This window comes from Isoptericola cucumis (assembly GCF_014635665.1).
In the GTDB taxonomy this organism is placed as follows: Bacteria; Actinomycetota; Actinomycetes; order Actinomycetales; family Cellulomonadaceae; genus Isoptericola; species Isoptericola cucumis.
This window is the reverse complement of sequence record NZ_BMDG01000001.1, coordinates 55,805-112,596: the sequence shown is the minus strand read 5'-3', so window position 1 is coordinate 112,596 and position 56,792 is coordinate 55,805. Positions and strand designations below refer to the sequence as shown.

Below are 56,792 nucleotides of genomic sequence, written 5' to 3'. Positions count from 1 at the left end.
AGTCGCCGGCGCCGTCGATGCGGGCGGCCTGCACGATCTCGGTGTCGACGCCGTCGAGGCGCGACGCGACGAGCACGGCCGAGTAGCCGATGCCGCTCCACAGCTCGACGGCGATGATGGCGCCGAGGGCGGTGCTCGGGTCGGCGAGCCAGGCGGTCCCGCCGAACCCGAGCGGGGCGAGGATGCCGTTGACCAGCCCGTCCGGGTTGAGCATCGCGTAGAACACCATCGCCGTGGCGGGCGCGGAGATCAGCGCGGGGATGAAGAGCAGGTAGCGCAGCACGCGGTGGCCGCGCGGCTTCTGCACCACGTAGAACGCGAGCAGGAACGCGAGCACGATCATCACCGGCAGGCCGACGACGATCTGCACGGCCGAGTTGCGCGTCGCGGCCCAGAAGGTCTCGTCGGCGAAGACGGTGGCGAAGTTGTCCAGGCCGGCGAACGTCGGCGTGACGAGCATGCCCGGCCACGAGAGGAAGGCGATGACGAACATCGCCACCACCGGGCCGATCATGAAGACCGCGTACCAGACGAGGGCGGGCAGGGCGAGGCCGGGGAAGCGTTCGCGCAGCGTGCCGCGGCGGCGTGCCCCGGCGGGGGCGCCGGGCGGCGAGGTGCCCGCCGCGGTGTCCGTGGCGGCGTCGACGAGCGTGGTCATGGGGAGCCTTTCGTGTCGCCGGCGGTCAGGCCGCGTCGTAGGACTTCTCGAACGCGTCGACGATCCGCTCGGCGGACGCGGACGACCCGTAGGCCATGGCGGTCACCTTGATCATCGGTTCGAAGACGGAGTCGGGGATGAGCAGGTCGGGGAGCATGACGGGCGTGACGTCGTCGTCGGTGAGGCGGGAGGCCTGTGCGACCAGCGGGAAGTCGGTGCTCACCGTGTCGGTGACGCGGTTCATGTCGCGGCCGGAGCCGAGGATGAACGCGTCGGTGACGGCGTCGGAGAACAGGTCCTGGACGAACGGCTTGATGAGGTCGAGCTTCTCGGCGCCGTTCTCGCTGATCCAGATGCCGTGACCGTTGTAGCTCTTGATGACGCTGGGCCGGTCCAGCACGCCGCCGCTGGACGGGACGGGCCAGCCGCCGACGGCGACCTCCTTGGCCCGCTCCGCGGGCACGAGCGCCAGCGCGGAGGACATCGCGGGGACGATGGCGGCCTTGCGGGTGTTGAACTGGGTGAGCTCGGAGTCCGAGGTGTAGCCCTGCACGTCGTCGACGAAGACGCCCGCGTCCCGCAGCTCGACGAAGTGCTCGACCCCGGCGACGGCGCCCGCGCTCTCGGAGAGCCTGCCGGTCGAGAACACCCGGCGCGCCTCCTCCTGCGAGACGAAGCCCTGCAGGATCTGCAGGAACAGCTTCTGGCCGCTCCAGTCGGAGCCGCCGACCGTGACGGGTCCGATGCCCCGGGACCGGAGGGCGTCGGCGACGGCGATCAGCTCGTCCGACGTCGTGGGGATCTCGACGCCGGCCTCCTCGAGCAGGCCCGTGTTGAACGAGACCGGCCAGTTGGTGCGGGTGAACGGGAACGCCCGGAGGCGGCCCTCGCCGTCGGTCCACTCCTCGAGCGCCTCGGGGACGATCTTGTCGCGCAGCCCCCAGTCGTCGAGCAGGCCGGTCACGGGGATCGTCGCGCCGGCGCCGGTCCATCCCAGGGTGCGGCCCATCATGTTGACGATCGCGACGTCGGCCTCCTTGCCGGCCAGCGTGCTCGTCTCGAAGACGATGGGGAGGTCGGAGCCGTTCTTGAGCTGCGCCACGGTGCGCCCGGTGCGGCGCTGGTAGGCGGCGACGACGTCCGCGAACACCTGTGCGCCGGCGACGGCGCCGCTGAGCTGGGTGTGCACGGAGATCGAGCCCGGTCCGTCCGAGGCCGGGACCAGGGCGCCGCAGCTCGCGAGGAGCGGGGTGACGATGCCGCCGCCGATCGCGGCCTTCAGCACGGCACGCCTGCTGACGTCGTGGGTCACTGAGCCTCCCTGAGAGCTACGGTGCGTCGTTCGGGGTGGGCGGAGAACTGCCTCCGCCAGCGCTTCTTGTAAAGCGGTACACATCAAGCGACGTGCAACGTATACCGCTTTACTTCCGGGGGTCAACCTCCTACTCTCGGACGCACCATGACTGCCACCAGCCCGAAACGCGTGACGATCTCGGACGTCGCCCGCCGTGCCGGCGTCTCGCCCTCCGCGGTGTCCCACGCCTTCAACGGGCGCCCCAACGTGTCCGAGACGACGGCCGCCCGGATCCGCGCCGCCGCCGACGAGCTCAACTGGCGGCCGAACTACGCGAGCCGCAAGGTCTCCGGGCAGGGTGGGCGCAGCCTCGGCCTCGTCATCGCGCGCTCCCGCGACACGTTCGGCCGCGACCCGTTCTTCATGCGGCTGCTCGCCGGCCTCACCGAGCCGCTCGCGGACCTCGGGTGGTCCCTCTCGCTGACCCTCGTGCAGGCCGACGAGGAGGAGCAGGTCTACCGGCAGTGGTGGGGCGAGCAGCGCGTCGACGCGTTCCTGCTCGTCGACGTCCGCCACGACGACCCGCGGCTGCCGCTCGTCGAGCAGCTGGGCGCCCCGGCGGTCCTGCTCGGCGCGCCCGTGGACGACGCCGTGCCCGCCGTCACCGTGGCCGACGAGTCGGCCTTCGCCACCGTGCTCGAGCACCTCGGGGGGCTCGGGCACCGCCGCGTCGCGCGCGTCACCGACGCGCCCGGCCTCGCCCACACCCGCGCACGCGACCAGCGCTTCTCGCACGCCGGCGCCCAGCAGGGCATCGCCACGTCGTTCGCCGCCTGGGACCCGACCGCGGACGACCCGGTCGCCGAGCTCCTCGCCCGGCTGGGCGGCGTCACGGCGATCGTCGTCGACAGCGAGTCCATCGCCGCGCAGATCGTGGCGCACGCGCCCGAGGTCGGCGTCCAGGTCCCCGCGCAGCTCTCCGTGGTCGCGTGGGAGGACTCCTGGGTCTCGTCGCTGGTGCGGCCGCGGCTCACCGCCCTCGACGCGCCCGTCGAGGAGAGCGCGCGCACGGCGGTGGCGCTGCTCGAGCGGCTCGTCCGCGGCGAGGCCGCCGAGTCCCAGACCGTCAGCGGTCGTCGTCTGGTCGTCCGCGACTCGACGGCGCCGGCTCCCCGGTCACCATCCCAGCACCACCGAGACCCAGACCGAGACAGCGAGGAAGCCCCGTGACTTCGACCGTGCCGCGCTTCGGCGTCAACTACACCCCGTCCCGCGACTGGATGTTCCAGTGGATGGCCGTCGACCCCGACGTCGTCCGGGTGGACTTCGAGGCGATCGCCGCGCTCGGCGTGGACCACGTCCGGGTCTTCCCGCTGTGGCCGGTGCTGCAGCCGAACCGCACGCTGGTGCGCCGCCGCGCGCTCGACGACGTCGCGCTCGTGACCGACGTCGCCGCGGAGTTCGGGCTCGACGTCGCGGTCGACGTGATCCAGGGGCACATGTCGGGCTTCGACTTCGTCCCGGCCTGGCTCGTCAACTGGCACGACGGCAACATGTTCACCGACCAGGGGGCGGTCGACGCGCAGGCCGCGCTCGTGGCCGCCGTCTACGACGCCGTGCGCGACCGCCCCAACTTCATGGGCCTCACCCTCGGCAACGAGCTGAACCAGTTCCTGGAGCCGAACCCCGCCGCGATGCCGGCCACGGCCGACCAGGTGACCCACTGGATGCGCTCGCTGCTCGACGCGCCCCGCGACCGCGACCCCCGCCACGTCGTCGTGCACAGCGAGAACGACCACCTCTGGTACTGGGACGACCACTCGTTCCTGCCCGAGCACGCCGCCCGGCTCGGCGACATGACGACCGTGCACTCCTGGATCTTCAACGGCACCGCCGCCCGGTACGGCGCGCTGTCGCCGCAGTCCGTGCGGCACGCGGAGTGGATGATCGAGCTGTCCAAGGCGTTCGCGACCGACCCGGGCCGGCAGGTGTGGCTGCAGGAGGTCGGCGCGCCCTCGATGAACCTCGCCGAGTCGGAGATGCCCGAGTTCTGCTCCCGGACCGTCGAGGCCGCCCTCACGACCACCGACCTGTTCGCCGTCACCTGGTGGTGCTCGCACGACGTCACGCGCGACCTCGCCGACTACAAGGACCTCGAGTACTCGCTCGGGCTCCTCGACACCGCCAACCGAGTCAAGCCGCTCGGCCGCCGGTTCGCGGAGGTCGTCGCCGACGCCCGGCGCGGCGCCCTGCCGCTCGCGCAGCCGCGCACCGTCGGCGTGGTCGTGGACGTCGACGACGCGGACCTGCCGCTCTCGCGTCCCGCGCTGGGCCCGGGCGGCGCCGTCTTCGAGCTGTGGCACGAGCTGCGCGAGCGCGGCGACGACGTGACCGTCGTGACGAGCGCGACCGCCGCCGACCCCGCCGCCCTCGCGGCCCGCGGGGTCACGGAGCTCGCGCGCGCCGAGGTGCGCTGACGCGCGTCAGCCCGCCGCGGCGCGCACGAGCGCGGCGAACCGCTCCTCGAAGTCGGGGGTCCACGCGAGCACGGCGAAGGCGGTGGGCCAGAAGTCGCCGTCGTCGAGGTGGGCCGTGCCCTCGAACCCGATCGTGGCGTAGCGGGTGCCGAACTTCGCCGCCGGCTGCATGAACAGCACGATCTTGCCGGCGTCGTTCGCGAAGCCCGGCATGCCGTAGTAGGTCTTCGGCACGAGGCCGGGGGCGACGTCGGCCACGACGCGCCACATGCCCTCGGCGATGTCGCGGTCGGCCCCCTCCAGCGGCTCGATCGCCTCGCGCACGGCCTTCTCGCCGGCGGCGCGGTTCTTGCCGGCCTTCTCCTGCTCGCGCAGCTCCTTGGCACGCTGCTTGACGGCGGCGCGCTCGTCGGCGCTCAGCCCCTGGGACGTGGTCATGGCGGTTCCTCTCGGGTGGTGCGGCGCCGGCGGCGCCGTACCACCCACGCTAGGGACCGCCCCGCGGCAGTGCTTCTTCGATCCTGATCAGCCGCGCCGCGGCGTCACAGGTGCGGGAGCACGTGCCGCGCGTACCGCTCGCCCACGGTGCGGGCGGTGACGCGGGGGTCGGCGGCCCACACGTCCTCGTTGAAGATCTCCGTCTCGACGTCGCCGGCGTAGCCGGTCTCGGCCACCCAGCGGGAGACGGTCGGGAAGTCGATGTAGCCGTCGCCCACGTGCCCGCGCGAGTTGAGCGGGTCGGCGGCCAGCGGCAGGCTCCAGTCGCACACCTGGTAGCTCGCGATCCGGCCCTCGGCGCCCGCCCGGGCGATCGAGGCGCGCAGGTCCGGGTCCCACCACACGTGGTACGTGTCCACGACGACGCCGACGGTCGCGGCGTCGAACGGCGCCGCGAGGTCGAGCGCCTGCCCGAGCGTCGAGATCACCGCACGGTCGGCGGCGAACATCGGGTGCAGCGCCTCGAGCACGATCCGCACGTCGTGCGCGGCGGCGAACGGCGCGAGCTCGGCGATCCGGTCGGCCACGCGGGCGCGGGCGGCGACGAGGTCGCGGTCGCCCGGGCCGGCGTCGGCGCGCGGACCCTGGCCGGGCTCGCTGAGGGCGGGCAGGCCGCCGACGACGAAGACCAGCTCGCGGGTGCCGACGCCCGCCGTCTCTGAGATGGCGCGCTTGTTGTCGTCGAGCGCGGCGGCGATGCCCACGTCGTCCGCCGCCGTGAGGAACCCGCCGCGGCACAGCGACGAGACCCGCAGCCCGGCGTCGGACACGATGCGCGCCGCCTTCTCGGCGCCGTGCTCCTGCACCTGGTGGCGCCACAGCCCGACCGCGCCCAGCCCCGCCGACGCCGCGGCGTCCACCGCCTCGGCGAGGCTCGCCCGCTTGACGGTCGCGGTGTTGAGGGAGCACCGGCTCAGGTCCGCGCCGCTCATCGGGCGACCCCGTTCGTCGTGAGGAGGGCGTCCAGGCGCTGGGCCGCCAGCGCCGGGTCGAGCAGCATGCCGCAGCCGTCGGCGAGCCGGGCCAGCTCGACCAGGTGCGCCAGCGAGCGGCCGGAGTGCAGCCCGCCCACGAGCTGGAACCCGGGCTGGAAGCCGTTCAGCCACGACAGGAACGCCACGCCGGTCTTGTAGTAGTACGTGGGCGCGGCGAAGATGTGGCGCCCCAGCCGCTCGGTCGAGGCGAGGATCGCGTGGCCCCGCCCGCCGTCCCCGGCGTCGAACGCCTGCAGCGCCGTCGACGCCGCGGGGTAGATCGCCGCGAAGATGCCGAGCAGGGCGTCGGAGTGCCCCTGGTCGTCGCCGGCGATCAGCTCGGGGTAGTTGAAGTCGTCGCCGGTGTAGAGGCGGACCGGCGAGCCGTCGAGCGCCGCGAGCGACCGGCGCAGGCCGATCTCGTGCTGCGCGTCGAGCAGCGAGACCTTGACGCCGTCGACCCGGTCCTGGTGGGCCTTGACGAGGTCGAGGAACGTCGCCGTCGCCGAGGTGACGTCGTCGGAGCCCCAGTACCCGGCGAGGGCCGGGTCGAACATCGTGCCCAGCCAGTGCAGGACGACGGGCTTCTCCGCCTCGGCGAGCACGGCGTCGTAGACGCGGGCGTAGTCCTCCGCCGAGCGCGCGACCTTCGCCAGGGCGCGCGAGGCCATGACGATGACCTGCGCCCCGGCGTCCTGCACCGCGTGCACCTGCTCGCGGTAGGCGTCGGCGACGGCGGCCAGCGCCGCCGGGTCGCCCGGCTCCCACCCGGCGACGACGGCCGCGTCGAGCTGGTCGGTGCCCGCGCCGCACGCGACGCGCGCGCCCACGGACGCCGCCTCGGCGGACGAGCGCCGCACCAGCTCCTGCGTCGCGGCCCAGTCCAGGCCCATGCCGCGCTGGGCGGTGTCCATGGCGTCGGCGACGCCGAGGCCGTGCGACCAGATGCGGTGCCGGTAGGCGAGGGTGGCGTCCCAGTCGACGAGGGCGGGCGCCCCGGGCACGTTCTCGGCGCCCACGTGCGGCACGACGTGCGCGGCGGCGAACGCGACGCGGGAGGTGAGGGGTGCCGACGGCGCCTGCCACGGGCCCGGCGCGTTGAGCTCGCGCACCTCGGTGCCCGTCGCGCGGCCGGCGTCGTCGAACCGGGGGAGCCGGACGGTGACGCCGCTCGGCGTCAGGTCCGGGGCCAGCCGGGTGTCGGTCGGGGCGGTCACAGCGAGATCTCCGGGACGTCGAGGCGGCGGCCCTCGGCGGACGAGCGCAGGCCCAGCTCGGCGAGCTGGACGCCGCGGGCGGCGGACAGCAGGTCGTACCGGTGCGGGCGGCCGGCGACGACGTCGCGCAGAAACTCCTCCCACTGCAGCTTGAAGCCGTTGTCGAGGTCGGCGTTCGCCGGGACCTCGGACCACTGGTCGCGGAACGGCTCGGTGACCGGCAGGTCCGGGTTCCACACCGGCTTGGGCGTGTTGGCGCGCTGCTGCGAGACGCACTTGCGCAGGCCGGCGACGGCGGAGCCGTGCGTGCCGTCGACCTGGAACTCCACCAGCTCGTCGCGGTACACCCGCACGGCCCAGGAGGAGTTGATCTGTGCGACGACCGGGTCGCCGCCCGGGGTCTCGACCTCGAAGATGCCGTACGCGGCGTCGTCGGCGGTGGCGTCGTAGGGCTTGCCCTGCTCGTCCCAGCGGGTGGGGATGTGGGTGACCGTCTGGGCGTTCACGGTCCTGACCGAGCCGAGGATGCCTTCGAGGACGTAGTTCCAGTGGCAGAACATGTCCGTGGTCATGCCGCCGCCGTCCTGGCTGCGGTAGTTCCAGCTCGGGCGCTGGGCGGCCTGGTGCTCGCCCTCGAAGACCCAGTAGCCGAACTCGCCGCGCAGCGACAGGATGCGGCCGAAGAAGCCCTCGTCCACCAGGCGCCGCAGCTTGACCAGGCCCGGCAGGTACAGCTTGTCGTGCACGACGCCGGCGGTCACGCCGGTCTCCTCCCGCAGCCGCGCGAGATCGACGGCCTCGGCGAGGGTCTCCGCCGTCGGCTTCTCGGTGTAGACGTGCTTGCCGGCGCGCATCGCCTTGCTCAGCGTCGCGGGGCGCAGGTTGGTCATCGCGGCGTCGAACACGACGTCGGTGCCCGGGTCGGTGACGATGCCGTCCAGGTCGGTGGTGTACTCCGCGACGTCGTGCTCCTTGGCCAGCGCGCGCAGCTTCTCCTCGTTGCGGCCGACCAGCACGGGCTCGACCTGCAGGCGCGAGCCGTCGGGCAGCTCGACGCCCCCGGCGTCGCGGATCGGCAGGATCGAGCGCACGAGGTGCTGGCGGTATCCCATGCGGCCGGTGACGCCGTTCATCGCGATGCGCAGGGTGCGCGTGGTGGTGCTGGTCACGAGGACTCCTTCGTCGTACGTGGCGCCTGTCCGCTCGGCGGGGGCGCGGAGGTGGAATGCGCTTTCCTTGACGGTAGGCGTCCCCGGCGACGCCGTCAAGCACGGCGGCCGCCGGGCAGGCCGGTTGACACTCCGGAGGCTGCCGTGTTTCCTATAGGAAACACGATTGCCGATCGACGGAGATCTCCTTGCGCACTGCGGACACCTGGCCGATCGCGGCCAACATGCTCTCGTTCGGCCCGACGGCCGCCGACGGCACCCCCAACCTGGACGCCCCCGCCGCCTCCTGGCGGGGCCAGCTCCAGCAGGTCGCGGACCTCGGCTTCACCGACGTCGACCCCACCGACGCCTGGCTGTCGATCGGCGAGATGAGCGACCCGCGCTTCGAGGAGCTGCTGGTCGTGCTCAAGGAGGTCGGCCTGAGCGTGCCGTCCGTGTCGACCACGCGACGCAGCGTCGTCGACGCCGACCGCGGCGAGGACTACCTGCGCTTCGGCCACGCGATCATCGACCGAGCGCCCGCACTCGGCGCCGAGGTCGTGAACTTCGGCCTCATGCAGGCGCTCACGCCCGCCCAGGAGCGCGCGCTGTGGTTCTGGCTGGCCGAGGGGCACCACGACGACCTCGAGGACACCCAGACTCGCGACCTGGCGATCCGGCGGATCCGCGAGCTCGCCGACCACGCGAGCGAGGTCGGCGTCGAGATCAGCCTCGAGATGTACGAGGACACGTACATCGGGACGCCGGACCTGGCGGTGCGGTTCGTGCAGGACGTGGACCGCGAGAACGTCGGCCTCAACCCCGACCTCGGCAACCTCGTGCGCCTGCACCGGCCGATCGAGGACATCCCGACCATGTTCGAGAAGGTCCTGCCCTACACGAACTTCTGGCACATCAAGAACTACACGCGCGACGAGGACCTGGCCACGGGCGCCTACTCGACGCACCCGATGCCCCTGGTGCAGGGGGTCGTCAACTACCGGGCGGTGATCCGGCGGGCGCTCGAGCTGGGCTTCGACGGCGTGTTCGTCTGCGAGCACTACGGGTCGGACAGCCTCGGCGTCGCCGCGATCAATCGCGACTACATCCGCGGGGTGCTGCGCTCCGCCGGGCGCTGAGCCGCGACCACCACACCGCGACCACCCCGACCACCCCGACCACGACCGCCCGGCGCGCCCGCGGCGCGCTCCCGAACCGCACGAGCAAAGGTGCCGGTCCCATGACCTACGTCCACAACCGACCCGAGGACTTCGCCCGCGAGGCGCTGAGCGGCCTCGTCAAGGCGCACCCCGGCACCCTGCGCCGGGTGCCCGGCGGGGTGGCCCGCGCCGAGGGCACCCGGCCCGGCAAGGTCGCCGTCGTCGTCGGCGGCGGCTCCGGCCACTACCCGGCGTTCGCCGGGCTGGTCGGCGATGGCGTGGCCGACGCCGCCGTCTGCGGCGAGATCTTCGCCTCCCCGTCCACCCGCCAGGTGCTCGACGTGTGCCGCGCCGCCGACGCGGGCGCCGGCATCTGGCTCTCCTTCGGCAACTACGCCGGCGACGTCCTCAACTTCGGCGCCGCCGCGAGCCGGCTGCGCGCCCAGGGCGTCGACGTCGCGGTGCGACTCGTCACCGACGACGTCGCCTCCGCCCCGCCGGAGCGCGCCGCGGAGCGCCGCGGCGTCGCGGGCGACCTCGTCGTCTTCAAGGTCGCGGGTGCGGCGGCCGAGGCGGGCGCCGACCTGGCCGAGGTGGACCGCCTCGCGGGTCTCGCAAACGACCGCACGCGCTCCTTCGGCGTCGCCTTCGACGGCTGCACGCTGCCCGGCGCCGACGCACCGCTGTTCCACCTGCCCGAGGGCCAGGTGGGCTGGGGGCTCGGCATCCACGGCGAGCCCGGCATCGGCGAGGAGCCGGTGCCCCCGGCGGCGGACCTCGCCGCCGAGCTCGTCGAGCGTGTGCTCGCCGACCGGCCCGCCGGCGCCGACGGCCGCGCGGCCGTCGTCCTCAACGGGCTCGGGACGGTGAAGTACGAGGAGCTCTTCGTGCTGTGGGACCGGGTGCACGACCTGCTGACCGAGCAGGGCGTGACGCTGGTCGCGCCGCTCGTCGGCGAGTACGTGACCAGCCTCGACATGGCGGGGCTCTCGCTGACGGTGACGTGGCTCGACGACGAGCTCGAGCCGCTGTGGCTCGCGCCCGCCGCCACCCCGGCGTTCCGCCACGGCGGCTGGCGGGCGGCGCCGGCGGTGCCCGCGCCGGACGCCGTCACCGAGCCCGAGCCGCCGCTGGTCCTGGCGACCACGGACGAGGGCGCCGACGCCGCGCGCGTCGTCGTGGGCGCGCTGCAGCGGGCGCAGCAGGTGCTGCACGGTGCGGAGGCCGAGCTGGGCGACCTCGACGCGATCGCCGGCGACGGCGACCACGGCCGCGGTATGTGCCGGGGGATCGACGCCGCCGTCGAGGCCGCGGACGAGGCGCTGGCCGCCGGCGCGGACGCGCCGTCCGTGCTGCGCCGCGCCGCGGACCGCTGGGCCGACCGCGCGGGCGGCACCTCCGGCGCACTCTGGGGCGTCGGCCTGCTCGCGCTGGCCGACCACCTGCCCGCGGACGCGCCGCTGACCGGCGCGCACGTCGCCGAGGGCCTGCACGCCGCGCGCGACGAGGTCTGCGCCGTGGGCGGCGCGCGCGTCGGGGACAAGACGCTCGTCGACGCGCTCGACCCCGCCCTGGAGGCGCTGCTCGCGGCGCACGGGGGCGGTGCGGCGGCGGCCGACGCCTGGCGCGCCGCCGTGCGCGCCGCCCGCGACGGCGCGGAGGCCACGAAGGACATCACGGCACGCCGCGGTCGCTCGCGCGTGCTGGGGGACAAGAGCCTCGGGGTCGCCGACCCGGGGGCGACGTCGCTCGCGCTCCTCCTCGCCGAGGTGGGTGCCGCGCTCGGCGTCAGCAACCACGACGCGGAGGTGCCGGCACGATGACCACGACCCAGGACCAGGACGGGACCACCCCCACCACGACCGCGCTGCGGGTCGTCGTCGGCTCGGACGACGCCGGGTTCGACTACAAGGAGCTGCTCAAGGCGGACCTCGAGGCCGACGCGCGCGTCGCGGAGGTGACCGATGTCGGCGTGGGCGCCGACGAGCACACGCACTACCCGTACGTGGGGGCCGCCGCCGCGCGGCTCGTCGCCGAGGGGAAGGCCGACCGCGCGCTGCTCGTGTGCGGCACCGGGCTCGGCGTCGCCATCTCGGCCAACAAGGTGCCCGGCGTCCGCGCCGTCACCGCCCACGACTCGTTCTCCGTCGAGCGCGCCGTGCTGTCGAACGACGCCCAGGTGCTGTGCTTCGGCCAGCGCGTGGTCGGCATCGAGCTGGCGCGGCGCCTGCTGCGCGAGTGGCTCGGCTACCGCTTCGACCCCGCGTCGTCGTCGGCGCCCAAGGTCGCGGCGATCGGCGAGGTCGAGGCGGACGCCGGGCTGGGCGAGCTCACGGAGCCCGCCGGGTCCTGCGGATGACGCGCCGCACCCTCGTCGCCGTCTCCCTCAAGGCATACCTCGGGGCGGCGGACACGGAGCGCTGGCTGGCGGAGGTCCGCGACGCCGCCCCGGCCGGGGGCGACGTCGAGCTCGCCGTCCTGCCGACGTTCCCGCTGCTGCCGACGGCGGCGCGTGTGCTCGCGGGGACGTCGGTGGCGTGGGGTGCGCAGGACGTGGCGCCCGGCGCGCACGGCGCGCAGACCGGCGAGGTCACCGCGGCCCTGCTCGCCGAGCTCGGCTGCCGGCTGGCTGTCGTCGGGCACGCGGAGCGCCGCGCCTCGTTCCACGAGGACGACGACGTCGTGCGGGCCAAGGTGGCCCGGCTCGCCGAGGCGGGCGTCACGCCGCTGCTCTGCGTGGGGGAGGAGCGGCAGGCCGGCCCGGACGAGGCCGCCGCCCTCGCGGTGGCGCAGCTCGAGAGCGCGCTGCGCGACGCCGAGCCGCGGCAGGTCGTCGTCGGCTACGAGCCGGTGTGGGCGATCGGCGCCCCCCGGCCCGCGCCGGCCGCGCACGTCGTCGCCGTGGCGCACGCGCTGCGCGACCGGCTGGACGGGCTCGGCGTCGAGGGCCGCGTGGTCTACGGCGGCGCCGCCGGCCCGGGCACCCTCACGGCGCTCGCGGGCGCCGTCGACGGCGTGTTCCTCGGCCGGTTCGCCCACGACGTCGCCGCCCTGCGCGACGTGCTCGACGAGGCCGCGGCCGCGCGACCAGCGGATTCGGCCGCCAGGCCGTGACCGCCACACACTGGACCACCAGAGAGGACACCACGATGGTCACCAGCATCAGCACCGTCGCCGTGATCGGCGCCGGGTACATGGGCGGCGGGATCGCTCAGTCGCTCGCGCTCGCGGGCCTGCCCGTCACGATCGCCGACGTCTCCGCCGAGGCGACCGAGGCCGCCTACGCCCGCCTGCTCGCGGAGGCGCAGGAGTTCGAGGACGCCGGCCTGTACGACGCGGGCGCGACCGAGACGATCCGCGCCAACCTGCGCACGGCCGGTTCGATCGAGGACGCCGTGGCCGACGTCGACTTCGTCGAGGAGGTCGTCTTCGAGTCCGTCGAGGTCAAGCACGACGTGCTCGGCCGCATCTCGGCCGCGGCGCGCGAGGACGCGATCATCGGCTCGAACACGTCGACCATCCCCGCCCGGGTGCTCGCCACGGCGGTGAAGCGCCCCGAGCGGTTCCTCACCGTCCACTTCTCGAACCCTGCGCCGTTCATCCCGGGCGTCGAGCTCGTGCTCGGCGAGCGCACCGACGAGTCGGTCGTGCCCGTGGTCAAGGAGCTGCTCGCCCGGGCCGACCGGGAGGCCGCGATCGTCGCCGACGTGCCGGGCTTCGTGCTCAACCGGCTGCAGTACGTGCTCCTCAAGGAGGCGATGTCGATCGCCGAGGAGGGCATCGCGTCCCCCGAGGACATCGACACCGTCGTCCGCACCACGTTCGGCTTCCGGCTCGGCTTCTTCGGGCCGTTCGCCATCGCCGACCAGGCCGGCCTGGACGTGTACGCGGGCGGCTTCCGGACCTTCGAGGACGCCTTCGGCGAGCGCCTCAGCACCCCCGCGCTCATCCAGGAGGCCGTCGACGGCGACCGGCGCGGCGTCAAGAACGGCAAGGGCCTGACCAAGGACTACACGCCCGAGCAGGTCAAGGCGCTCGTCGCGCACCGCAACAAGGCGTACAGCGAGATGGGGCGCCTCGTCCGCTCGCTCGGTCCGTCCCCCGCCTGACCCGCACCGCACCGCGCGGCGCGACCTCGACCGGGTCGCGCCGCGCCCCTTCGCACTGCCCGTCGCCGAGCCGTGCCCGCACAAGACACAGGAGTCTTCACGTGACACAGGTCAACGAATCCGCCCTCGTCAAGAAGGTGACGCTCCGGCTGCTGCCGCTGCTGGTCGCGCTCTACACGGTCGCGTACATCGACCGCTCCGCGGTCGGCTTCGCCCAGCTGAGCATGGGCGCGGACGTCGGCATCGGCGACGCGGCCTTCGGGCTCGGCGCGGGGCTGTTCTTCATCGCGTACTTCCTGTTCGAGGTCCCCAGCAACGTGCTGATGCAGAAGTACGGACCCCGCATGTGGTTCGTCCGCATCCTCGTCACCTGGGGCATCATCACCGCGGCGATGGCCCTCACGCAGGGGCCGATCAGCTTCTACGTGCTGCGCTTCCTCCTCGGCGTGGCCGAGGCGGGGTTCTACCCGGGCGTGATCTTCTACCTCACCACCTGGTTCCCGCACCGGCACCGGACCAAGGCCACCGGGACGTTCGTCATCTCGGCGCCGCTCGCGTTCATCATCATGTCGCCGCTCGCCGGCTGGCTGCTCGGGGTCTCCGGCCTCGGCATGAGCGGCTGGCAGTGGCTGTTCGTCGTCGTCGGCCTGGCCGCGGTGCTGATGGCGATCCCCACCTGGAAGTTCCTGCCCGAGACGCCGCGCGTCGCGAAGTGGCTGTCGACCCACGAGGCGGACTGGATCGAGAACGAGCTCGCCCAGGACAAGGCGGAGCGCAAGCAGGAGGACGGGAAGAACCCGCTGCGCACGCTGGTCGACAAGCGGGTGCTGGTCTTCGCGCTCCTGTTCTTCCCCTCGACGGTGGGCGTGTACGGGCTGTCGTTCTGGCTGCCGCAGGTGGTCGACCGGTTCTCGAGCTCGACGCTCCAGACCGGCCTGCTCACCGACGTGCCGTACCTGTTCGCGCTCGTCGGCGTCCTCGTGACGTCGCGGTGGGCGGCCCGGTACTTCGCCGACAACTGGGTGCCGCTCGCGTGCCTGTTCGTCGGGGCGGGCCTCGGCATGGGGGCCAGCGCCATGTTCTCGTCGCCGGCGCTCCAGCTCGCGGCGCTGTCGCTGGCCGCGTTCTGCGCCTACTCGATCGCGGGCGTGTTCTGGTCGCTGCCGAGCGGCGTGCTCGCGGGGGCGACCGCCGCCGTCGCGATCGCGGCGATCAACTCGTTCGGGAACCTCGGCGGGTTCATCGGGCCGTACGTGGTCGGGATCTTCACCCAGGCGACCGGCACCACGGAGGCGGGCATGTACTTCCTCATGGTGGTGCTGTTCCTCGGCGCCGTCGGCACGTTCGCGGCGCGGCGCGTGGTCGCCCGCATCCAGCGCGCCGACGACGCCGCCGGCGTGCCGTCCGGCACCGGCGACGCGGACGCCGCCCGCGTCTGACCTGCCGACCGGCCACGAGCCGGCATCCCCGCCCGGGGCTAGACGCCGGGCGGGGGTGCCGGCTCGCCGCGTTCCGCGAGCGAGCGCGAGCGCACCCCCTCGATGTGGAGGCGCATGAGCTCCTGCGCCCGCTCCGGCACGCCGGAGCGCATGGCGTCGAGGATGGCGCGGTGCTCCGCGACGGCGACCTGCTTGTCCGTCACCCCCGTGCCGGAGAACTGCCGGAAGCGTTGCACCAGCCCGCCGAGCGCCGCGAACGCGGCCTGCAGGTAGGTGTTGTCGGCAGCGCGGGCCACCAGGGCGTGGAACCGCTCGTCCGCCTCCCAGTAGTCGCGGAACTCCTGGTAGGTGGGCCCGTTCGGGGAGGCGTCGAGCTCGGCGACCGCCCGCTCCAGCTCGGCCAGGAACTCCTCGCCGCCGCGCTCGCAGGCGTAGAACGCGGTCACCGGCTCGACGGCGAGCCGGGCGTCCATGAGGTCCGTCAGCTCCTTCGCCGTCGGCGCGGGCGTCACGGAGTAGCCGCGCAGCGCCACCCGCCGCACCATGCCCGTCGCCTCGAGCCGGGCGAGGGCCTCGCGCACGGGGGTGGGGGAGACGTCGAGGTCGCGGGCCAGCGCCTCGATGTTGAGGCTGCTGCCTGCCGGCAGCGTGCCGTCCATGAGCTGCGACAACAGCTCGTCGAACACGTGGTCGGCGAGCAGCCGCCGCCGCACGGGCGTCGTGGTCGAAGCGCTGGTCCTGGGCACGGGGCGATTCTATCGACGCGCCCCGGCGCCTCGGGCAGGCGTGGCCGGCCGGGGACCCGCGGGGAAGGCGATTTCCTGCGCGTCGCTAAGGTGTGGGCCAGGCATGCGCGGGCATGCCCGCACCGGGCGGCGACGCCGCCCCGACCCGGAGGTGAGACGTGGCCAGAGCGCGACTGCAGGACGTCGCCGACCGCGCCGGCGTGTCCCTGGCCACGGCGTCCAGGGTGCTCAACGGCTCGGCACGGCAGCCCGGGGCCGAGCTCGTCGAACGCGTGCGGTCGGCGGCCGCCCACCTCGGCTACGTCGTCAACGCGCAGGCGCAGGCGCTCGCGCGGTCGCGCACCGGCCTGCTCGGCCTGGTCGTGCACGACATCTCCGACCCCTACTTCTCGTCGATCGCCGCCGGCGCGCAGGCCGCCGCCCGCGAGCACGGGCGCCTGGTGCTGCTCGCGTCGACCGGCCGCGACCCCCTCGCCGAGCGCGAGGCCGTGGCCGCGTTCGCCGCCCACAGGGTGGACGCCGTCGTCGTGGCCGGCACCCGGTGGACGCGCGAGGACGACGAGGCGCTCGCCGCCGCGCTCGACACGTACGTCTCCGCCGGTGGCCGCTCCGTGCTCGTGGGGCAGCCCGTCGGGGGCGGGAGCGTCGTGCGGCCGCCCAACGGGCCCGGCGCGGCGGCCCTCGCCGAGGCTCTGATCGCCGCCGGGCAGCGCCGCTTCGTGGTGCTCACCGGCCCGGAGCGCGTCGTCACCTGGCGCGAGCGCGCGGACGCCTTCGCGCAGGCGGTGCGGGCCGGCGGCGGAGAGGTGACGTCGGTGCGGGTCGACGAGTTCTCCCGCGACGGCGGGTACGCGGCGGGCGACGAGGTCGCCGCCCTCGCGCGCGACCGTGCCGGCGGGGAGCCGCCGTGCGTCTTCGCCGTCGCCGACGTCATGGCCATCGGGCTCATCGCGCGCCTGCGGGAGCTGGGTGTCACCGTGCCGGGCGACGCGCGCGTCGCCGGGTTCGACGACATCCCCACCCTGCGCGACCACGTCCCCGCGCTGTCCACCGTCCGCATCCCGCTGGAGGAGATGGGCCGCCTGGCGGTGGCCGCCGCCGTGGACGACGCCGGGGCGGACGTCGTCGAGGTGGGCTACGACGTCGTGCTGCGGGGGTCCACCGCGCGCTGACGGTCGTCGGCCGGTCTGTCTCGGCAGGAAGGCCCGTCGCGCGCTCAGGGGCTGGCGAGGGTCAGACCGGTGCCCCTCCGGGCGCGCTCGACGACGCCCGCGTACGAGGACAGCATCCGCACGTGGCTGAACCGCGGCCGGGCCGAGACCATCGCACGCCCGAGCTCGTCGCGCCGCGCGGCCGCCTCGACCCAGGCGTCCGCGATCTGGTCGGGCTCGAAGGTCGTGACGAGGCCGACCCCGTCGACGATCCGCGCGGCGTCGCCCACGGCTGTCGTGACGGGGACGGCACCGCACATCGCGCCCTCGATGAGGCACAGGGGTGCCGCCTCGCCGAACGTCGACGTGAGCGCCACGACGTCCGACGCGGCGAGGATCTTCTCCATGTCGTGCCGCACGCCCAGGGTGCGGACCCGGGCGAGGAGGTCGGGACGGTCGGCGAACGCCTGGTGGAGGTCGGCGCGCAGGCCCGGGTTCTCCGACGTCATGCCGGCACCGCACATGACGACGTGCGCCCGGGGGTCGCGAGCCAGGAAGCGTCGCGCGGCGGCGACGAAGAGCTCCGGCGCCTTCATCGGGTCGTAGCGTGCGGCATAGGTGACGACGGTCCCGTCGGCAGGGAGGCGGTGCACGCCACGCAGGCCGAGACGACGAGGGCGGGTCAGCGGCCGGAAACGGGTGAGGTCCACCCCGTTGGGCACGACGTGCAGCAGGTGTGCCGGCACGCCGGCGGCGCGGTAGGCGTCCCGCGTCGAGGTCGCGCAGCAGACCACGGCCGCCAGGCGGCCCGCGTGGGCCGCCGTGAGCAGGTGGGACAGCGCCGTGCCCTGACGTCCGGGGTCGGACCGGTGCAGGCACGCCACGACCGGGCGCTCGGGGATCCCGGGCTGGTCGAGCAGCCGCAGCGGCTGCTCCTTGAGGGACAGCACCACCTGAGAGCCCGCGACCTGCCGTGCCACGACCGTCAGCTCGGCCTCCGAGAACGTCTCGGGGTCGTCGCGCTCCGTCGAGCGGCCGAGCGAGGTGATCCGGACGCCGGCCGCCCGCAGCTCCCGGAACCGCCGGTCGTCGGTCATCCGCTGCAGGGTCGACTCCCGCCGGACCTCGTCATGGATGCTCAGCACGGAGTGCCGCTGCCGGCCCAGGGAGTGCAGGCCCGCCACCACCGACGAGTGCAGCACCCGGGCGCCGCCGCTGAAGAACCCTTCGTACAGGGACAGCACTCGCAGCGCGTCGTTCTCGGTCATGTCGATCACCTCCTCGTGCCAGGTTCCGGGGAGATGATGTGGACTGCATGACCGCGTCGTTACGGTCTCATGACGAGTTCTCGGGTGGCGGGGTGCGCCTTACCCCAGGAGCGCGCGGATGTCGCGCTCGGCCTGGGCGGGCGAGGCGGTGCGGCAGCCGAGCGCCACCCAGCGGCGCACGAGCGCGGGCTCGCCGCGCAGGAGGCCCCAGCCACGGCGCAGCAGCGTGGGCAGGGGCTTGCGGGACTCGGCGACGTCGCGCAGGAGGCGGAACCAGAACGTCACCAGCCGGGGCTGGGTCAGGCAGATCGCGTCGGCGAGGAAGCCCTCGGCGCGGCACGCGGCGACCAGCTCGGCCGCGAAGATCCCCTCGGCGACGACGACGGGCGCGTCGCCCGCCTCCAGCACCGCGCCGCCCGTGCGGCGCGACGTGGGGATGTCGTACACGGGCACCTCGGCCCGGCCCGTGCGTACCACCGTGCGCAGCGCCTCCAGGGCCGCGTCGTGGTCCCAGCTTGCCGGGTCGTCCCAGTCGACGATGCCGTACCGCATCGGCATGCCGGGGAAGTCGACGTCCCGGTAGAAGTCGTCGAGGTTCACCACGGGCAGGCCGAGCCGGCGCGTGAGCGCCGTCTTGCCCGCCCCCGACGGGCCGGTCAGCAGGACGACCCGTCGGGCCGGGCGGCGGGCGCCGGCGGGGACGTCGAAGAGGGCGTCGGACACCGGGGCGTCGGACACGGGGGCCCCGCGAGGGTCGGCCGGGGGCTCGCTGTCGGTCACGGGCACCTATTCTCGCCCACCGCGGGTCCTCAGCCCGACGCCAGGAGGAGGACGTGCAGGGTGCGGGGGCCGTGCACGCCCTCGACGCGGTCGAGCTCGATGTCGGACGTCGCGCTGGGCCCGGAGATCCAGGTGAGCGGCCGCTCGGGGTGGCCACCGAGCAGGCGCACGGCCTCGGGCACGGTCTGGGTCACCTGGTCGGCGCGCACGACGCACAGGTGCACGTCCGGGACCAGGGAGATCGCGCGCCGGCCCTGGTCGGGCTCGCCGTCGAGCACGATCGTGCCCGTCTCGGAGATCGCGACCCGGGCCGCCGTGACGACGGCGTCCACGGCGTCGAGCTGCGCCGCCGTCTGCGGCTGCTCGCGCGAGTCGCGCACGACCTCGGCGCCCGCGGGCAGCGCGGCCAGCCAGGCGTCGTCCAGCCCGGACGGCACGACGACCCGCACCCCGTCCGTCAGCTCGCCGAGGAGGGCCGCGACCGTCGCGGGCAGGGTGTCGGCGGACACCTCGTGCACGTGCGCCTTGTAGTCCACGAGGCGGTCGACGAGCTGCTCCAGCACCTCCGGGCTCCCGGGGGCGTGCTCGCCGGCCGGCCGGTACGCGCGCGGCACCTCGACGGCGGCGGGTGCCGTGCCCACCTTGCCGGCCGGGGTCGTGCCGGCGCCCGGCTGCCCCAGCGCCGCGCGCACCCGGTTGAGGACGTCGTCGCGCGCGCTCATCGCTGCTCCTTCGGCGTCGCGGCGGGCCCGGCCGCCGGGTCGGTGTGCTCGTCCCGCCACCACTGGCGGAAGGTCTGGGCGGGCGGGGCGGGCAGGTCCCGCGAGCGCGTCCAGGCGGACGCCGGCGGCGGCGCGACGGAGATCGCGTGGTCCCGGCCGCCCAGCCCGCGCCCGAGCGTGGCGGCGCGGCCGGCGAGGGCGAACCGGTCGCCGTCGGCCATCACCCACGACGCGGCCTTCATCGCGGCGGCCCACGGGTCGATGCCGCTGCGCGAGCGGTCGGCGTCGACCTCGCGGGCCCGCAGGTCCACGAGGATGGACGGGATGTCGATCTTCACCGGGCAGACCTCGTAGCAGGCGCCGCAGAGTGTGGAGGCGTAGGGGAGCGAGGCGTTCGGGTCGCCGTGCCCGGACACGCCGCCCGACGACGCGGTGAGCTGGGGCGTGAGGATGGCGCCGATCGGGCCGGGGTACACGGACCCGTAGGCGTGGCCGCCCACCCGCTCGTAGACGGGGCAGACGTTGAGGCAGGCCGAGCAGCGGATGCAGTGCAGCGCGCTGCGCCCGACCTCGTCGGCGAGGACGTCGGTGCGGCCGTTGTCGAGCAGCACGAGGTGGAACTCGGCCGGCCCGTCGCCCGGTGTCACGCCCGTCCACATCGACGTGTACGGGTTCATGCGCTCGCCGGTCGACGAGCGGGGGAGCAGCTGCAGGAAGACCTCGAGGTCGTCGAAGGTCGGCACCAGCTTCTCGATGCCCATCACGGTCACGAGCGTCTCGGGCAGCGTGAGACACATGCGGCCGTTGCCCTCCGACTCGACCACCGCGAGCGTGCCCGTGTCCGCGACGGCGAAGTTGGCGCCGCTGACGGCGACCTTCGCGGACAGGAACTTGCGGCGCAGGTGCGCGCGGGCGGCCATCGCGAGCTCGCGCGGCACGTCCGACAGGTCGGGCGGCGCGTCGCCCATGCGGGCGAGGAAGATGTCGCGGATCTCGGTGCGGTTGCGGTGGATGGCGGGCACGAGGATGTGCGACGGCATGTCGTCGGCGAGCTGCACGATGAGCTCGGCGAGGTCGGTCTCGACGGCGGCGATGCCCTCCTCGGCCAGCGCCTCGTTGAGCCCGATCTCCTGGGTGGCCATCGACTTCACCTTGACGACCTCGTCGGCCCCCTTGGCCTTCGCGATGTCGGCGACGATGCGGTTGGCCTCCGCCGCGTCACGCGCCCAGTGCACGACGCCGCCGCGCGCGGTGACGTTTCTCTCGAGCTGTTCCAGGAGCTCCGGCAGGTGCGCCATGACCTGCTCCTTGACGCCGGAGCCGGCGTCGCGCAGCGCCTCCCAGTCGGGCACCTCGCCGACGACGGCGGCCCGCTTGGTGCGGATCACCTGCGTCGCGTGGCCCAGGTTGCGGCGCAGCTGGTCGTTCGCGAGCGTCTGCTTCGCGGCGGCGGGGAACGCGTCACCCCAGCGCAGCGGCTCCTGCGGGTGGGGGACCGGGCCGAACGGCTCGTCGGCGACGGCGCCCCCGGCGGTCCCCGTGCCGGCGCCGGCACCCGTGGCGGTGGAGCCCGTGCCCGTGCTGCGGCGCAGGCCCGGCAGGCCGAGGAACGTGCTCATCGGGCGGCCTCCGTCCGGTCGTGGCGTTCCGGCCGGGTGAACGTGGTCGCGGGCAGCGGGGTGGGTTCCTCGCGGGTCGAGGCCAGGACCTCCGCGAGGTGCAGGGCCCGCACGCCGGCGGACTGCCGGGAGAGGCCGCCGCCGATGTGCATGAGGCACGACATGTCGCCGGCCGTGAGCACGGTCGCGCCGGTCTCGCGGACGTGCGCGGTCTTGTCGGCGAGCATCGCCGCGGACGTGTCGGCGTTCTTCAGGGCGAACGTGCCGCCGAACCCGCAGCAGCTCTCGGCCTCGGGCAGCTCCACGAGGTCGATGTCCTCGACCGCCTGGAGCAGGCGCAGCGGCTTGTCGCCGACGTGCAGCATCCGCAGGGAGTGGCAGGTGGGGTGATAGGTGACGCGGTGGCCGAACCAGGCGCCGACGTCGGTGACGCCGAGCACGTCGACGAGCAGCTCGGACAGCTCGTACGTCTTGTCGGAGACGGCCTCGGCGGTGGCGGCGAGCTCGTCGAGCCCGGCGCGCCGGCACACCATCGCCTGCTGGTGGCGGACCGACCCGGTGCACGACCCGGACGGCAGCACGACGGCGTCCCACTCGCCGTCGGCGACGGGGGCGAACGTCTCGACGTGGTTGCGGATCACGGGCACGGCCTCGCGGAAGTAGCCCGTGTTGACGTGCATCTGCCCGCAGCAGGCCTGGCCGGCGGGGAAGACCACCTCGTGGCCGAGGCGCTCGAGCAGCCGGGCGGTGGCACGCGGGGCGCCCGGGAACAGGGTGTCGGCGAGACAGGTGGCGGCGAGGGCGATGCGCATACGACTCCTTGCTCCAGCTCACGGCTGTGACCAGCATGACCGGGCCCGCGCTCCGCCGCCACGGCTCCGGCGCCGTCGCGGTGTGGTCGGACCATGGTCGGTCACCCTACACGCCTTGGTCGGACCACAGGGCGGCCCGGCGGCTACGCTGGGTCGGTGCGCACCCACGAACGCGTCCTCGCCCACCTCGAGGAGGGGATCGCCGCCGGCCGCTGGGGCCTCGGCCAACGCCTGCCGCCCGAGCGTGCCCTCGCCGAGGACCTCGGCGTCTCGCGACCCTCCGTGCGGGAGGCGATGCAGATCCTCGAGGCCCTGGGCATCGTGCGCCGCGGCGTCGGCTCCGGGCCGGGGGCCGGAGCCGTCGTCATCGACCGACCCGCGGCCGGGCTGGGCGCCGCGGTCCGGCTGCACGTCGCCACCGGGACGCTGCCGGTGCACGACGTCGTCGCCACCCGCGTGCTGCTGGAGTCGTGGGCCGTGGCCCAGGCGGCGGAGCGGGTGGCGGCGCACGCCCCCGGGGCCGCGGACCGGGTCGGCGAGGCGCGTCGCCTGCTGGCCGAGATGGACGCGGAGGACCTCTCCCCGGAACGCTTCCTCGACCTCGACCAGGCCTTCCACCTCGAGCTCGTGCGCCTCGCCGGCAACGTGCTCGTCGAGGCCGTGATGACCGGCCTGCGCGGCGCCGTCGGCGGCTACATCACCGCGGGGGTCGAGCGGCTGCCGTCGTGGCCGCGCACCGCGGCGCGGCTGCGCGCGGAGCACCGCGAGGTGCTCGACGCCGTCGCGGCCGGGGACGCCGACGCCGCGTCCCGGGCGGTGCGCGCCCACGTCGAGGGCTTCAGCCGCGACGCGGGGGTCTCGCTCAGCCCGTGACGGCCGGCGCCGGGCGTGCGGTTTCCGCGCCACCGCCGGTGAGAGCAGGCCGGCCGCGCTCCAGGCGTTCACCGCGGCGTCCCGCGTCCACGGCCGGGCGTACCCGCCGCCGGCGCGGACGAACGTGGGGCTCTCCTGCGAGCGCCGGTCGTGCAGCACTGTGGACCAGGTGGTGGGACGGGCTCGCCCCCGGGCTCGTGGGTGGGATGATCGGCCCATGAGCGTGCCCACCGTCCCCGCCCTGTCGCTGCCTGCCGGAGCCGCCGGCTCCCGGATCGTCGGGCTGGGCCACCATCAGCCCGAGAAGGTGCTGACCAACGACGACATCGCCAGGTTCGTCGAGACGAACGACGAGTGGATCCGGTCGCGCACCGGCATCGTCACGCGCCACGTCGCGGCCGACGACGTCACGGTCGCGGACATGGCGACGGCCGCCGCCCGCCACGCGCTCGACGACGCCGGCGTCGACCCCCTCGACGTCGACCTGGTGATCGTCGCGACGGCGACGGCGGCCGACCGGTCGCCCAACACGGCCGGGCGCGTCGCGTACGCGCTGCGCACCGGCGTCCAGCCCGGGGCGAGCACGCCCGAGGGCGAGGACGAGCCCGACCTGCGCAACGTCGTCGGGCCGGCCGTCATCGACGTCAACGTGGCGTGCTCGGGCTTCGCCCACGCCGTCGGCCTGGCCGACCAGGCCATCCGTACCGGGACCTCGCGCACCGCCGTGGTGATCGGCGCCGAGAAGCTCACCGCCGTCACGGACTGGTCCGACCGCAGCACCTGCATCCTCACCGCCGACGGCGCGGGCGCCGCGGTGCTGCAGGCGGCCGACGCGCCCGCCGTGGGGCCGGTCGTGTGGGGCTCGGAGCCCGAGCTGACCCCCGCGGTGCTGATCGAGGCGCCGGCGGACAAGTTCGCGCAGGACGGGCGGGCGGTGTTCAAGTGGGCGATCACGCGCGCGGCCGACCGGGCCCGCCGCGTCGTGGAGGCCTCCGGCCTGTCGCTCGACGACGTCGGCGTGCTGGTGGCGCACCAGGCCAACCTGCGCATCATCGAGCCGCTGGCCAAGGGCCTCGGCCTCGAGGACCGGGTGGTCGTCACGGACATCACCGAGTCGGGCAACACCTCCGCGGCGTCGATCCCGATGGGGCTGTCGAAGTGGTGGCACGCGGGCAAGATCCCGGCGGGCACGCCGGCCCTGCTGTTCGGGTTCGGCGGCGGCTTCGCCTGGGCCGGGCAGGTCGTCCTGACCCCCGAGCGGTAGCCCGGCCCCGGCGCCGCGTGCGCGTGCCCCCGCCGTCGAACGCGCCTCGCCTCGACGGCGGGGGCTCTCCGTCCCGTGGGGCCTGTCTCGGCGCGAAGGGGTCCGGTAGGCTCGTCGGGAAACCGCTTCCCCGACGACGATGGAGACCGACGATGCCCTCCGCCCCCGCCGCCCCGACCGGTAGCTCGACCAGCGGCTCGCCCGGCGGATCGCCCGGCAGCTCGACCGGCGGCTCGACCGGCCGCGACCGCCGCCGCTACGCCGTCGTGGGCACCGGCCACCGCGCCGGGATGTACGTCGACGCGCTGGTCGGCGACCACGTGGACGACGGCGAGATCGTCTGCTGGGTCGAGCCCAACCCGGAGCGCGCCGCGGTGCACGAGGCGAAGGTCGCGGCGGCGGTCGGCGGCGAGCGGCCGCTCTACCACCCGGACGACCTGGAGAAGGCGCTCCACGAGCAGCAGGTCGACCGCGTCGTCGTCACCTCGGTCGACAACACGCACGCCGAGATGGTCTCCCGGTCCCTCGACGCCGGCGTCGACGTCGTCGTCGAGAAGCCGATCGCCGCGACCGCCGCGGAGGCGCGACAGATCGCCGACGCCGTCACCCGGACCGGCCGCGACCTCACGATGACGTTCAACTACCGCTACTCGCCGCGGAACTCGGCGCTGCGCGAGGTCGTCGCCTCCGGCGAGATCGGCCAGGTGCTGTCCGTGCACTTCGACTGGGCCCTCGACACCGTGCACGGCGCCGACTACTTCCGCCGCTGGCACCGCGAGAAGGCCAACAACGGCGGCCTGCTGGTGCACAAGTCGAGCCACCACTTCGACCTCGTCAACTGGTGGGTCGACGACGTCCCCGAGCGCGTCTTCGCCAGCGGCGGCCGCCGCTTCTACGGCGACGACGCCGCGCACGCGCGGGGCTACGAGCCCACCGCGGGCGAGCGGGCCCTCCGCGAGCAGGGCGTGGACCCGTGGCGGCTCGACGTCGACGCCGACCCGTACCTGGCCGGGCTCTACGGTCCCCGGGCCCAGGCCTACGACGGCTACGTGCGCGACCGCAGCGTCTTCGACGCGGGCATCACCACCGAGGACACGCTCGGGCTGGTCGTCGAGTACCGCGGCGGCCCGGTGCTCACGTACTCGCTCACCGCGAGCGCGCCCTGGGAGGGCTACCGCGTCGTGGTGAACGGCTCGCGCGGGCGCGCGGAGCTGGAGGTCGTCGAGCGCGGGTCCGTCGTCTTCGGCGGGGGCACGGCCGTGCTCGACCCGAGCGTCACCGACGCGCTCGGCGAGGACACCGTGCGGCCCAAGGGCGACCGGCTCGTCGTGCAGAAGCACTGGGAGCGGGCCGAGGAGCGGCCGATCACGGCGGTCGGGCCCGGCGGGCACGGCGGCGGGGACGCGCTGCTGCTGCGCGACGTCTTCCGCGGGCGGGCCGACGCCGACCCGCTCGGCCGCGCCGCGGGATTCGCCGACGGGCTGCGCGCGTCCGGCGTCGGCTACGCGGGCAACCGGTCGCTCGAGACCGGCGACCCGGTCCGCCTCGCCGACCTCGGGCTGGGCGTCGAGCTCTGAACGTCGTCCGACCGACCTCGGCGGGGTCGGCACGACCCCGCCGAGGCCGGACTCAGGCGGTCCAGGGGGCGCCGAGCTCCGCGAACGTCTGCTGCGTGCGAGCCGCCTGCTCGCACCACCGCTCGACGTCGTGGACGACGGCGTGCCGCCCGTCGCCGTCGCCGCGCCACTCGAACCGGTCCTCGGGGACGGGGGTCGGGTCGGGCGCGGTGCGCACGGCCTCGAGGACGCGCATGAAGGCGCCGGTGGCGCGCACGTCGCACGCGAGCTCGCGGCGCGGGTCCGTGCGAGCGGCGAGCAGGTCGTCCAGGAGCGACGTGCGGCCGTACGTCTTCTCGACCGTCACGCGCCCGGACCGCAGCCGCAGCCGGTCGTCCTCGTAGAAGTACTCGAGCTCGCCGCGCGTGCCGAGCACCAGCACGCGGGCGGGCGATCGCCGGGGGGCGCACAGCGTGAGGCCGAACCCGTACCGTCGCCCGTCCGCACCCACCACCCGCACGGACGACGTGTCGTCCGCCTCGACGGGGTGGGCGCGGTACAGGTCGGTGTCCACCCAGGCGACGTCCTCGGTGCGGGTCGCGCCGCCGAGGAGCAGGGTCGTCGCGACGGCGTGGGCGAGCGGGTTGGTCACGACGCCGTCGACGACGTCCCGCCCGTCGAGGTGGCGGCGCCCGGCCCAGGGCGCGCGCGCCCAGTAGGCGGCGTCACGCACCCAGGTGCCGACGGCCCCGAGCCCGACGACCTCGCCGATCTCCCCGGCGGCCACCATCGCGGCGGCGGCGGGCACGGCCTGCGAGCCGAACGTCTGGAAGCCGACCTGGCACCGCCGTCCGGTGCGCTCGGCGACGGCGACCAGCTCGGCGTGCTCGGCGAGGGACGCGGTGGTCGGCTTCTCCAGCAGCACGTCCAGGCCCGCCTCCATGGCGGCGCGCGCGAGCGGCAGGTGCGTGGGGATCGGGGTGCTCAGGACGACGACGTCGACCTCGTGCCCCGGCGTCGACAGGAGGTCCCCGAGGGTGGGGAACCAGGGCGCGGCGTCGTGCGCGTCGTGACCCGGGCCGGGCTCGCGCGGGTCGACGACGGCGCCGAGCGCGGCCTCGCCGGCGCGCTGGAGCTCCAGCACCCGGCGCACGTGCGACGCGCCGTGGCCGTGCACCCCCACGACGGCGATGCGCGGGGGCCGGCCGGGGGTCGCGCGGGAGGTGCTCGGGGCGGTGGTCGTCATCGTCGTCCTTGGGTCGAGGGCGCGGTCGTGGTGCGGTCCTGGCAGGGTCGTGGCCGGGTCGGTCGTGGCCGGGTCGAGGGAGCGAGGTACGAGGCGCCTGGGCGTCAGCGCAGGCCCGTCGCGAGCGCCGCCGCCTCGTCGAGGCCGAGCGCCCGGTCGAACAGCGCGGCGACGACCCCCGTCTCGGCGGTCCCGCCGGCGGGCACCACGAGAGGCGCGTCCCAGACCAGCGCCGGGCACGCGCCGGGGTACTCCGCCGCCCGCAGGAACCAGTGCCGCACGGGGGAGGTCTGGGTGAGCAGCGTGGTCGTCGTGCGCTCGCCGTCGCGGTCGCGGTGGCGCTGCACGAACGCGACCCACGGGGAGGTGCTGCCCTGCGCGGCGTCCTCGCCCGGGCCGGCCGCGGACAGGACCTGCGTCTCGTGGGCCTTCGGCAGCCGCCAGAACACGCCGCCGTACCCGGCGCCGGGGCGCCCGTTGGTCGCGGGGGAGCGGATCTCCAGCGGACCGTGGGTCGCGTGCAGCGTGGTGCGCCACTCGAGCACCCACCCGTCGTCGAGGAGGCGCGCGCCGATGCGGCGGCGCTCGTCGAGCTGCGGCTGGTCGTGCTCGTCGCGCCACTCGATCGTGTCGACGAGCAGGTGCGGCGCCATCGGGTCCACGGCGGCGCCCGCGCTGACCTGGCGCCCGTGGTTCGGCAGCAGGGTGGGGCCGACGTCGGCCACGAACGTGCGGCCGCCCCAGTGGCTGGTGCCGTTGACGTCCGGCACCGCGACCCCCAGGCCGTAGTGGTGGCGGTGGTCGACGGGCCCGGCGTCGGTCAGGGGCACGCCCGCCAGGGAGTGCACGGGGTGCAGGTACGGGCGCGGCGAGTGGATGGCCGGCAGCCGTGACCCGTCCTCGTAGCGGGCCAGGGGGCCGTGGTCGAGCGACCGGTGCAGCACCATGGCGCCGCCCTCGGCGGACCACGCCGGGCCCTGCTCGGGCGCGGGGCCCGCGTCCTGGGTGGCCGGCCGTGCCTGGCGCACCGTCGCCCGCGCGATCCGACGGGGGACCGGGCCGGTGCTGGCACGCACCTCCAGCCGTGCGCCGAAGAGGGTGGTCGTCGCGGCGTGGGCGTCGTCGTCCATGACGGCGTGCAGCTCGCGCCACGCGTGCCGGCCGAGCTCGTCCTGCGGCACGGCCGCGGTGGTGAGGGCGGGCGTCGCGTAGCGCGCGAGGTCGATGTCGTCGTACCCCGTGACCGAGATGTCGCCCGGCACCGCGACGCCGGCCTCGTTGAGGGCGGCGAGCAGGCCGAACGCGACGAGGTCGTTGAACGCGATCACGGCGGTCACCCGGCTGGCCAGGACGGCGTCCGCGGCGGCGTGCCCGGCGGCGAGGCTGGTGCCGGTGTCGAGCTCGACGACGTCGAGCCCCGCGTGGCGTTCGCGGGCCGCGGCGAGCCCCCGGCGCCGTGCCGCGTTCGTGGCGGCGAGCCGGGGGCCGGCGAGGTAGGCGATCCGCTCGTGCCCGAGCGCGACCAGGTGGTCGACGAGCTGGCCCGTCGCGTCGTCGTAGTCGACGACGAGGCTCGGCGTCGACGGGTGGGACACGCGGCGGTTGATGACCACCGACGGCTCGATGTCGGGCAGCAGCGCGTCGAGCTCGCCGGCGGGCATCCGGGGGGAGACCAGGACGAGGGCGTCGCAGCGGCGGCGCGCGTCGCGCGCGACGGCGGCCTCCTGCGACGGGTCCTCGGCGGTGTCGGCGACCAGCACGCGATAGCCGTCGGCGGCCGCCGCCGCGGACACGCCGCGCAGGATCTCCTGGAACACGGGGTTGGCCAGGTCCGGGACGACGAGCGCGACGGTCGTGGTGCGCCCGATGGACAGGCTGCGCGCCACGTTGCTGGGCCGGTAGCTCAGCTCGATCGCGACCTCCTGGACCCGGGCGGCGATCGTCGGGTCCACCGTGGTGCGCCCGTTCATCACCCGGGACACGGTGGCGCGCGAGACGCCTGCGGCAGCTGCCACGTCGGCGATGGTCGCGGCGGGCCGCCGCACGTTCACCCCGGCCATCCAGGTCTCCTTCGTCAGGGGGCGTCCGTCGTGCAGGACGACCCGTCGTCGCGCGGGTGCGCTGTCGGCGCTCCGGTGCGCACAAGGCGACGGTACACCATGGGAAACCGGTTGCTGCTGTGGTACGGTCCAAGCGAGCAACCGGTTTCACGCCGGTGCTGCCCAGGACGTGACAACGGCGACGACGATCCAGGAGGCAGGCGATGACGCCTACCGCGAGACAGCACGGCGGGGTGCGCCCATGGCCGTGATCCACGAGGTGGCACGCACGCGGCGTGCCGCCACCGAACACCGCAAGGGAGACGGCAGGGCCGCGGCGCTGTTCCTCGCGCCGTGGTTCGTGGGGCTGGTGCTGATCACCGCGTTCCCGCTGCTGGCGTCGCTGTACCTGTCGTTCACCGACTACAGCCTGCTGCGCGCACCGGGCTGGGTGGGCATCGAGAACTACACGGCGATGTTCTCCGACCCGCGCTTCTTCCAGGCGCTCAAGGTCACCTTCACCTACGTGATCGTGTCCGTCCCGCTGCAGCTCGTGGCGGCGCTGGGGCTGGCGCTGGTCCTCGACAAGGGTCTCAAGGGCCTGGCGTTCTACCGCTCGATCTACTACCTGCCGTCGCTGCTGGGCGCGAGCGTCGCGATCGCCATCCTCTGGCGCCAGGTGTTCGGGGCCGACGGCCTGATCAACCAGGTGCTCGCGTTCTTCGGCATCGAGGGGCAGGGCTGGGTCTCGCACCCGGACTACGCGCTCGGCACGCTCATCGTCCTCAACGTGTGGACGTTCGGCGCCCCGATGGTCATCTTCCTGGCGGGTCTGCGCCAGGTCCCGACGATGTACTACGAGGCGGCCGCGATCGACGGCGCGGGCAGGCTGCGCCAGTTCCGCAACATCACGGTGCCGCTGCTCACGCCGATCATCTTCTTCAACCTCGTGCTCCAGCTCATCGGAGCCTTCCAGACGTTCACGCAGGCGTACATCGTCTCGGGCGGCACGGGCGGGCCCGTCGACTCGACGCTCTTCTACACGCTCTACCTCTACGAGAAGGGCTTCGGCTCCTTCGAGATGGGCTACGCGTCGGCGATGGCCTGGTTCCTGCTCCTCATCATCGCGGGCATGACCGCGGTGAACTTCGTCGCCTCCAAGTACTGGGTCTTCTACGATGACTGACGCTCCCGTGCGCCGTGCGGCGCCCTCCGACTCCCCTGCCGCCCCGTCCAGCGGGGCCGCCGGCCGCGGCACCCCGAGCCTCTCCGAGGTCGCGGCCGCCTACCCCGACCCCCCGGCACGCCGTCGGCCGGCAGGCCCGCGCCTGCGGCGCCTCGGCAAGCACGTCGCTCTCGTGGTGTTCGGCTTCGTCATGCTGTATCCGCTGCTGTGGATGCTGGCGAGCTCGTTCAAGCCGACGGCGCTGATCTTCCGCGAGCCCGGCCTCATCCCCACCGAGTGGGACTTCAGCAACTACACCGAGGGCTGGAACGCGCTGCTGGACCCGTTCGGCCACTACCTGCTCAACTCGGCGATCGTGGTGCTCGGCTCGGTGCTCGGCAACCTCGTGTCGTGCTCGATGGCGGCCTACGCGTTCGCCCGCCTGAAGTTCCGCGGCCGGAACCTGTGGTTCGCGGTGATGCTGATGTCGATCATGCTGCCGATCCACGTGATCATCGTGCCGCAGTACATCCTGTTCTCGTCGCTGTCGTGGATCAACACGTTCCTGCCGCTCATCGTGCCGAAGCTGCTGGCCACCGACGCGTTCTTCATCTTCCTCATGGTGCAGTTCTTCCGCGGCATCCCGAAGGAGCTCGACGAGGCCGCCCGGCTCGACGGCTGCGGGCACGGGCGCATCTTCCTGCGGATCATGCTGCCGCTGTCGCTGCCGGCTCTCGCGACGACGGCGATCTTCACCTTCATCTGGACCTGGAACGACTTCTTCAGCCAGCTGATCTTCCTCACCAAGCCCGACATGTACACCGTGCCGATCGCGCTGCGCACCTTCGTGGACGCCACGAGCAACAGCTCGTGGGGCCCGCTGTTCGCGATGTCGATCGTCTCCCTCATCCCGGTGTTCCTCGTCTTCCTGTTCGGCCAGAAGTACCTGGTCAAGGGCATCGCCACCACCGGCATCAAGTAGCGCTCAACGAGTTCGAAGGAGAACCTCATGCGAGTCACCATCCACCGGCGCACGCGACGCGGCGTCGCGCTGGTCGCGCTCATGGCGAGCGGCGCGCTCGCCCTCTCGGCCTGCTCCGGCGATTCGGGGGCGATGCCGAACGACGACGGCGGGGGCGACGGCGACGTCGAGATCCGCTACGCCTGGTGGGGGTCGGACGACCGCCACCAGACCACGCAGGAGATCATCGACCTGTTCGAGGAGAAGAACCCCGGCATCACGGTCACCCCGGACTTCACCGACTGGGACGGGTACTGGGACAAGCTCGCGACCGCCACGGCCGCCGGGGACACGCCGGACGTGATCACCCAGGAGGAGCGGTACCTGTCGGAGTACGCCAGCCAGGACATCGTCGCCGACCTGGGCGAGCTCGGCGTCGACACGTCCGAGATCCCGGCCGAGACCCTCGCCACCGGCACCATCGACGACACGCTCTACGGCGTCGCCACCGGCGTCAACGCGTACGCGATGGTGGCCGACCCGCAGATCTTCGCCGACGCGGGCGTCGAGATGCCGGACGACACCACCTGGACGTGGGAGGACTACGTCGACGTTGCCGGCAAGCTCTCGAAGGGCGCCGGCGACGGCGTGTGGGGCACGCAGGACTACGGCTTCAACGAGGCCGGCCTCGCCGTCCTCGCCCGGCAGAAGGGCGAGACGCTCTACACCCCGGACGGTGAGCTCGGCCTGTCGAAGGAGACCGTCGCGGAGTTCTTCCAGGTCTCGCTCGACCTGATGGCGAACGAGGGGCAGCCCGACGCCTCCCGGTCGGTCGAGTACCAGAACGCCGGGCCCGAGGGCTCGCTGCTCGGGACGAACGCCGGCGCCATGGGCGTGTGGTGGTCGAACCAGCTCGGCGCCCTGTCCGACGCCTCCGGCCGCGAGCTCGAGCTGCTGCGGCTGCCGGGCGAGTCCCAGTTCGAGCGGACGGGCATGTACTTCAAGCCCGCGATGTACTACTCGATCTCGGCGACGACGGAGCACCCGGAGGAGTCGGCCAAGTTCGTCGACTTCCTGCTCAACGACCCCGAGGTGGCGGCGCTGCAGCTCACCGACCGTGGCCTGCCCTCCAACACGACCGTGCGCGAGTCGATCCTGCCCGAGCTCACGGCCGCCGACCAGAAGGTCGCCGAGTTCATGGAGGGCCTCGAGTCCGACGTCGTCGACAACCCGCCCGTCCCGCCGCAGGGCTCGAGCGAGATGCAGGACATCATGATCCGCATCAACACCGAGGTGCTCTTCGGCAACCTGACGCCGGACGAGGCCGCCGACGCCTTCCTCAAGGGCGTCGGGGCGGCGATCGGCGGCTGACCGCCGCACCCCGCCGAGAGGCGTTCCGGGGGGCCGGAGCTCGAGAGGAGCTCCGGCCCTCCGGCGTGTGCGCCGGCGTTCCCGGCCCGCCCACGCGCCGTCCGATTCCCGCCAGCGCCGACCGTGGCCGGGCGCCCATGCTGGGGTGGCGGCTCCGCAGGGGCCCGCGCAGCACCCCGCAGACGGAGAGGACTCGCAGTGAAGATCGCACTCGTCACCGGCGCCAACCGGGGGATCGGGCTCGCCGTGGCCCGCCGGCTCGCCCGCGACGGCATCCACGTGGTGGTCGCCGCCCGTAGCGACGACGCCGGCCGGGCCGCAGCCGACCTCCTGCGGAGCGAGGGAGGCCGGGCCAGCAGCGTGCGGCTGGACGTCACCGACCCGGAGCAGGCCCGGGCCGCGGCGGCGGTCGTCGCCCAGCAGCTCGGGCGGCTCGACGTCCTGGTGAACAACGCCGGGGTGCTGCCGGAGGCCACGGCCCGGCCGGCGGAGGTGGTGGACGCCGGCCTGTTCCGGGCCACCTACGACACGAACGTGCTCGGTCCGGTCGTGGTGACGGAGGCGTTCCTCCCGCTGCTGCGCCGCAGCCCGGCGGGCCGGATCGTCAACGTCTCGTCGCGGATGGGGTCGCTCGCCGACCAGCAGGACCCGGCCTCCCCCTACTACTCGACGGTGGTGCCGGCCTACCAGTCGTCCAAGGCCGCCCTCAACGGGCTCACGGTGGCGCTCGCGAAGGCGCTCGCCGACACACCCATCAAGGTCACGTCCGTGTGCCCGGGGTTCGTGCAGACGGATCTCGCGCCCATGGCCCGGGAGCAGGCGCCGCTGACGGCGGACGCCGCCGCCGAGGTGGTGCACCGGGCGGCGACGCTGTCCGGCTCGGCGCCGTCCGGGACGTTCGTCGACGCCGTGGGGCCGGTGCCGTGGTGAGCCGCGGGTTGGTGAGCCGCGGGTGGTGAGCCGCGCCGGCGGCTCAGGGTTCCACGACCCGCGCGACGACGGCGCAGCGGTCGTCGTGCGGGGCGGCGCCGGTCGCCGCCCGGGCGAGCAGGTGGCGCAGGGCGTCGCGCTCGGCGGGCTCCAGCCCGGCGAGCAGCCGGTCCTCGGCGGCACGGACCCGGGCGTCCAGGTCGGCGAGGACGGCCCGGCCGTGGTCGGTCACCGCGATGCGGCGCGCGCGCCGGTCGGCGGGGTCGGGACGGCGTTCGACGAGGTCGCACCCGACGAGCTCGTCGAGCAGATAGGTCATCACGGTGCGGTCGATGCCGAGGCGGGCGGCGAGCGCGGCCTGGGTGGGCGGCGCCTCGCGGGTCACGGCCGAGAGGACCTCGTAGCCGCGGCCGCCGTGCGGCACGTCGACGCACGCGGCCGTCACCTCGGCGCTCCACTCGCGCAGGAGCGCGGCCAGCGACCAGCCCAGCGGGGAGGGGCCGGCGCCGGTCGCGGTGGTCGCGGGGGCCGTGGCGGTCATCCCGTCATCCTACGGGAATGCGCGGTCGGCCAGAAGAGTTGCCGCTGATATCGTCTGTCCAGCAGACGATCTCCCGCCGGACGGGAGCGCCCTCCCGCGAAAGGCACGGCATGACGGACTACGGCCACGACCTGGTCTTCGGAACGTTCCACACCCCGACGAACCGCGACCCGCAGGCGCCGGTGCGCCTGGCACGGCTGGCCGAGTCCGCCGGCCTGGACCTCGTGACGTTCCAGGACCACCCGTACCAGCCCGCCTTCCTCGACACGTGGACGCTGCTGTCGTGGGTGGCGGCGCAGACCGAGCGGGTCACCGTCGCGGGCAACGTGCTGAACCTGCCGCTGCGGCCCCCGTCCGTGCTGGCCCGCGCCGTCGCGTCGCTCGACCTGCTCTCGGGCGGGCGCGCCGCGCTCGGCCTCGGCGCCGGCGGGTTCTGGGACCCGATCGTGGGGATGGGCGGCACCCGGCTGACCCCCGGCGAGTCCGTCGACGCGCTCGACGAGGCGCTCGACGTCATCCGCGGCCTCTGGGACACGTCCGAACGCCGTGGGCTGCGGGTGGACGGGAAGCACCACCGCGTCGAGGGCGCGAAGCGCGGACCGGCGCCCGCCCACGACGTCCCGATCTGGCTCGGTGCCCTCAAGCCCCGCATGCTGCGCCTCATCGGCCGCAAGGCCGACGGCTGGCTGCCGTCGCTGGCCTACCTCAAGGACGGCGACCTGCAGCGCGGGCACGCGATCATCGACGAGGCGGCGGCCGCCGCCGGCCGGCACCCGGCCGAGGTGCGCCGGCTGCTGAACGTGCAGGGCGCGCTCGCCCCGAGCCGCCAGGGCTTCCTGCAGGGCCCGGTGGAGCAGTGGGTGGAGGAGCTGTCGACGCTCGCCCTCGCCGACGGGATCGGCACGTTCGTCCTGGCGACCGACGACCCGGACACGGTCCAGGTCTTCGGCCAGGAGATCGCCCCTGCCGTGCGGGAGGCGGTCGCGCGCGAGCGGGCGACGACGGGCACCGCGCCCGCGGCGACCCGGCGCGGGGAGCGGGCGATCACGCTGCGCCGGCCCGGCATCGACTACGCCGCGGTGCCGGCCGCCCTCGCGACGACCGCCGTCGAGCCCGGCGACCGCGCCTACGACACGGTGCGCCACAACTACCTGCGCTCGGGCGCGCCCGGGCTGGTGCTGCGGCCGGGCAGCGCCGCCGAGGTCGCCGAGGCCGTGACCTGGGCCCGCTCGCAGGACGTCCCGCTCGGGGTCCGCTCGGGCGGGCACGGCATCAGCGGCCGGTCGACCAACGACGGCGGGATCGTCGTCGACCTGGGTCGTCTCGACGGGATCGACGTCGTCGACGAGGCCGCCCGGCGCGTGCGGATCGGCGCCGGCGCCACCTGGGGCCGGGTCGCGGAGACCCTCGCCCCCCGGGGCTGGGCCATCAGCTCGGGCGACTACGGCGGCGTGGGCGTCGGCGGCCTCACCACCGCGGGCGGCGTCGGCTTCCTCGGCCGCACCTACGGGCTGACGATCGACCACGTCGTCGCCGCCGAGGTCGTCACCGCCGACGGCCGCGTGGTGCGCGCCGCCGCCGACGAGAACCCCGACCTGTTCTGGGGCCTGCGCGGGGCGGGCGGCAACCTCGGCGTCGTCACGTGGGTCGAGATCGAGGCGATGGAGCTGGGCAACGAGCAGGGCAGCGTCGTGTTCTCGCAGATGACGCTGGACGCCACCGACGTCGCGGGCGTGCTGGAGCGCTGGGGCGGCGTCGTCGAGTCCGCGCCGCGCGAGCTGACGAGCTTCCTGATCCTCAGCCCCGGGCGTCGCGGGCGCCTCGCGGACGGCAGCGACGACCAGGGCCCCGTGGCCCAGCTCATGACGGTATGGGCCGGGGACGACACCGACGCCGCCGTCGAGCAGCTCGAGCGGCTCGCGACCGCGGGCCCGCTGCTCGGGCACCAGGCGTACCTGCTGCCGTACTCGGGCGTGGTGCAGGCCGGCGACAAGCACCACGCCGGCGGCGGTGACCCGGCCGTGCGGTCGGGCCTGGTGGAGCACCTGGACGCCGCGACCGCGCAGGCGTTCGCCAAGCTCGCCCTGTCGGGGGAGGCGTACTTCCTCCAGGTGCGCGCCACCGGCGGGGCGGGGAACGACGTCGAGGCGGGCGCGACGGCGTACGCGCACCGGCACCAGAACTTCCTGCTGTCGGCGATGTCGTCGTCGCAGGAGCGGCTCGACGCCGCGTGGGACTCCGTGATGGAGCCGCACGTCGACGGGCTCTACCTGTCGTTCGACACCGACACCCGCCCGGAGCGGCTGACCGACGCCTTCCCGGAGCCCACCCTCGCGCGGCTGCGCGAGGTGAAGCGGGACTGGGACCCGGACAACGTCTTCCGCGCGAACTTCCCGGTGCCGCCGGCGGGCCCGCAGGGCTGACGGTCAGCCGGCGTCGGCGTGCCCCAGGCCCGCCGCCACCGAGAAGAGCGCGGCGCCGACCGCGACCAGGCCGAGCATCGCCCCGACGAGCCCGCGCGCGATCCCGGGCCGACCGTCACGCTCGGCGACGCGGATGCCGACCGAGCCGAGCGCGACCGCACCCACCCCGACCGGGACGGCGATCCAGTCGCCGACGACGGGCAGGACGGCGCAGACGAGCGCCGCCACGCCCAGCGCGACCGCCCACTCGGCCGAGCGCGGTGCCTCCGGGCGTGCCCGCTCGTCGTCGTCCATCACGCTGCCTCCCCGCCGCGCGGGTTCCGCACCCGCGCCGGGGACCATGATGCCGCCTCGGCGGAGCGCGCGGCCCGGTACGCGCCGTCCGGCGCCGGCGCTCCGGCCGTGCCACTCACGCTCCGGCCGTGCCACTCACGCTCCGGCCGTGCCACTCATCGGTCGGGGCCGGCTGCAAGGATGGGCGCATGCCTCTCGCCCCCCGGTACGCAGCCGACGACGCCCGCTACGAGACCATGACCTACCGCCGCACCGGCCGCTCGGGGCTGGACCTGCCCGCCCTGTCCCTGGGCCTGTGGCACAACTTCGGCGACACGACCCCCTTCGACACCCAGCGTGCCGTGCTGCGCCGCGCGTTCGACCTCGGCGTCACGCACTTCGACCTGGCCAACAACTACGGCCCGCCCTACGGCTCGGCGGAGGAGAACTTCGGGCGCCACCTGGCGAAGGACTTCCGCCCGTACCGCGACGAGCTCGTCATCTCCACCAAGGCGGGCTACGACATGTGGCCCGGCCCGTACGGCGACCACGGCTCGCGCAAGTACCTGCTGTCCTCCCTCGACCAGTCGCTGACCCGCATGGGCCTCGACCACGTGGACGTCTTCTATCACCACCGGCCCGACCCCTCGACTCCGCTGACCGAGACGATGGGCGCCCTCGCGTCCGCCGTCCAGCAGGGCAAGGCGCTGTACGTGGGCGTCTCGAACTACTCGCCGTCGCGCACGCGCGACGCGGCCCGGATCCTGGCCGACCTCGGCGTGCCGCTGCTCATCCACCAGCCCAGCTACTCGATGTTCAACCGGAACGTCGAGATCGCCGACCGGGACGACGCCTACGACGGGCACCAGAGCGAGTCGCTGCTCGACGCCGTCGAGGACCTGGGCGTCGGCACCATCGTCTTCTCGCCGCTGCAGCAGGGGCTGCTCACGGGCCGGTACCTGTCCGGTGCCGCGCCGGAGGGCTCGCGGGCGGCGCGCAGCGACTCGCCGTTCCTGTCGTCGTCGAACCTCACCGAGACCTACCTGGAGCGGGCACGGGCGCTGAACGCGATCGCCGAGGGGCGCGGGCAGAGCCTCGCCCAGCTCGCCCTCAGCTGGGTGCTGCGCGACCCGCGCGTCACGTCCGCGCTGATCGGGGCGTCGAGCGTGGCGCAGCTCGAGGACAACGTCGCGGCCCTGGCCGCCGGCCCGCTCACCGACGACGAGGTCGCCGCCATCGAGCCGCACGCCGTGGACGGCACCGGGCGCTAGCCCCGAGGGGCAGCCGCGCGGCGGGGGCAGGAGGGGCGATGGGCGTGTGCTGGTTCGTCGGGCTGACGACGCTCGACGTCGTGCACCGGGCCGCGGCCCGGCCCGGCCGGGACGAGAAGGTGACCGCCTCCCGGCAGGACGTCGCCGCGGGCGGCCCGGCCGCGAACGCCGCGGTGACCGCCGCGGCGCTCGGCGAGCGGGCCGTGCTGGTGAGCGCGCTCGGCGGCGGCCCCGTGGCGTCGGCCGCGCGCGCCGACCTGGAGGCGCACGGCGTGCGGGTGCACGACGTCGTGCCCGCGGGGGAGGACTTCCCGCTCGCCGTGTCCGCGGTGCTCGTGCACGAGGAGACGGGGGAGCGGTCCGTCGTGTCGGCCGACGCCGCGCTCGCCTCCGCCCCGGCTCCCGGGCCCGAGGAGCTGGGGGCGCTGCCCGCGCCGGACGTCGTCCTGCTCGACGGGCACCACCCCGCCCTCGCGCGTGCCGTCCTCGCGTTCCTCGCCGCGGCCGGGGCCCGGCCGCTGGTCGTGCTGGACGCCGGCCGGTGGCGGCCGGTGTTCTCCGAGCTGCTGGCGGTGGCCGACGTCGCGGCGCTGTCCGCCGTCTTCACGGTGCCCGGTCACGACGACGCCGTGGCCGGGGCGACGGCGCTCGGCGCCCGCCGGGTCGTCGTCACGCACGGCGCGGAGCCCGTGGAGTGGCACGGCGACGGGCGCTCCGGGACGGTCGACGTGCCGGTCGCCCGGGCCCGGGACACCCTCGGTGCCGGCGACGCCTTCCACGGGGCGCTCGCGGCCGCCCTCGCGCAAGGGGCCGCGCTGCCCGACGCGTGCACCGCGGCCGCGCGGGTCGCCAGCACCCGCGTCGCGCACGTCGGGCCGCGCGCCTGGCTCGCCGCCCTCGCCCGCTGAGCCGCGCCGACCGGGGACGAACCCGCTGCTCCGGATGCACTTCCGGACCCCTCGTGGCAGCGTCGCCGGGGATCGAGGAAGGGCGAGGCTCGTATGGACGTCGACGTGACCGGGGTCGGACAGGCGGTGTCGACGGGCACGCTGCCCGGCTGGGACCGGGTCGAGCAGCTGGTCCGGGAGGCGTACGAGCGCTACCGCGGGCACGACGACGGGGTGGTGGCCGACTACATCCCGGTGCTCGCGGAGGCCGACCCCGCATGGTTCGGGCTGTGCGTGGCCGAGTCGGGCGGCCAGGTGCACGGGGCCGGCGACGAGGACGTCGAGTTCTCCGTCCAGTCGATCTCCAAGGCGTTCGTGTACGCGCTGGTCTGCGAGGCGTTCGGGCACCAGGACGTGCTCGACCGGGTCGGCGTGAACGGCACCGGCCTGCCGTTCAACTCGGTGATGGCGATCGAGCTCCACCAGGGCCACCCGATGAACCCGATGGTCAACGCGGGCGCGCTGGCCACGACGGCCATGGTCCCCGGCGCGACCCCGGCCGAGCAGTGGGAGCACGTGCGCACGGGCCTGTCCCGGTTCGCGGGCCGCCAGCTCGAGCTCGACGGCGTCGTGTACCGGTCCGAGTCCGAGACGAACACGCGCAACAAGGCGATCGCGCGGCTGCTGCAGAGCTACGGACGGATCGAGGCCGACCCGCTCCAGGTCGTGGACGTGTACACGCGGCAGTGCGCCCTGCGGGTCACGGCCCGCGACCTCGCCGTCATGGGCGCCACCCTGGCCGACGGCGGCGTCAACCCGATCACGGGCGAGCGCGTCGTGAGCGCACACGTGTGCCGCGACACTCTCGCCGTGCTCGCCGCCACGGGCATGTACGAACGGTCGGGGGAGTGGCTCTTCGAGATCGGGCTGCCGGCCAAGTCCGGCGTCGCCGGCGGGATCGTCGCCGTCGCGCCCGGCAAGGGCGCGATCGGCACGTTCTCCCCGCCCCTCGACCCGGCCGGCAACAGCGTGCGGGGCCAGCGGGCCACCGCCTACCTCTCGCGCACCCTCGGCCTCAACGTCTTCGCGTCGTCCGTCCACGTCGACGAGCGGCAGCCCGCGACCGAGCACGAGGAGGGGACCGCATGACCGACGCCACGACCACCCACGACGTCCCGACCACGGAACGACGGTCCTGGGTCCCGATGGTGGGCCTGTTCCTCGCGCAGGTGCTCATGTCGTTCAACGTGGCGGCGCTGCCCGTGTCGCTCGGCGGGATGGTCGCCGACTTCGGCGTCCCGCCCACCGTCGTGAGCTCGACGATCGTGGTCTACGGGCTCGTCGTCGCCGCGCTCGTCATGACGGGCGCGAAGCTCGGGCAGCGGATCGGCTGGGTCGTCGTGTTCCGGGTCGTCGTCGTCGCGTTCGCGGCGTCCGCCCTGATGATGATCTTCTCGCCGACGGTCGGCTGGGCGATCGCAGGGCAGGCTGTCGCGGGTGCGTCGGCGGCGATCATCGTGCCCGCCCTGGTCGCGCTCATCGCCGAGAACTACCACGGTCCCCAGCAGGCGACGGCGATCGGCTCGCTCGGGTCGGCCCGCGCCATCTCGGGCGTGAGCGCCTTCTTCATCGGCGGTGCGCTCGGCACGCTGGTCGGCTGGCGCCCGGTCTTCGGCATCGTGCTGGCGCTCGCGGTGGCGGTCTTCGTGCTCAGCTTCCGGCTGCGTTCGGACCGGGGCGACCCCGGCATCCGGATCGACCTCGTCGCCGCGATGCTCATCGGCGCGGCGATCGTGCTGCTCACGCTCGGCTTCAACAACCTCAACGCGTGGGGTCTCCTCGTCGCGAAGCCGGGCGCGCCGTTCGACCTGGTCGGGATCTCGCCGGCCCCGGTGCTCGTCGTGGTGGGCGTCGTGCTCGGCCAGGCTTTCTTCTGGTGGACCCGGCGCCGGACGGCCGCCGGCAAGGTGCCGCTCGTCGACCTGAGCGTGCTCGGGCGCCCGAGCGAACGCGCCGCCGTGTACGCGATGTTCGTCGTCGTGGCCCTCGAGGCCGCGCTGAACTTCACCGTGCCGCTGTACATCCAGATCGTGCAGGGGCGCACCCCGTTCGACACGTCCCTCGCGATGATGCCGTTCAACCTCACGGTGTTCGTCACGGCCACCCTCGTCGTGCGCTTCTACAAGCGGTACCCGCCGCGCGTCATCGGCGTGTTCGGCTTCACCCTCACCACCGTCGCCCTGGTCTGGCTCGCGTTCGTCGTCACGAACAACTGGGAGACGCTGCCCACGATCCTCGGCCTCTTCGTCTTCGGGGTCGGGCAGGGCGCGCTCGTGACCCTGGTGTTCAACGTGCTCGTCACCGCCGCGCCGAAGCGGCTCGCGGGCGACGTCGGCTCGATCCGCGGGACCACGCAGAACCTGGCGTCGGCGGTCGGCACCGCGGTCGCGGGCGCCCTCCTCGTGACGATCCTCGGCATCGGCGTGGGGCGCGCGGTGACCGAGCACCCGGAGCTGCCGCCGTCGCTCGTCGCGCAGGTGGACCTGGACAACGTCAACTTCGTCAGCAACGACGACCTGCGGTCCGTGCTCGACGGCACGGACGCGACCCCGGCGCAGGTCGACGCCGCGGTGGAGGTCAACGAGGACGCCCGGCTCGACACCCTCCGGCTCGGCCTGCTGATCCTCGGCGGCGTCAGCGCGACCGCCATTCTGCCTGCCAGCCGGCTGCCCCGGTACCGGCCCGACGAGATCCCCGACCCGAGCCCGGCCGCAGGCCCGGACCCGTCGCGATAGGAGGGGGCCCCGCATGGCACCCGAGGCACCCACGACCCCGTCCGTCCCCGCGGGCGGCGCCGTCGACACGCACGCGCACGTCTACCCCGCCGTCTACCTGGACCGGCTGGAGCGCATCGGGGTCGACCCGGCGACCACGGCCATCGCGCGGGGGCTCGGGGCCGACTCCACCGACGAGGACGTCTCCGAGCGGCTGCGGGACATGGACCGGGCCGGGGTCGGGGTGCAGGTGCTCGCGGTGACGCCGCAGAGCCCCGGCGGCGTCGAGCCGGGCCCGTCGCTCGACGCAGCCCGATGGGTCAACGACGAGTACGCGCGGCTTCTCGCGGCCCACCCGGACCGCTTCGCGGCCTACGGCGCGCTGCCGCTGCCCCATGTCGCCGCCGCGCTGGCCGAGATCCCGCGCCTGTTCGACGAGCTGGGCTTCGCCGGCGTCTCGCTGCCGACGGTGCTGCCCGGGGGACGCACCCTCGCCGACCCGCGCCTCGACGAGGTGTGGTCCGCGCTCGACGAGCGCTCCGCCGTCGTCAACCTGCACGCCACCGGGTCCGGCGCCCGCTCCGACCTGATCACCGACCACGGCCTGGTGTGGGTGAACGGCGCGCCCGTCGAGGACGCGGTCGCGGTGCTCCAGCTGCTCAAGGCCGACCTACCGCGCCGGTTCCCACGCGTCCGGCTGCACGTGGCACACCTCGCCGGCGACCTGCCGTTCCTCGCCCAGCGCCTCGAGGACAACTACGAGGACTGGGGCGCGTTCCCCTCCTCGCCGCTCGGCGCGCTGCGGCGGATGTGGTTCGACGCCGCGAACTTCCACGAGCCGTCGCTCGCCCTCGCGGTCGAGACGCTCGGGGCGAGCCGGATCCTGGCCGGGTCGGACCACCCGTACTTCCGCGGCGCGAAGTATCGCCGGGCGTTCGACTACGTCCGCACGTCGCGCCTCGCGGAACAGGACGTCCGCGCGGTCCTGCACGGCAACGCCCGGGCCCTCTACGGCGCCGCCGTCGCGGCGCCGTGAGGCAGGCTCAGGCCGTCCGGTGCAGCATGCCCGCATCGACCGGGGCGACGAACGGCTCCCCGCGGGTCCACCGGCCGACCTCGTCCACCGCGAAGGCGCCCAGGCGGTGCAGCTCACCGCCCAGCGACCCGGCGACGTGCGGGGTGAGCAGCACGTTCGGGTGGTCGTACAGCGGCGAGTCGGCGGGCAGCACCTCCGGCGTCGTCACGTCGAGCACGGCGTGCAGGCGGCCGGCCACGACGGCCGCGGTGAGCGCGTCGGTGTCGACCAGGGCGCCGCGGGCGGTGTTCACCAGCGTGGCGCCGTCGCGCATCGCCCCGAGCCGGCGGGCGTCCATCAGGTGCCGGGTCTCCGGCAGGTCGGGCGCGTGCAGCGACACGACGTCGCTCGTCGCGACCAGCGTGTCGAGGTCGACCAGCCGCGCGCCGAGCTCCGCGGCGGTCGCGGCGTCGACATAGGGGTCGCTGAGCAGCAGGTCGAGGTCGTAGGGGGCGAGCAGCCCGAGCACGCGCCGCCCGATCGTGGAGGCGCCGACCACCCCGACGGTGCGCCGGTAGTTCCCCGCGTCGCCGACGAGGGCGTCCCAATCCTCCGCGCGCCGGTGCTCGCGGTAGCGGGCCGCGACCGGCCAGACGCGCTTGTTCGCGAGCAGGACCGTCGCGACCGTGTACTCGGCGACCGGGGTCGCATTGACGCCGGCGGCAGTGCTGACCGGGATGCCGGCGACCCAGAACTCCGGTGGCAGGTGGTGCTTCACCGACCCCGCCGCGTGCACGACGGCGCGCAGCCGCGGGGCACCCTGCAGCACCTCGCGGGTGACGGGCGGGCAGCCCCACCCGGTGAGGAGCACGTCGGTGCGCGAGAGCACGGTGCGCGACGCGTCCGAGCCCAGGTCGTGCAGCACCTCGTCCTCGACGCGGGCGACCGCCCGCAGCCGGTCCAGGTCCTCGGGAGCGAACAGCCGCTCGCGCAGGCCGGGCTGCATCGCGAACGCCACCGTCGTCGGGCCCCGTCGCTCGTCCATGAGGCGGGAGCATAACGAGGCCGGCGGCACGGCCGCTTGCCCGGGCACGTGGTCCCGGGTTGACTCGTCGTCCCGGACGGCGACGACGAGGGGGACCCGTGACCGACCCGGCACCAGGCAGGACGGACCTCGCCCCGATCACCGGGTGGACCCGCGAGCGGTGGGCGGCGCTCGCGGACCGCATGCTGCTCGCCGTGCGCCCCTTCGCCTCGCCGCACCGCGCGCGGGTCGTGCTCCCTGGCGGGCCCGGCGGCCTGGGGTCGGACGTGGACGCGCTCGAAGGGTTCGCGCGCACGTTCCTGCTGGCAGGGTTCCGGCTGGCCGGCGAGCGCGGCGCCGACCCGCTCGATCTCGCCGGCTGGTACGCCGAGGGCCTCGCGGCCGGCACCGACCCGGCGTCGCCCGAGCGCTGGCTGCGCCCCGACGAGCACGGGCAGGCGAAGGTCGAGGCGGCGTCGATCGCGCTGGTCCTCGACCTGACGCGGCCGTGGCTGTGGGACCGGCTCGACGACCGGGTCCGGCAGCAGGTGGTCGACTACCTGGCGACGGTCGTCGGGGACGACGGCTATGCGGACAACAACTGGGTGTGGTTCCGGATCGTCGTGGAGCAGTTCCTGCGGTCCGTCGGCGGCCCGTGGTCCCTCGAGGACATGGAGCGCGACCTCGCCCGGCACGAGGACTTCGTGCGCGCCGACGGCTGGTACTCCGACGGACCGCAGCGCTCCTACGACCACTACGCCGGGTGGGCCATGCACCTGTACCCGGTGCTGTGGTCGCGGATGACGGGCGCCCGCGCCCTCGCGGCCCAGCGCGAGGGCGCGTACGCCGAACGCCTCGACCGGTTCCTCCAGGACGCCGTGCACCTCGTCGGCGCCGACGGGTCGCCGCTGGTGCAGGGCCGCAGCCTGGTCTACCGCTTCGCCGCCGCCGCCCCGTTCTGGGTGGGGGCGCTCGCGGAGGTGCCGAGCACCTCGCCCGGGCTGCTGCGCCGGGCGGCGTCCGGGGTCCTCGGTCACTTCACGGCCCGCGGCGTCCCCGACGAGCGCGGCCTGCTCACGCTCGGCTGGCACCACGAGTGGCCCGCGATGGCGCAGTTCTACTCGGGCCCCGGGTCGCCGTACTGGGCGAGCAAGGGGATGCTCGGGCTCGCGCTGCCGGCCGACCACCCGGCGTGGACCGCGGTCGAGGAGCCGCTGCCCGTCGAGACCGGCGACCGGCTGCTGCTGGTCCGCGCCCCCGGCTGGGCCGTCTCCGCGACCCGGGCCGACGGCGTCGTGCGGGTCCACAACCACGGGACGGACCACGCGTCCGAGGGCGACGAGACCGGCGACTCGCCGCTCTACGCCCGGCTCGGTCACTCCACCGCGACGGCGCCGCTGCTCGACGCGGCAGGCTGGGCCGACCCGCTCGACCAGTCCGTCGTCCTGCTGGACGCGGCCGGGCGGGCCACGCACCGCAGCGGGTTCCGCACGCTCGAGGCGCGCCTCGTCGACGGGGCCGACCGGGCCGAGGGCGCCGACCGGGCCGAGACCGACGGCGGTCGCGCCGCGGTGCTCGCCTCGCGGGCCCGCGCGCACTGGCTGGACCCGGACGAGTCCGCGCCGCAGCACGGGGCCGGTCGGCCGGGCGTCGCGCACGTCGCGGGCACCGTCACCACGGTGAGCGTGGTGCGCGGAGCATGGGAGGCGCGGCTCGTCCGGGTGGAGGACGCCGCCCCCGGCGCGGTGTCGCTGCGCGTCGGCGGCTGGCCGGTCAGCGGCACGGTCGTGAGCACGGTGGGGGAGCACGCGGTGCGGGTGGACGGCACGCTGTCCACGCTCGTGCCCGTGACGCCGGGTCTCGTCCCGGACGTCGCGAGGGCCGACGACGCCACCCCGCTCGGGCCTCGCACGGCGACGCCGGTCGTGACGTCGCCCGTGCAGGTGGGCGCCTGGTGCGTCGTGGTCGTCGGGCTGCACGGGCAGGGTGCGGTCGAGGACGAAGGTGCGCGCGACGACGTGCCGGAACCGCCGCACGCCACGGTCCAGGACGGCGAGGTCACCGTCCGCTGGCCCGACGGCGCGCGGACGCGCGCCGCGCTGCCGTCGTCGTGACGTCCGGGCGCCGGCGGCCACGGCGCCGGCGGCTCACAGCTCCCGGCGCGCCCGGTCGATGAGGGGCTGGATGCGGTACGGGATGAGCTCCCCCATGGACAGGGACGTCTCGGTGCGCTCGACGCCGTCGATGGCGAGGATCGCGGCGTCGATGCGGAAGAGGTGGTCGGTGTCGCGGCACACGACCTGGACGCGCAGGTCCGCGGTCCCGCTGCGGCCGAACGCCTGCACGACCTCGGGGATGCCGGTGAGGGCGTCGACGATGCGACCGAGCTCCTTCTGCCGCACCTCGACCTCGAGGAACGCCGTCAGCGGGTGGCCGAGGAAGTGCGGGTCGATGCGCCGGTCGAAGCTGAGGAACGCGCCGGACTCCTCGAGCCGGCCCAGCCGCGCGTGCACGGTGTTGCGCGACAGCTTCAGGCGCTCGGCCAGGGCGGCGATCGTGGCCCGGGGATCGTCGGCGAGAGCTGCCAGAAGGCTCAGGTCCACGGCGTCGTAGCTGCGCACATCGACCAGCCTAGCCGGGGGGTGCTGAGCACTCTGCCCAACGGGGACGACGGTGCTGGTCGTGGGCTGTGAGCGGCGTTACGTTCGCGGTATCCGGGGCTCGCCGAGGAGCCCCGCGACGAGCGAGGTGAGGCGACGATGCCCGACACCATGGGCCGATCGGCGCGAGGCGACCTGTCACGAGCGGGACGCGCACGCACCGGGAACGACACGACCGACACGACTGACACGAGCGGCGCGACGAGCCCGGACGGCGCCGTCGGCTCCGGCAGGGACGAGAAGGTCGACGCGCAGGTCGTCGGTCTCCTGGACGCCGACGGCGTCCGCCACCGGGACCCGGAGCTGGACCGGTGGCTTGCCGACGTGGACGCCGGCACCGACGAGGCGGACGCGACGCTGCTGCGGCTGTACTCCGACATGGTGACCGCGCGACGTCTCGACACGGAGGCGACGGCCCTGCAGCGCCAGGGCGAGCTCGCGCTGTGGCCGCCGCTGCTGGGGCAGGAGGCCGCCCAGGTGGGCTCCGCCCACGCGATGCGCGAGGACGACTTCGTGTTCTCGAGCTACCGCGAGCACGCGGTCGCGCTGGTGCGCGGGGTGACGCCGCAGCAGCTGACGCCCGTGTGGCGCGGGGTGACCGCCTCCGGGTGGGACCCGTACAGCGTGGGCATGGCGACGCCGCAGGTGATCATCGGCGCGCAGACGCTGCACGCGGTCGGGTACGGCTTCGGCATCCTGTGCGACGCCGAGCGCGAGCCCGCCGGCGCGCCCGGCGACGGCACGGCCGCCGTCGTCGCCTACTTCGGCGACGGGGCGATCAGCCAGGGCGACGTCAACGAGGCGTTCGTCTTCGCCGCGACGTGGGCCACGCCCGTGGTGTTCTTCTGCCAGAACAACCAGTGGGCGATCTCGGAGCCGGTGGCGCTCCAGTCGCCGGTGCCGCTCGCCGCGCGGGCCACCGGGTTCGGCATGCCGGGCGTGCGGGTGGACGGCAACGACGTCCTCGCCGTCCTGGCGGTGACCCGTGCCGCGCTGCACCGGGCCCGCACGGGCGGCGGCCCCACGCTCGTCGAGGCCGTGACCTATCGCATGGGGCCGCACACCACCGCTGACGACCCCACCCGGTACCGCGACGCGGACGAGGTCGCCGCCTGGGCGGGCCGCGACCCGGTCGACCGGTTCGCGACGTGGCTGCGCGCCCGCGGCACGCTCACCGACGAGGCCGAGCAGCGGACCCGCGCCGCGGCCGACGACGCGGCCGCGGCCCTGCGGGCCGGCTGCATCGCGACCGTCGACCCGCCGCCGCTGGCGATCTTCGACGAGGTCTACGCGGAGCCGCACGCCGGGCTCGCCGCGCAGCGCGACGCGTACGCGCAGTATCTCGGCTCGTTCGCGGACGAGGACGAGCACGCGGACGCCGCCGGCGACGGCGTGACCAGAGGTGCCCGATGACCACCCTCACGCTCGCGAAGGCCCTCAACGCGGGGCTGCGCCGCGCCATGACCGACGACCCGACGGTGATGGTGCTCGGCGAGGACATCGGCCGCCTCGGCGGCGTCTACCGGGTGACCGACGGGCTGCAGGACGAGTTCGGCACGCGACGGGTGGTCGACACCCCGCTGGCGGAGTCCGGCATCCTCGGCACCGCGATCGGGCTCGCCTACCGGGGCTACCGGCCGGTGGTGGAGATCCAGTTCGACGGCTTCGTCTACGTCGCGTTCGACCAGATCGTCAGCCAGCTCGCCAAGATGCGGCGCCGCACCAACGGCGCCGTGACGCTACCCGTGACCATCCGCATCCCCGTCGCGGGAGGCATCGGCGCGGCCGAGCACCATTCCGAGTCGCCCGAGGCGTACTTCGCCCACACGGCCGGGCTGCGGGTGGTGAGCGTCGCGACGCCGCAGGACGCCGCGACGGTGCTGCGCCAGGCGATCGCCTGCGACGACCCGGTCGTCTTCTTCGAGCCCAAGCGGCGCTACCACCTCAAGGGCGAGGTCGACGCGGACCTGGCGCTGGCGGACGCCGAGCCGATGGGCGCGGCGCGCGTCGTGGCGGCGGGCGACGACGTCACGCTCGTGACGTTCGGGTCGCTGGTGGGCACGGCGCTCGACGCGGCCGTCGCGGCGTCGGACGACGGCGTCTCGGTCGAGGTGATCGACCTGCGCTCGCTGTCGCCGATCGACCACGAGCGGGTCGCCGCCTCGGTGCGGCGCACCGGGCGGCTCGTCGTCGTGCACGAGGGCCCGCGGAACGTGGGCCTCGGCGCGGAGATCGCCGCTACCGTCACCGAACGGTGCTTCGACTTCCTCGAGGCCCCGCCCGTCCGCGTGACCGGCCACGACGTGCCCTACCCGCCGGCACGGCTGGAGACGCACCAGGTGCCCGACCTCGACCGGATCCTCGACGGCGTGGACCGCGTGCTGGGGCGGGTGCCGCTCGCGGCCGCCGGGCCTGCCGGCGCTGCCCGGACGGAGGTGAGGGCATGACGACGCGCGAGTTCCGCCTCCCGGACCTGGGCGAGGGGCTGACGGAGTCCGAGGTCGTCGAGTGGCGCGTCGGCGTCGGCGACACCGTCGAGCTCAACCAGGTGATCGCCGAGGTCGAGACCGCCAAGGCGCTGGTGGAGCTGCCGTCTCCCGTGGCGGGCGTGGTGCGGTCGCTGCACGCCGAGCCCGGCGAGGTCGTGCAGGTCGGCGAGCCGCTCATTACCTTCGACCTCTCCGGCGAGTTGTCAGAGCCACACGAGGGTATGGCCGCACCTGGTTCTGACAACTCTGCGGCGCCGGAGTTGTCAGAGCCACACGTGGGTATGGCGTCACCTGGTTCTGACAGCTCGCAGGAGTCGCCCGAGCCCAACCTCGTGGGCTACGGCGCGCGGCCGGAGCGGGCCGGGCGGCCCCGTCGTCGTCCGCGCCGGTACGCGGAGGTCGGCGCGGTCGGGGTCGCGACGACGACGCAGGCGGGCGACCGTCCCCGGTCGACGCCGGTCGTGCGGGCGCTCGCCCGCGAGCACGGCCTCGACCTCGCCGCCGTCCCCGGCACCGGGCCGCACGGGCGCATCACCCGCGAGGACGTCGAGCAGGCTCGGCACGGCACTACGGGCGGGCTGAACGGGCGCGCCCGGCCGGCCGGCGAGACGCGCACCCCGGTGCGCGGCGTGCGCAAGCACACGGCGGCGGCGATGGTCGCGAGCGTGGCGGTCCCGCAGGCCACGGTCTTCCTCACGGTCGACGTCACGGCGAGCACGGAGCTGCTCGCCCGGCTGCGCACCCGCCGGGACACCCGCGGGACGCGGATCACGGTGCTCGCGCTGGTCGCCCGCGCGGTGCTCGGGCTGCTGCCCGCGCACCCGACGCTCACCGACCGGTGGGTGGCCCTGCCGGACGGCGGCGCGGAGATCGTGCGGCCGGCCCACGTGAACCTCGGCATCGCCGTCGCCACAGACCGGGGGCTGGTCGTGCCGCACGTGCCGGCTGCGGACACGCTCTCCCTGGTCGACCTCGCGGGGGCGCTGACCGAGCTGACCGAGACCGCCCGCGCGGGGCGCACCACGCCCGAGCGGCTCACCGGCGGCACGATGACGATCACCAACGTGGGCGTCTTCGGCGTGGACGCCGGCACGCCGATCCTCAACCCGGGGGAGTCGGCGATCCTCGGCGTCGGGCAGGTGGCGCGGCGGCCGTGGGAGCACGACGGCCAGGTGGCGCTGCGCCAGGTCATGACGCTCAGCCTCACGTTCGACCACCGGGTGGTCGACGGCGAGCAGGGGGCGCGGTTCCTCGCGGACCTGGGTGCGCTGCTCGCCGACCCGGGCCTCGCGCTGCTGGCCGCGGGCCCGGCCGGCCCGACCGGCGACGGAGGGGGTGCCGCGTGAGCGTCCTGACCAGCGCCGTCGACCTACGGGCGGACGCCGCCCGCGCCAACGACGCGGCCCAGCGCGGGCTGGCGGACCGGCTCCGTGAGCGCACCGCCACGGCCGCCGCCGGCGGCACGCAGCGGGCCCGCGACCAGCACACGTCGCGCGGCAAGCTGCTGCCCCGCGACCGCGTCGCGCGGCTGCTGGACGCCGGCAGCCCGTTCCTCGAGGTCGCGCCGCTGGCGGCGCACGGGCTGGACGACGGGGCGTGGCCCGGCGCCGGGGTGATCGCCGGCGTCGGGGTGGTGCGCGGCCGGCAGGTGATGGTCGTGTGCAACGACCCCACGGTCAAGGGCGGCACCTACCACCCGCTCACCGTGAAGAAGCACCTGCGGGCGCAGGAGATCGCGCTGGAGAACCGGCTGCCGTGCGTCTACCTCGTGGACTCGGGTGGCGCGTTCCTGCCGCGCCAGGACGAGGTGTTCCCCGACCGCGACCACTTCGGGCGGATCTTCTACCACCAGGCGCGGCTGTCGGCGGAGCGCATCCCGCAGATCTCCGCGGTGCTGGGGTCGTGCACCGCCGGCGGGGCGTACGTGCCGGCGATGAGCGACGAGACCGTCATCGTGGCCGGCCAGGGCACGATCTTCCTCGGCGGCCCGCCGCTGGTGAAGGCCGCCATCGGCGAGGAGGTCACGGCCGAGGAGCTGGGCGGGGGCGAGCTGCACGCCCGCCGCTCGGGCGTCGTCGACCACCTGGCCGACGACGACGAGCACGCGCTCGACATCGTGCGCGACATCGTCGCCACGCTGCCGCCCGACCCGGAGCCCGCGTGGGACGTCGCGCCGGCGCGCGAGCCCGCCGTCGACCCCGCCGGCCTGTACGCCGCCGTGCCGGTGGACGTGCAGCAGCCGTACGACCCGCGTGAGGTGATCTCGCGCCTGGTCGACGGCAGCGAGCTGCACGAGTTCAAGGCCGAGTACGGCACGACGCTCGTCACCGGGTTCGCGCGCATCCACGGCCACCCCGTCGGCATCCTGGCCAACGCGGGCGTGCTGTTCCGCGAGTCGGCCCTCAAGGGGGCGCACTTCGTCGAGCTGGCCGACCAGCGCGGGATCCCCCTGCTGTTCCTGCAGAACATCTCCGGGTTCATGGTGGGCTCGGACGCCGAGGCGGGCGGCATCGCGAAGGACGGCGCCAAGATGGTCACCGCCGTCGCGACCACGCGGGTGCCCAAGCTGACCGTCATCGTGGGCGGGTCGTTCGGGGCCGGCAACTACGCGATGTGCGGGCGGGCGTACGGCCCGCGGTTCCTCTGGTCGTGGCCGGGCTCGCGGATCTCCGTGATGGGCGGGGCGCAGGCGTCGTCGGTGCTGGCCACGGTCAAGCGCGACCAGCTCGCACGGCGCGGCGAGGAGTGGGACGGCGAGGAGGAGGCCGCGTTCCGGGCCTCCATCCGGGACTCCTACGAGGCCGCCGGCGACCCGTACCACGCCACCGCCCGGCTCTGGGACGACGGCATCGTCGACCCGCTCGACACCCGCCGGGTGCTCGGCATGGCGCTCGCGGTGTGCGGGCGCACGCCCCTGGGCGGCCCGGCCGTCTCGGCGGTACCTACGACGCCCGGCTTCGGGCTCTTCCGGATGTGAGGGCGATGTCCATGAGCGTGACCTCTCCGTCCGCGACCTCGCGGTCCGCGGGTTCCGCGCGGCCGTTCGGCACCGTGCTCGTCGCCAACCGCGGCGAGATCGCCTGCCGCGTCATCGGCACGCTGCGCGGGCTCGGCATCCGCTCCGTGGCGGTGTACTCGGACGCCGACGCGGGGGCCCGGCACGTGCGCGAGGCCGACGTCGCCGTGCGGATCGGTCCCGCGGCCGCGGCGGCGAGCTACCTCGACGTCGAGGCGGTCGTCGCGGCCGCCGTCGCCACCGGGGCCGAGGCGGTGCACCCCGGCTACGGCTTCCTCGCGGAGAACCCCGCGCTGGCCCGGGCCTGCGAGCGGGCCGGGATCGTGTTCGTCGGCCCGTCCGTCGAGGCGATGACGACGATGGCGGACAAGGTCGCCGCGAAGCGGCTCGTCGCCACACGCGGCGTGCCGGTGCTGCCGGGCACGCTCGACGACGGGCTCTCGGACGCGGACCTGGTGGCCGCGGCCGCCGACGTCGGCTTCCCGCTGCTGGTCAAGCCCGTCGCGGGCGGCGGCGGCAAGGGGATGGTCGTGGTGCGCTCCGCCGCCGAGCTGCCGGACGCGCTGGCCTCCGCGCGGCGGGTCGCGGCGTCGTCGTTCGGCGACGACGGGCTGCTGCTGGAGCGCCTCGTGGACCGGCCCCGGCACGTCGAGGTGCAGGTGCTGGCGGACACCCACGGCACGGTGCTGCACCTGGGCGAGCGCGAGTGCACGTTGCAGCGCCGCCACCAGAAGGTGGTGGAGGAGGCGCCGTCGCCGGTCGTGGACGAGGCCACCCGGGCGCGGATGGGCGAGGCGGCCTGCGAGGTCGCCCGGTCGGTCGGGTACGTGGGCGCCGGCACCGTGGAGATGCTCGTGCCTGCCGACGACCCGGCGGCGTTCGCGTTCATCGAGATGAACACCCGCCTGCAGGTGGAGCACCCCGTGACCGAGCTCGTGACGGGCGTCGACCTGGTCGCCCAGCAGCTGCGGGTCGCGGCGGGCGAGCCGCTCGCGTTCGCGCAGGACGACGTGCGGATCACCGGGCACGCGGTCGAGGCGCGGGTGTACGCGGAGTCGCCGGCGCGCGGGTTCCTGCCGGCCGCGGGCCGCGTCCTGGTCTACGACGACGCGGGTGCCGCGGCCGGACCGGGGGCGGTGCCCCTGCGGCTGGACAGCGGGATCGACGCGGGGAGCGTCGTGACGGGCGACTACGACCCGATGCTCGCCAAGGCGGTGGCGCACGGCGCGGACCGGGAGGAGGCGCTGGCCCGGCTCGACGGCCTGCTCGCCGACCTCGTCGTGCTGGGCGTCGAGACCAACACCGGGTTCCTGCGCGACCTGCTGGCCGACGGCGACGTCCGCGCCGGCCGTCTCGACACGGGCCTCGTCGACCGCTTCCTCGCCGAGCTGTCAGAGCCAGGCGACGGTTCGGTGGCCCGTGGTGCTGACAGCTCGTGGGCGCTCGTCGCCGCAGCGCTGCTGACCCTCGACACCGATGCCGACACCGACACCGACACCGATACCGACGCCGCCGGCGAGGTCCGCGGCCCGTGGGCGCCCGACGGGTGGCGGCTCAACGCCCCCCGCGCGCCGCGCGCGGTGACGCTCGTCGACGCGGCCGGCGCGGAGCACGCCGTGACCGTGGCCGGGACGCGCGACGACGCCGTCGTCACCGCGGGTGGCGACGAGCCGGTCCGCGCCTCCCTGCGTCCGGCTTCCGGCGGCCCGGGCCGCCGGCTCCTCACCGTCGGCGCCACCACCGCCGGGGTGGTGGGCGCGTCCGCTGCCCCGGGTGCGGTGTGGGTGCACGTCGCGGGGCGGGCGGCCGGGTTCACCGTGCTCGACCGCACGGCCCTGGCGGCGCGCTCGCGGGAGGCCCGCGAGGCCGCCCCTACGGCCGGCGGCGCCGCGAGCGTGACGGTCCGCGTCGACATGCCCGGCACGGTGACGGCGGTGCCGGTCTCCGACGGCGAGCACGTCGCCGCGGGCCGCACGCTCGTCGTCGTCGAGGCGATGAAGATGGAGCACGCGCTGGTGGCGCCCGCAGACGGGATCGCCCGCCCCCGCGTGCGGCCGGGCGACCAGGTGCGGCTCGACCAGGTGGCCGCCGTCGTGGAGCGGCCCGCCGTCACCGCCGAGACCCCCCAGAACCTGCCGGCGACCCCGCCGGACGGCACCCCCACGCCCGGTGCGGCAGACCCCGCCGCGACGGACGGGCATCCCCAGGCCGACCCCGCCACCCGAGGAGCGTCATGATCAGCGAGACCCAGTCGACCGTGCTCACCGACGAGCAGCGCAAGCTCAGCGCCGTGGTGCGCGAGTTCGCGGACCAGGTGGTCGCGCCCGCCGCGTACCGGTACGACACCGAGCGGCGGCTGCCGCTGGAGATCATCGCCCAGATGGGCGAGCTGGGCCTCTTCGGCCTGCCGTTCCCGACCGACGTCGGCGGCCAGGGCAAGGACTACGTGTCGCTGTGCCTGGCGGTGGAGGCGCTGGCCCGCGTGGACCAGTCGATCGCGGTGACCCTCGAGGCCGGCGTCGGCCTCGGCATCATGCCGATCTTCCGGCACGGCACCGAGGAGCAGAAGCGGCGCTGGCTGCCCGACCTCCTGGCGGGGCGGGCGCTGGCGGCCTTCGGCCTGACGGAGGCGGACGCCGGGTCGGACGCCGGGGCGACGCGCACGACGGCGCGGCTGGAGCCGGGCGCGGGCCCCGACGGCGCGGGCGAGTGGGTGATCGACGGGTCCAAGCAGTTCATCACCAACTCGGGCACCCCCATCACCAGCGTCGTGACCGTCACCGCCGTGACGGGCGAGCGCACGGACGCAGGCGGCGTCACCCGCAAGGAGCTGTCGTCGTTCCTCGTCCCGTCGGGCACGCCGGGGTTCACGGTCGAGCCCAGCTACGACAAGGTCGGGTGGCACACCTCGGACACGCACCCGCTGACGCTCGACGGCGTGCGCGTGCCGGCGTCGAACCTGCTCGGCGAGCGCGGCCGGGGGTACGCCAACTTCCTGCGCGCCCTGGACGAGGGCCGCATCGCGTTCGCCGCGCTCGCCACGGGGGCGGCGCAGGGCTGCCTGGAGGAGGCGCTGCGGTACGCGAAGGAGCGGGAGGTCTTCGGCCACGCGATCGGGTCGAACCAGCACATCGCCTTCATGCTGGCGCGGATGCAGGCGCGCGTGCACTCGGCGCGGCTGTGCTGGCTGGACGCGGCCCTCAAGCAGACCCGCGGCCTGCCGTTCAAGGCGGAGGCGTCGGTGGCCAAGCTCGTCGGCGGGGAGGCGGCGATGGCGAACGCGCGCGACGCCTCCCAGATCTTCGGCGGGTACGGGTTCCTCAACGCCAACCCGGTGGCGCGGCACTACCGCGACTCCAAGATCCTCGAGGTCGGCGAGGGCACCACGGAGGTGCAGCTCATGATCATCGCCCGCGACCTCGGCCTGACGACCGGGCTGGCGTCATGACCCGCGACGAGGTCCAGCGCGGGCTGTACTACGACGAGCTGGAGGAGGACGTGCGGTACGTGCACCGGCCCGGCCGCACGATGACGGAGGCCGACGACGTGCTGTTCACGTCCGTGACGATGAACCCGCAGGCCCTGCACCTGGACGCGGCGTGGGCGGCGACCCAGCCGTTCGGCCGGCCGCTGGTGAACTCGATGCTCACGCTCGCCACGCTGGTCGGGCTCTCGGTGGCGCACCTGACGCGCAACACGATCGTCGCCAACCTGGGCTTCACGGAGGTGTCGTTCCCGCTCCCGATGTTCCACGGGGACACGCTCTACGGCTCCACGACGGTGCAGGCCCGGCGCCTGTCCCGCTCGCGCCCGGGCACCGGCGTCGTGACGTTCGAGCACGTGGGCCACAACCAGGACGACGACGTCGTGGCGCGCGCCGTGCGCACCACGCTGCTGTGGACGCGCGAGGGGCACGACCAGCACGAGCACCGCCGCGACGCCGAACGGGGTGGGGGAGTGCTGTGAACCCCGACCCCTTCACCCTCGGGCCGACGCTGCTGTTCTGCCCCGCCGACCGCCCGGACCGGTACGCCAAGGCCGCGTCCCGTGCCGACGCGGTGATCCTCGACCTGGAGGACGCCGTCGCGCCGGGGGCGAAGGACGCCGCGCGCCGCGCGCTGGTCGACCGCCCGCTCGACGACCCCGCCGACCTGGCCCGCGTGATCGTGCGCGTCAACGCGGTCGGCACGCCCGACCACGAGGCCGACCTGGCCGCGCTGGCGAGCACCCCGTACCGCACGGTGATGCTGCCGAAGGCGGACGGGCACTTCGTCGGCCCGCTCCTGGACCGCCACGGGCGCCCGTACGCCGTCGTCGCGCTGTGCGAGACGGCGGCCGGGGTCCTGGCCGCGCCGGCGCTCGCCGCGCGGCCCGAGGTGGTCGCGCTGGCCTGGGGCGCGGAGGACCTGGTCGCGTCGATCGGCGGGACGTCGAGCCGCGGCGACGACGGCCGGTACCGGGACGTGGCGCGGCACGCCCGGTCGGCGGTGCTGCTGGCGGCGGCCGCGGCCGGCAAGCCCGCGATCGACGCCGTGCACCTCGACCTGGCCGACCACGACGGGCTCGCGGCCGAGGCGCGGGACGCCGCGGCGTCGGGGTTCGCGGCGACCATGTGCGTGCACCCGGCGCACGTCCCGGCGGTGCGGGAGGCCTATGCGCCGTCGGCCGGCGAGGTCGCGGAGGCACGCCGGCTGGTCGAGGCCGCCGACACCACCGGCGTGTCCGGCGGGGTGTTCACGCACGACGGGCGGATGGTGGACGGCCCGGTGCTGCGCCACGCGCACGCCGTGCTGCGGCGCGCCGGGGACACTCTCGGTGGGCCTATCGTGGAAGAGGACGGAGAACGACGATGACAGCTCTGCATCCCGACGCGCACGACGCGCTGGACGGCCTGCTGCACGACGGCATGACCCTGGCGGTCGGGGGGTTCGGCCTGAGCGGC

The 56,792-nt window shown here is 74.7% G+C and carries 50 protein-coding genes (2 of these 50 running past the window's edge); 32 read left to right on the top strand and 18 right to left on the bottom strand.

What is annotated here, in order from left to right; translation table 11 throughout:
- Positions 1–658, bottom strand: the 5' portion of a protein-coding gene (locus IEW03_RS00510) for a carbohydrate ABC transporter permease (RefSeq protein WP_188521696.1). 281 nt of this gene lie to the left of the window's left edge; the window shows 658 of its 939 coding nt (coding positions 1–658); it begins with the start codon at positions 656–658; its stop codon lies off the left edge, out of view.
- Between the two features lie 25 nt (positions 659–683).
- Complete coding sequence (locus IEW03_RS00505; protein WP_188521695.1) at positions 684–1,970, bottom strand: ABC transporter substrate-binding protein; 1,287 nt, start codon at positions 1,968–1,970, stop codon at positions 684–686.
- A gap of 147 nt (positions 1,971–2,117) precedes the next feature.
- On the opposite strand from IEW03_RS00505, the gene IEW03_RS00500 reads away from it, so the two are divergent.
- Both IEW03_RS00500 and IEW03_RS00495 read left to right on the top strand, forming a co-directional pair.
- On the top strand, positions 2,118–3,182 hold the full coding sequence (locus tag IEW03_RS00500) for a LacI family DNA-binding transcriptional regulator (RefSeq protein ID WP_188521694.1): 1,065 nt from the start codon (positions 2,118–2,120) through the stop codon (positions 3,180–3,182).
- On the top strand, positions 3,179–4,429 hold the full coding sequence (locus IEW03_RS00495; RefSeq protein ID WP_229737278.1) for a glycoside hydrolase 5 family protein: 1,251 nt from the start codon (positions 3,179–3,181) through the stop codon (positions 4,427–4,429). The genes IEW03_RS00500 and IEW03_RS00495 overlap by 4 nt, the downstream gene beginning before the upstream one ends.
- A gap of 6 nt (positions 4,430–4,435) precedes the next feature.
- Here the strand turns inward: IEW03_RS00495 and IEW03_RS00490 are convergent, their stop codons facing one another.
- The 4 genes from IEW03_RS00490 to IEW03_RS00475 form a co-directional block, all read right to left on the bottom strand.
- Entirely contained in the window at positions 4,436–4,867 is a 432-nt protein-coding gene (locus tag IEW03_RS00490; protein ID WP_188521693.1) for a hypothetical protein, read from the bottom strand.
- A 104-nt stretch (positions 4,868–4,971) separates the two neighbouring features.
- Positions 4,972–5,859, bottom strand: coding sequence for a sugar phosphate isomerase/epimerase family protein (locus IEW03_RS00485; RefSeq protein WP_188521692.1), 888 nt, complete (start codon positions 5,857–5,859; stop codon positions 4,972–4,974).
- On the bottom strand, positions 5,856–7,082 hold the full coding sequence (locus IEW03_RS00480) for a dihydrodipicolinate synthase family protein (RefSeq protein ID WP_371870584.1): 1,227 nt from the start codon (positions 7,080–7,082) through the stop codon (positions 5,856–5,858). Before IEW03_RS00480 ends, IEW03_RS00485 begins: the two co-directional genes overlap by 4 nt.
- 32 nt (positions 7,083–7,114) lie before the next feature.
- Complete coding sequence (locus IEW03_RS00475; RefSeq protein ID WP_188521991.1) at positions 7,115–8,251, bottom strand: Gfo/Idh/MocA family protein; 1,137 nt, start codon at positions 8,249–8,251, stop codon at positions 7,115–7,117.
- 224 nt (positions 8,252–8,475) lie between these two features.
- Here IEW03_RS00475 and IEW03_RS00470 point away from each other — a divergent pair, with 224 nt between their 5' ends.
- From IEW03_RS00470 to IEW03_RS00445, 6 genes are all read left to right on the top strand, one after another.
- Entirely contained in the window at positions 8,476–9,405 is a 930-nt protein-coding gene (locus IEW03_RS00470) for a sugar phosphate isomerase/epimerase family protein (RefSeq protein ID WP_188521690.1), read from the top strand.
- A 101-nt stretch (positions 9,406–9,506) separates the two neighbouring features.
- Positions 9,507–11,249, top strand: coding sequence for a dihydroxyacetone kinase family protein (locus tag IEW03_RS00465; RefSeq protein WP_188521689.1), 1,743 nt, complete (start codon positions 9,507–9,509; stop codon positions 11,247–11,249).
- Complete coding sequence (locus IEW03_RS00460; protein ID WP_188521688.1) at positions 11,246–11,785, top strand: ribose-5-phosphate isomerase; 540 nt, start codon at positions 11,246–11,248, stop codon at positions 11,783–11,785. The genes IEW03_RS00465 and IEW03_RS00460 overlap by 4 nt, the downstream gene beginning before the upstream one ends.
- Entirely contained in the window at positions 11,782–12,540 is a 759-nt protein-coding gene (locus tag IEW03_RS00455; RefSeq protein WP_188521687.1) for a triose-phosphate isomerase family protein, read from the top strand. The genes IEW03_RS00460 and IEW03_RS00455 overlap by 4 nt, the downstream gene beginning before the upstream one ends.
- Positions 12,541–12,575: 35 nt before the next feature.
- Positions 12,576–13,535: a 3-hydroxyacyl-CoA dehydrogenase family protein gene (locus tag IEW03_RS00450; protein WP_188521686.1), complete on the top strand. Its 960-nt coding sequence runs from the start codon at positions 12,576–12,578 to the stop codon at positions 13,533–13,535.
- 101 nt (positions 13,536–13,636) lie between these two features.
- Positions 13,637–14,974, top strand: coding sequence for an MFS transporter (locus IEW03_RS00445; RefSeq protein ID WP_188521685.1), 1,338 nt, complete (start codon positions 13,637–13,639; stop codon positions 14,972–14,974).
- Positions 14,975–15,012: 38 nt separating this feature from the next.
- Here the strand turns inward: IEW03_RS00445 and IEW03_RS00440 are convergent, their stop codons facing one another.
- Positions 15,013–15,720 (bottom strand): GntR family transcriptional regulator, encoded by a 708-nt coding sequence (locus IEW03_RS00440; RefSeq protein ID WP_229737277.1) that lies wholly within the window; start codon positions 15,718–15,720, stop codon positions 15,013–15,015.
- A gap of 158 nt (positions 15,721–15,878) precedes the next feature.
- Here IEW03_RS00440 and IEW03_RS00435 point away from each other — a divergent pair, with 158 nt between their 5' ends.
- Positions 15,879–16,892, top strand: coding sequence for a LacI family DNA-binding transcriptional regulator (locus tag IEW03_RS00435; RefSeq protein ID WP_188521684.1), 1,014 nt, complete (start codon positions 15,879–15,881; stop codon positions 16,890–16,892).
- Positions 16,893–16,936: 44 nt separating this feature from the next.
- Here the strand turns inward: IEW03_RS00435 and IEW03_RS00430 are convergent, their stop codons facing one another.
- The 5 genes from IEW03_RS00430 to IEW03_RS00410 form a co-directional block, all read right to left on the bottom strand.
- Positions 16,937–18,139, bottom strand: coding sequence for a glycosyltransferase (locus tag IEW03_RS00430; protein ID WP_188521683.1), 1,203 nt, complete (start codon positions 18,137–18,139; stop codon positions 16,937–16,939).
- Between the two features lie 99 nt (positions 18,140–18,238).
- Positions 18,239–18,919, bottom strand: coding sequence for a uridine kinase family protein (locus IEW03_RS00425; RefSeq protein ID WP_229737276.1), 681 nt, complete (start codon positions 18,917–18,919; stop codon positions 18,239–18,241).
- Positions 18,920–18,948: 29 nt separating this feature from the next.
- Positions 18,949–19,641, bottom strand: coding sequence for a LutC/YkgG family protein (locus IEW03_RS00420; RefSeq protein WP_188521682.1), 693 nt, complete (start codon positions 19,639–19,641; stop codon positions 18,949–18,951).
- On the bottom strand, positions 19,638–21,260 hold the full coding sequence (locus tag IEW03_RS00415) for a LutB/LldF family L-lactate oxidation iron-sulfur protein (protein WP_188521681.1): 1,623 nt from the start codon (positions 21,258–21,260) through the stop codon (positions 19,638–19,640). Before IEW03_RS00415 ends, IEW03_RS00420 begins: the two co-directional genes overlap by 4 nt.
- On the bottom strand, positions 21,257–22,072 hold the full coding sequence (locus IEW03_RS00410; protein ID WP_188521680.1) for a (Fe-S)-binding protein: 816 nt from the start codon (positions 22,070–22,072) through the stop codon (positions 21,257–21,259). The genes IEW03_RS00415 and IEW03_RS00410 overlap by 4 nt, the downstream gene beginning before the upstream one ends.
- 156 nt (positions 22,073–22,228) lie before the next feature.
- Here IEW03_RS00410 and IEW03_RS00405 point away from each other — a divergent pair, with 156 nt between their 5' ends.
- The 3 genes from IEW03_RS00405 (at position 22,229) to IEW03_RS00395 (ending at position 25,786) form a co-directional block, all read left to right on the top strand.
- Positions 22,229–22,945: a FadR/GntR family transcriptional regulator gene (locus tag IEW03_RS00405; RefSeq protein WP_188521679.1), complete on the top strand. Its 717-nt coding sequence runs from the start codon at positions 22,229–22,231 to the stop codon at positions 22,943–22,945.
- 217 nt (positions 22,946–23,162) lie between these two features.
- Complete coding sequence (locus IEW03_RS00400) at positions 23,163–24,209, top strand: 3-oxoacyl-[acyl-carrier-protein] synthase III C-terminal domain-containing protein (protein WP_188521678.1); 1,047 nt, start codon at positions 23,163–23,165, stop codon at positions 24,207–24,209.
- Between the two features lie 152 nt (positions 24,210–24,361).
- A complete protein-coding gene (locus IEW03_RS00395) occupies positions 24,362–25,786 on the top strand; it encodes a Gfo/Idh/MocA family protein (protein ID WP_188521677.1) in 1,425 nt (474 codons plus the stop codon).
- Between the two features lie 52 nt (positions 25,787–25,838).
- Here the strand turns inward: IEW03_RS00395 and IEW03_RS00390 are convergent, their stop codons facing one another.
- Positions 25,839–27,011: a Gfo/Idh/MocA family protein gene (locus tag IEW03_RS00390; protein WP_188521676.1), complete on the bottom strand. Its 1,173-nt coding sequence runs from the start codon at positions 27,009–27,011 to the stop codon at positions 25,839–25,841.
- Between the two features lie 104 nt (positions 27,012–27,115).
- Positions 27,116–29,071, bottom strand: coding sequence for a DUF6807 family protein (locus IEW03_RS00385; RefSeq protein WP_188521675.1), 1,956 nt, complete (start codon positions 29,069–29,071; stop codon positions 27,116–27,118).
- Between the two features lie 241 nt (positions 29,072–29,312).
- On the opposite strand from IEW03_RS00385, the gene IEW03_RS00380 reads away from it, so the two are divergent.
- The 4 genes from IEW03_RS00380 (at position 29,313) to IEW03_RS00365 (ending at position 33,477) form a co-directional block, all read left to right on the top strand.
- Positions 29,313–30,236, top strand: a complete 924-nt coding sequence (locus IEW03_RS00380; protein ID WP_188521674.1) for a carbohydrate ABC transporter permease — start codon at positions 29,313–29,315, stop codon at positions 30,234–30,236.
- On the top strand, positions 30,229–31,197 hold the full coding sequence (locus IEW03_RS00375; RefSeq protein ID WP_188521673.1) for a carbohydrate ABC transporter permease: 969 nt from the start codon (positions 30,229–30,231) through the stop codon (positions 31,195–31,197). Before IEW03_RS00380 ends, IEW03_RS00375 begins: the two co-directional genes overlap by 8 nt.
- A 27-nt stretch (positions 31,198–31,224) precedes the next feature.
- Complete coding sequence (locus IEW03_RS00370; protein WP_188521672.1) at positions 31,225–32,547, top strand: ABC transporter substrate-binding protein; 1,323 nt, start codon at positions 31,225–31,227, stop codon at positions 32,545–32,547.
- Between the two features lie 198 nt (positions 32,548–32,745).
- On the top strand, positions 32,746–33,477 hold the full coding sequence (locus IEW03_RS00365; RefSeq protein ID WP_188521671.1) for an SDR family NAD(P)-dependent oxidoreductase: 732 nt from the start codon (positions 32,746–32,748) through the stop codon (positions 33,475–33,477).
- A gap of 43 nt (positions 33,478–33,520) precedes the next feature.
- Here the strand turns inward: IEW03_RS00365 and IEW03_RS00360 are convergent, their stop codons facing one another.
- Positions 33,521–34,018, bottom strand: a complete 498-nt coding sequence (locus tag IEW03_RS00360) for a MarR family winged helix-turn-helix transcriptional regulator (protein ID WP_188521670.1) — start codon at positions 34,016–34,018, stop codon at positions 33,521–33,523.
- Between the two features lie 110 nt (positions 34,019–34,128).
- Between IEW03_RS00360 and IEW03_RS00355 the strand changes: the two genes are divergently transcribed.
- Positions 34,129–36,441 (top strand): LLM class flavin-dependent oxidoreductase, encoded by a 2,313-nt coding sequence (locus tag IEW03_RS00355; RefSeq protein ID WP_188521669.1) that lies wholly within the window; start codon positions 34,129–34,131, stop codon positions 36,439–36,441.
- Between the two features lie 3 nt (positions 36,442–36,444).
- Here IEW03_RS00355 and IEW03_RS00350 read toward each other — a convergent pair whose 3' ends face one another.
- Complete coding sequence (locus IEW03_RS00350; protein ID WP_188521668.1) at positions 36,445–36,738, bottom strand: hypothetical protein; 294 nt, start codon at positions 36,736–36,738, stop codon at positions 36,445–36,447.
- 185 nt (positions 36,739–36,923) lie between these two features.
- Between IEW03_RS00350 and mgrA the strand changes: the two genes are divergently transcribed.
- The 5 genes from mgrA (at position 36,924) to IEW03_RS00325 (ending at position 42,682) form a co-directional block, all read left to right on the top strand.
- Positions 36,924–37,985: an L-glyceraldehyde 3-phosphate reductase gene (mgrA, locus tag IEW03_RS00345; RefSeq protein ID WP_188521667.1), complete on the top strand. Its 1,062-nt coding sequence runs from the start codon at positions 36,924–36,926 to the stop codon at positions 37,983–37,985.
- Between the two features lie 38 nt (positions 37,986–38,023).
- A complete protein-coding gene (locus IEW03_RS00340) occupies positions 38,024–38,893 on the top strand; it encodes a PfkB family carbohydrate kinase (RefSeq protein ID WP_188521666.1) in 870 nt (289 codons plus the stop codon).
- Positions 38,894–38,986: 93 nt separating this feature from the next.
- Complete coding sequence (gene glsA, locus IEW03_RS00335; protein WP_188521665.1) at positions 38,987–40,021, top strand: glutaminase A; 1,035 nt, start codon at positions 38,987–38,989, stop codon at positions 40,019–40,021.
- Positions 40,018–41,667: an MFS transporter gene (locus IEW03_RS00330; RefSeq protein ID WP_188521664.1), complete on the top strand. Its 1,650-nt coding sequence runs from the start codon at positions 40,018–40,020 to the stop codon at positions 41,665–41,667. Before glsA ends, IEW03_RS00330 begins: the two co-directional genes overlap by 4 nt.
- Before the next feature lie 13 nt (positions 41,668–41,680).
- Positions 41,681–42,682, top strand: a complete 1,002-nt coding sequence (locus IEW03_RS00325; protein ID WP_188521663.1) for an amidohydrolase family protein — start codon at positions 41,681–41,683, stop codon at positions 42,680–42,682.
- Between the two features lie 7 nt (positions 42,683–42,689).
- On the opposite strand, the gene IEW03_RS00320 is transcribed toward IEW03_RS00325, so the two are convergent.
- The gene (locus tag IEW03_RS00320) at positions 42,690–43,706 is read right to left on the bottom strand and encodes a hydroxyacid dehydrogenase (protein ID WP_188521662.1); all 1,017 of its coding nucleotides are present in this window, start codon (positions 43,704–43,706) and stop codon (positions 42,690–42,692) included.
- Positions 43,707–43,804: 98 nt separating this feature from the next.
- Between IEW03_RS00320 and IEW03_RS00315 the strand changes: the two genes are divergently transcribed.
- On the top strand, positions 43,805–45,799 hold the full coding sequence (locus IEW03_RS00315; RefSeq protein ID WP_229737275.1) for a DUF2264 domain-containing protein: 1,995 nt from the start codon (positions 43,805–43,807) through the stop codon (positions 45,797–45,799).
- Between the two features lie 33 nt (positions 45,800–45,832).
- On the opposite strand, the gene IEW03_RS00310 is transcribed toward IEW03_RS00315, so the two are convergent.
- Positions 45,833–46,306 carry an Lrp/AsnC family transcriptional regulator gene (locus IEW03_RS00310; RefSeq protein ID WP_188521661.1) on the bottom strand — a complete coding sequence of 158 codons (474 nt, stop codon included), beginning with the start codon at positions 46,304–46,306 and terminating at the stop codon, positions 45,833–45,835.
- Positions 46,307–46,444: 138 nt separating this feature from the next.
- On the opposite strand from IEW03_RS00310, the gene pdhA reads away from it, so the two are divergent.
- The 9 genes in view from pdhA to IEW03_RS00265 are tightly spaced (at most 11 nt apart) and all read left to right on the top strand, a layout consistent with a single transcriptional unit that may run on beyond the window.
- Positions 46,445–47,758: a pyruvate dehydrogenase (acetyl-transferring) E1 component subunit alpha gene (gene pdhA / locus IEW03_RS00305; RefSeq protein ID WP_188521660.1), complete on the top strand. Its 1,314-nt coding sequence runs from the start codon at positions 46,445–46,447 to the stop codon at positions 47,756–47,758.
- Positions 47,755–48,792 carry an alpha-ketoacid dehydrogenase subunit beta gene (locus IEW03_RS00300; protein ID WP_188521659.1) on the top strand — a complete coding sequence of 346 codons (1,038 nt, stop codon included), beginning with the start codon at positions 47,755–47,757 and terminating at the stop codon, positions 48,790–48,792. The genes pdhA and IEW03_RS00300 overlap by 4 nt, the downstream gene beginning before the upstream one ends.
- Entirely contained in the window at positions 48,789–50,180 is a 1,392-nt protein-coding gene (locus IEW03_RS00295; RefSeq protein WP_188521658.1) for a dihydrolipoamide acetyltransferase family protein, read from the top strand. Before IEW03_RS00300 ends, IEW03_RS00295 begins: the two co-directional genes overlap by 4 nt.
- Positions 50,177–51,811, top strand: coding sequence for a carboxyl transferase domain-containing protein (locus tag IEW03_RS00290; protein ID WP_188521657.1), 1,635 nt, complete (start codon positions 50,177–50,179; stop codon positions 51,809–51,811). The genes IEW03_RS00295 and IEW03_RS00290 overlap by 4 nt, the downstream gene beginning before the upstream one ends.
- 11 nt (positions 51,812–51,822) lie before the next feature.
- The gene (locus IEW03_RS00285) at positions 51,823–54,087 is read left to right on the top strand and encodes an ATP-binding protein (RefSeq protein WP_188521656.1); all 2,265 of its coding nucleotides are present in this window, start codon (positions 51,823–51,825) and stop codon (positions 54,085–54,087) included.
- Positions 54,084–55,298 carry an acyl-CoA dehydrogenase family protein gene (locus tag IEW03_RS00280; RefSeq protein WP_188521655.1) on the top strand — a complete coding sequence of 405 codons (1,215 nt, stop codon included), beginning with the start codon at positions 54,084–54,086 and terminating at the stop codon, positions 55,296–55,298. Before IEW03_RS00285 ends, IEW03_RS00280 begins: the two co-directional genes overlap by 4 nt.
- Positions 55,295–55,816: a MaoC family dehydratase gene (locus IEW03_RS00275; protein ID WP_188521654.1), complete on the top strand. Its 522-nt coding sequence runs from the start codon at positions 55,295–55,297 to the stop codon at positions 55,814–55,816. Before IEW03_RS00280 ends, IEW03_RS00275 begins: the two co-directional genes overlap by 4 nt.
- A complete protein-coding gene (locus IEW03_RS00270; RefSeq protein WP_188521653.1) occupies positions 55,813–56,703 on the top strand; it encodes an HpcH/HpaI aldolase/citrate lyase family protein in 891 nt (296 codons plus the stop codon). Before IEW03_RS00275 ends, IEW03_RS00270 begins: the two co-directional genes overlap by 4 nt.
- A protein-coding gene (locus IEW03_RS00265; protein ID WP_188521652.1) for a CoA transferase subunit A crosses the window boundary here: on the top strand, positions 56,700–56,792 show its start. It continues 660 nt past the right edge of the window; the window shows 93 of its 753 coding nt (coding positions 1–93); its start codon is at positions 56,700–56,702; the stop codon falls past the right edge of the window. The genes IEW03_RS00270 and IEW03_RS00265 overlap by 4 nt, the downstream gene beginning before the upstream one ends.

Coding starts and splice junctions, on each gene's coding strand:
- IEW03_RS00500 (WP_188521694.1), top strand. CDS start 2,118: ATGACTGCCACCAGCCCGAAACGCGTGACGATCTCGGACGTCGCCCGC.
- IEW03_RS00490 (WP_188521693.1), bottom strand. CDS start 4,867: ATGACCACGTCCCAGGGGCTGAGCGCCGACGAGCGCGCCGCCGTCAAG.
- IEW03_RS00485 (WP_188521692.1), bottom strand. CDS start 5,859: ATGAGCGGCGCGGACCTGAGCCGGTGCTCCCTCAACACCGCGACCGTC.
- IEW03_RS00475 (WP_188521991.1), bottom strand. CDS start 8,251: ATGAACGGCGTCACCGGCCGCATGGGATACCGCCAGCACCTCGTGCGC.
- IEW03_RS00465 (WP_188521689.1), top strand. CDS start 9,507: ATGACCTACGTCCACAACCGACCCGAGGACTTCGCCCGCGAGGCGCTG.
- IEW03_RS00460 (WP_188521688.1), top strand. CDS start 11,246: ATGACCACGACCCAGGACCAGGACGGGACCACCCCCACCACGACCGCG.
- IEW03_RS00455 (WP_188521687.1), top strand. CDS start 11,782: ATGACGCGCCGCACCCTCGTCGCCGTCTCCCTCAAGGCATACCTCGGG.
- IEW03_RS00450 (WP_188521686.1), top strand. CDS start 12,576: ATGGTCACCAGCATCAGCACCGTCGCCGTGATCGGCGCCGGGTACATG.
- IEW03_RS00430 (WP_188521683.1), bottom strand. CDS start 18,139: ATGACCGAGAACGACGCGCTGCGAGTGCTGTCCCTGTACGAAGGGTTC.
- IEW03_RS00420 (WP_188521682.1), bottom strand. CDS start 19,641: ATGAGCGCGCGCGACGACGTCCTCAACCGGGTGCGCGCGGCGCTGGGG.
- IEW03_RS00415 (WP_188521681.1), bottom strand. CDS start 21,260: ATGAGCACGTTCCTCGGCCTGCCGGGCCTGCGCCGCAGCACGGGCACG.
- IEW03_RS00410 (WP_188521680.1), bottom strand. CDS start 22,072: ATGCGCATCGCCCTCGCCGCCACCTGTCTCGCCGACACCCTGTTCCCG.
- IEW03_RS00400 (WP_188521678.1), top strand. CDS start 23,163: ATGAGCGTGCCCACCGTCCCCGCCCTGTCGCTGCCTGCCGGAGCCGCC.
- IEW03_RS00395 (WP_188521677.1), top strand. CDS start 24,362: ATGCCCTCCGCCCCCGCCGCCCCGACCGGTAGCTCGACCAGCGGCTCG.
- IEW03_RS00390 (WP_188521676.1), bottom strand. CDS start 27,011: ATGACGACCACCGCCCCGAGCACCTCCCGCGCGACCCCCGGCCGGCCC.
- IEW03_RS00385 (WP_188521675.1), bottom strand. CDS start 29,071: ATGGCCGGGGTGAACGTGCGGCGGCCCGCCGCGACCATCGCCGACGTG.
- IEW03_RS00380 (WP_188521674.1), top strand. CDS start 29,313: ATGGCCGTGATCCACGAGGTGGCACGCACGCGGCGTGCCGCCACCGAA.
- IEW03_RS00375 (WP_188521673.1), top strand. CDS start 30,229: ATGACTGACGCTCCCGTGCGCCGTGCGGCGCCCTCCGACTCCCCTGCC.
- IEW03_RS00370 (WP_188521672.1), top strand. CDS start 31,225: ATGCGAGTCACCATCCACCGGCGCACGCGACGCGGCGTCGCGCTGGTC.
- IEW03_RS00360 (WP_188521670.1), bottom strand. CDS start 34,018: ATGACCGCCACGGCCCCCGCGACCACCGCGACCGGCGCCGGCCCCTCC.
- IEW03_RS00355 (WP_188521669.1), top strand. CDS start 34,129: ATGACGGACTACGGCCACGACCTGGTCTTCGGAACGTTCCACACCCCG.
- mgrA (WP_188521667.1), top strand. CDS start 36,924: ATGCCTCTCGCCCCCCGGTACGCAGCCGACGACGCCCGCTACGAGACC.
- IEW03_RS00340 (WP_188521666.1), top strand. CDS start 38,024: ATGGGCGTGTGCTGGTTCGTCGGGCTGACGACGCTCGACGTCGTGCAC.
- glsA (WP_188521665.1), top strand. CDS start 38,987: ATGGACGTCGACGTGACCGGGGTCGGACAGGCGGTGTCGACGGGCACG.
- IEW03_RS00330 (WP_188521664.1), top strand. CDS start 40,018: ATGACCGACGCCACGACCACCCACGACGTCCCGACCACGGAACGACGG.
- IEW03_RS00325 (WP_188521663.1), top strand. CDS start 41,681: ATGGCACCCGAGGCACCCACGACCCCGTCCGTCCCCGCGGGCGGCGCC.
- IEW03_RS00320 (WP_188521662.1), bottom strand. CDS start 43,706: ATGGACGAGCGACGGGGCCCGACGACGGTGGCGTTCGCGATGCAGCCC.
- pdhA (WP_188521660.1), top strand. CDS start 46,445: ATGCCCGACACCATGGGCCGATCGGCGCGAGGCGACCTGTCACGAGCG.
- IEW03_RS00300 (WP_188521659.1), top strand. CDS start 47,755: ATGACCACCCTCACGCTCGCGAAGGCCCTCAACGCGGGGCTGCGCCGC.
- IEW03_RS00295 (WP_188521658.1), top strand. CDS start 48,789: ATGACGACGCGCGAGTTCCGCCTCCCGGACCTGGGCGAGGGGCTGACG.
- IEW03_RS00285 (WP_188521656.1), top strand. CDS start 51,823: ATGAGCGTGACCTCTCCGTCCGCGACCTCGCGGTCCGCGGGTTCCGCG.
- IEW03_RS00280 (WP_188521655.1), top strand. CDS start 54,084: ATGATCAGCGAGACCCAGTCGACCGTGCTCACCGACGAGCAGCGCAAG.
- IEW03_RS00275 (WP_188521654.1), top strand. CDS start 55,295: ATGACCCGCGACGAGGTCCAGCGCGGGCTGTACTACGACGAGCTGGAG.